58 protein-coding genes (2 of these 58 cut by a window edge) are annotated in these 57,671 nt (G+C 37.7%); 46 read left to right on the forward strand and 12 right to left on the reverse strand.

Annotated elements, in window-relative coordinates; genetic code table 11:
• Positions 1 to 668 carry the 3' portion of a fumarylacetoacetate hydrolase family protein gene (locus NV377_RS10835; protein ID WP_258201239.1) on the forward strand. The gene continues 196 nt to the left of window position 1, outside the view, so only the last 668 of its 864 coding nucleotides appear in the window; its start codon lies off the left edge, out of view; the stop codon is at positions 666 to 668.
• A 149-nt stretch (positions 669 to 817) separates the two neighbouring features.
• Here NV377_RS10835 and NV377_RS10840 read toward each other — a convergent pair whose 3' ends face one another.
• Complete coding sequence (locus tag NV377_RS10840; RefSeq protein ID WP_258201240.1) at positions 818 to 2,026, reverse strand: amidase; 1,209 nt, start codon at positions 2,024 to 2,026, stop codon at positions 818 to 820.
• Positions 2,027 to 2,061: 35 nt separating this feature from the next.
• Positions 2,062 to 3,645: a gamma-glutamyltransferase gene (ggt, locus tag NV377_RS10845; protein ID WP_258201241.1), complete on the reverse strand. Its 1,584-nt coding sequence runs from the start codon at positions 3,643 to 3,645 to the stop codon at positions 2,062 to 2,064.
• 252 nt (positions 3,646 to 3,897) lie between these two features.
• Between ggt and chrS the strand changes: the two genes are divergently transcribed.
• The 6 genes from chrS (at position 3,898) to NV377_RS10875 (ending at position 8,191) form a co-directional block, all read left to right on the forward strand.
• Complete coding sequence (gene chrS, locus NV377_RS10850; RefSeq protein ID WP_258201242.1) at positions 3,898 to 4,380, forward strand: chromate efflux transcriptional regulator ChrS; 483 nt, start codon at positions 3,898 to 3,900, stop codon at positions 4,378 to 4,380.
• 3 nt (positions 4,381 to 4,383) lie between these two features.
• Positions 4,384 to 4,980 carry a chromate efflux transporter ChrB gene (gene chrB / locus NV377_RS10855; protein WP_258201243.1) on the forward strand — a complete coding sequence of 199 codons (597 nt, stop codon included), beginning with the start codon at positions 4,384 to 4,386 and terminating at the stop codon, positions 4,978 to 4,980.
• Position 4,981: 1 nt separating this feature from the next.
• A complete protein-coding gene (gene chrA / locus NV377_RS10860) occupies positions 4,982 to 5,542 on the forward strand; it encodes a chromate efflux transporter ChrA (RefSeq protein ID WP_258201244.1) in 561 nt (186 codons plus the stop codon).
• A 332-nt stretch (positions 5,543 to 5,874) separates the two neighbouring features.
• The gene (locus NV377_RS10865; RefSeq protein ID WP_258201245.1) at positions 5,875 to 7,017 is read left to right on the forward strand and encodes an SPFH domain-containing protein; all 1,143 of its coding nucleotides are present in this window, start codon (positions 5,875 to 5,877) and stop codon (positions 7,015 to 7,017) included.
• The gene (locus NV377_RS10870; RefSeq protein WP_258201246.1) at positions 7,017 to 7,739 is read left to right on the forward strand and encodes a hypothetical protein; all 723 of its coding nucleotides are present in this window, start codon (positions 7,017 to 7,019) and stop codon (positions 7,737 to 7,739) included. Before NV377_RS10865 ends, NV377_RS10870 begins: the two co-directional genes overlap by 1 nt.
• 218 nt (positions 7,740 to 7,957) lie before the next feature.
• On the forward strand, positions 7,958 to 8,191 hold the full coding sequence (locus NV377_RS10875) for a TM2 domain-containing protein (protein ID WP_258201415.1): 234 nt from the start codon (positions 7,958 to 7,960) through the stop codon (positions 8,189 to 8,191).
• Between the two features lie 117 nt (positions 8,192 to 8,308).
• Here NV377_RS10875 and NV377_RS10880 read toward each other — a convergent pair whose 3' ends face one another.
• The gene (locus NV377_RS10880; RefSeq protein WP_258201247.1) at positions 8,309 to 8,953 is read right to left on the reverse strand and encodes a hypothetical protein; all 645 of its coding nucleotides are present in this window, start codon (positions 8,951 to 8,953) and stop codon (positions 8,309 to 8,311) included.
• 228 nt (positions 8,954 to 9,181) lie between these two features.
• On the opposite strand from NV377_RS10880, the gene NV377_RS10885 reads away from it, so the two are divergent.
• The 5 genes from NV377_RS10885 to NV377_RS10905 all read left to right on the forward strand — a co-directional run bounded on the left by NV377_RS10885 (position 9,182) and on the right by NV377_RS10905 (position 14,377).
• A complete protein-coding gene (locus NV377_RS10885) occupies positions 9,182 to 9,673 on the forward strand; it encodes a GNAT family N-acetyltransferase (protein ID WP_258201248.1) in 492 nt (163 codons plus the stop codon).
• 93 nt (positions 9,674 to 9,766) lie between these two features.
• On the forward strand, positions 9,767 to 10,519 hold the full coding sequence (gene map / locus NV377_RS10890) for a type I methionyl aminopeptidase (protein ID WP_258201249.1): 753 nt from the start codon (positions 9,767 to 9,769) through the stop codon (positions 10,517 to 10,519).
• Positions 10,520 to 10,630: 111 nt separating this feature from the next.
• Positions 10,631 to 12,886 (forward strand): ATP-dependent helicase, encoded by a 2,256-nt coding sequence (locus NV377_RS10895; RefSeq protein WP_258201250.1) that lies wholly within the window; start codon positions 10,631 to 10,633, stop codon positions 12,884 to 12,886.
• Between the two features lie 4 nt (positions 12,887 to 12,890).
• Positions 12,891 to 13,628 (forward strand): ABC transporter ATP-binding protein, encoded by a 738-nt coding sequence (locus NV377_RS10900; RefSeq protein WP_258201251.1) that lies wholly within the window; start codon positions 12,891 to 12,893, stop codon positions 13,626 to 13,628.
• Positions 13,625 to 14,377: an ABC transporter permease gene (locus tag NV377_RS10905; RefSeq protein WP_258201252.1), complete on the forward strand. Its 753-nt coding sequence runs from the start codon at positions 13,625 to 13,627 to the stop codon at positions 14,375 to 14,377. The genes NV377_RS10900 and NV377_RS10905 overlap by 4 nt, the downstream gene beginning before the upstream one ends.
• A gap of 315 nt (positions 14,378 to 14,692) precedes the next feature.
• Here NV377_RS10905 and NV377_RS10910 read toward each other — a convergent pair whose 3' ends face one another.
• Positions 14,693 to 14,911: a hypothetical protein gene (locus NV377_RS10910; RefSeq protein ID WP_258201253.1), complete on the reverse strand. Its 219-nt coding sequence runs from the start codon at positions 14,909 to 14,911 to the stop codon at positions 14,693 to 14,695.
• Positions 14,912 to 15,251: 340 nt separating this feature from the next.
• On the opposite strand from NV377_RS10910, the gene NV377_RS10915 reads away from it, so the two are divergent.
• Together NV377_RS10915 and yunB are read left to right on the forward strand one after the other, a co-directional pair.
• Positions 15,252 to 16,100, forward strand: coding sequence for a sugar phosphate isomerase/epimerase family protein (locus tag NV377_RS10915; RefSeq protein ID WP_258201254.1), 849 nt, complete (start codon positions 15,252 to 15,254; stop codon positions 16,098 to 16,100).
• A 133-nt stretch (positions 16,101 to 16,233) separates the two neighbouring features.
• Positions 16,234 to 17,232, forward strand: coding sequence for a sporulation protein YunB (yunB, locus tag NV377_RS10920; protein WP_258201255.1), 999 nt, complete (start codon positions 16,234 to 16,236; stop codon positions 17,230 to 17,232).
• Positions 17,233 to 17,505: 273 nt separating this feature from the next.
• Here yunB and NV377_RS10925 read toward each other — a convergent pair whose 3' ends face one another.
• The gene (locus NV377_RS10925; protein WP_373425818.1) at positions 17,506 to 18,525 is read right to left on the reverse strand and encodes a M23 family metallopeptidase; all 1,020 of its coding nucleotides are present in this window, start codon (positions 18,523 to 18,525) and stop codon (positions 17,506 to 17,508) included.
• A gap of 168 nt (positions 18,526 to 18,693) precedes the next feature.
• Between NV377_RS10925 and lipA the strand changes: the two genes are divergently transcribed.
• Positions 18,694 to 19,659: a lipoyl synthase gene (lipA, locus tag NV377_RS10930; protein ID WP_258201256.1), complete on the forward strand. Its 966-nt coding sequence runs from the start codon at positions 18,694 to 18,696 to the stop codon at positions 19,657 to 19,659.
• 20 nt (positions 19,660 to 19,679) lie between these two features.
• A complete protein-coding gene (locus NV377_RS10935; RefSeq protein ID WP_258201257.1) occupies positions 19,680 to 20,360 on the forward strand; it encodes a YutD family protein in 681 nt (226 codons plus the stop codon).
• Positions 20,361 to 20,548: 188 nt separating this feature from the next.
• Here the strand turns inward: NV377_RS10935 and NV377_RS10940 are convergent, their stop codons facing one another.
• Complete coding sequence (locus NV377_RS10940) at positions 20,549 to 21,349, reverse strand: NAD kinase (protein ID WP_258201258.1); 801 nt, start codon at positions 21,347 to 21,349, stop codon at positions 20,549 to 20,551.
• A 183-nt stretch (positions 21,350 to 21,532) separates the two neighbouring features.
• Positions 21,533 to 22,618 (reverse strand): dipicolinic acid transporter SpoVV, encoded by a 1,086-nt coding sequence (spoVV, locus tag NV377_RS10945; RefSeq protein ID WP_258201259.1) that lies wholly within the window; start codon positions 22,616 to 22,618, stop codon positions 21,533 to 21,535.
• A gap of 385 nt (positions 22,619 to 23,003) precedes the next feature.
• Between spoVV and NV377_RS10950 the strand changes: the two genes are divergently transcribed.
• Positions 23,004 to 23,387, forward strand: coding sequence for a globin domain-containing protein (locus NV377_RS10950; RefSeq protein ID WP_258201260.1), 384 nt, complete (start codon positions 23,004 to 23,006; stop codon positions 23,385 to 23,387).
• Between the two features lie 79 nt (positions 23,388 to 23,466).
• Entirely contained in the window at positions 23,467 to 24,150 is a 684-nt protein-coding gene (locus tag NV377_RS10955) for a DUF2225 domain-containing protein (RefSeq protein WP_258201261.1), read from the forward strand.
• 90 nt (positions 24,151 to 24,240) lie between these two features.
• On the opposite strand, the gene NV377_RS10960 is transcribed toward NV377_RS10955, so the two are convergent.
• Positions 24,241 to 24,480, reverse strand: a complete 240-nt coding sequence (locus NV377_RS10960; protein WP_258201262.1) for a hypothetical protein — start codon at positions 24,478 to 24,480, stop codon at positions 24,241 to 24,243.
• Complete coding sequence (locus NV377_RS10965; protein WP_258201263.1) at positions 24,480 to 24,653, reverse strand: YycC family protein; 174 nt, start codon at positions 24,651 to 24,653, stop codon at positions 24,480 to 24,482. The genes NV377_RS10960 and NV377_RS10965 overlap by 1 nt, the downstream gene beginning before the upstream one ends.
• Before the next feature lie 158 nt (positions 24,654 to 24,811).
• On the opposite strand from NV377_RS10965, the gene NV377_RS10970 reads away from it, so the two are divergent.
• The 13 genes from NV377_RS10970 to NV377_RS11030 all read left to right on the forward strand — a co-directional run bounded on the left by NV377_RS10970 (position 24,812) and on the right by NV377_RS11030 (position 39,850).
• Complete coding sequence (locus NV377_RS10970) at positions 24,812 to 26,584, forward strand: M3 family oligoendopeptidase (RefSeq protein WP_258201264.1); 1,773 nt, start codon at positions 24,812 to 24,814, stop codon at positions 26,582 to 26,584.
• Between the two features lie 176 nt (positions 26,585 to 26,760).
• A complete protein-coding gene (gene ndk / locus NV377_RS10975; protein ID WP_258201265.1) occupies positions 26,761 to 27,159 on the forward strand; it encodes a nucleoside-diphosphate kinase in 399 nt (132 codons plus the stop codon).
• 224 nt (positions 27,160 to 27,383) lie between these two features.
• The gene (locus NV377_RS10980; protein ID WP_258201266.1) at positions 27,384 to 29,396 is read left to right on the forward strand and encodes a stalk domain-containing protein; all 2,013 of its coding nucleotides are present in this window, start codon (positions 27,384 to 27,386) and stop codon (positions 29,394 to 29,396) included.
• Between the two features lie 138 nt (positions 29,397 to 29,534).
• Complete coding sequence (locus NV377_RS10985) at positions 29,535 to 30,695, forward strand: P-loop NTPase family protein (RefSeq protein WP_258201267.1); 1,161 nt, start codon at positions 29,535 to 29,537, stop codon at positions 30,693 to 30,695.
• Positions 30,692 to 31,930, forward strand: a complete 1,239-nt coding sequence (locus NV377_RS10990; protein ID WP_258201268.1) for a TadA family conjugal transfer-associated ATPase — start codon at positions 30,692 to 30,694, stop codon at positions 31,928 to 31,930. Before NV377_RS10985 ends, NV377_RS10990 begins: the two co-directional genes overlap by 4 nt.
• The gene (locus tag NV377_RS10995; protein WP_258201269.1) at positions 31,914 to 32,681 is read left to right on the forward strand and encodes a type II secretion system F family protein; all 768 of its coding nucleotides are present in this window, start codon (positions 31,914 to 31,916) and stop codon (positions 32,679 to 32,681) included. The genes NV377_RS10990 and NV377_RS10995 overlap by 17 nt, the downstream gene beginning before the upstream one ends.
• A gap of 9 nt (positions 32,682 to 32,690) precedes the next feature.
• Positions 32,691 to 33,659, forward strand: a complete 969-nt coding sequence (locus tag NV377_RS11000) for a type II secretion system F family protein (RefSeq protein WP_258201270.1) — start codon at positions 32,691 to 32,693, stop codon at positions 33,657 to 33,659.
• 72 nt (positions 33,660 to 33,731) lie between these two features.
• On the forward strand, positions 33,732 to 33,935 hold the full coding sequence (locus NV377_RS11005) for a Flp1 family type IVb pilin (RefSeq protein WP_258201271.1): 204 nt from the start codon (positions 33,732 to 33,734) through the stop codon (positions 33,933 to 33,935).
• Positions 33,936 to 33,993: 58 nt separating this feature from the next.
• Entirely contained in the window at positions 33,994 to 34,638 is a 645-nt protein-coding gene (locus tag NV377_RS11010) for a hypothetical protein (RefSeq protein WP_258201272.1), read from the forward strand.
• A gap of 14 nt (positions 34,639 to 34,652) precedes the next feature.
• Entirely contained in the window at positions 34,653 to 36,869 is a 2,217-nt protein-coding gene (locus NV377_RS11015) for a hypothetical protein (protein WP_258201273.1), read from the forward strand.
• Entirely contained in the window at positions 36,835 to 37,821 is a 987-nt protein-coding gene (locus tag NV377_RS11020; protein WP_258201274.1) for a hypothetical protein, read from the forward strand. Before NV377_RS11015 ends, NV377_RS11020 begins: the two co-directional genes overlap by 35 nt.
• 16 nt (positions 37,822 to 37,837) lie before the next feature.
• On the forward strand, positions 37,838 to 38,344 hold the full coding sequence (locus NV377_RS11025) for an A24 family peptidase (protein ID WP_258201275.1): 507 nt from the start codon (positions 37,838 to 37,840) through the stop codon (positions 38,342 to 38,344).
• A 54-nt stretch (positions 38,345 to 38,398) separates the two neighbouring features.
• Positions 38,399 to 39,850 (forward strand): DUF6382 and FHA domain-containing protein, encoded by a 1,452-nt coding sequence (locus NV377_RS11030; protein WP_258201276.1) that lies wholly within the window; start codon positions 38,399 to 38,401, stop codon positions 39,848 to 39,850.
• Between the two features lie 144 nt (positions 39,851 to 39,994).
• Here NV377_RS11030 and NV377_RS11035 read toward each other — a convergent pair whose 3' ends face one another.
• Together NV377_RS11035 and NV377_RS11040 are read right to left on the reverse strand one after the other, a co-directional pair.
• Positions 39,995 to 40,519, reverse strand: a complete 525-nt coding sequence (locus tag NV377_RS11035) for a LytA/YqiH family protein (protein WP_258201277.1) — start codon at positions 40,517 to 40,519, stop codon at positions 39,995 to 39,997.
• A 58-nt stretch (positions 40,520 to 40,577) separates the two neighbouring features.
• Positions 40,578 to 41,006, reverse strand: a complete 429-nt coding sequence (locus NV377_RS11040; protein WP_258201278.1) for a DUF2621 domain-containing protein — start codon at positions 41,004 to 41,006, stop codon at positions 40,578 to 40,580.
• 388 nt (positions 41,007 to 41,394) lie between these two features.
• Between NV377_RS11040 and NV377_RS11045 the strand changes: the two genes are divergently transcribed.
• The 15 genes from NV377_RS11045 to fur all read left to right on the forward strand — a co-directional run bounded on the left by NV377_RS11045 (position 41,395) and on the right by fur (position 56,725).
• Entirely contained in the window at positions 41,395 to 42,516 is a 1,122-nt protein-coding gene (locus tag NV377_RS11045; protein ID WP_258201279.1) for a deoxyribonuclease IV, read from the forward strand.
• 106 nt (positions 42,517 to 42,622) lie between these two features.
• Positions 42,623 to 42,832 carry a hypothetical protein gene (locus NV377_RS11050; RefSeq protein ID WP_258201280.1) on the forward strand — a complete coding sequence of 70 codons (210 nt, stop codon included), beginning with the start codon at positions 42,623 to 42,625 and terminating at the stop codon, positions 42,830 to 42,832.
• Between the two features lie 38 nt (positions 42,833 to 42,870).
• Complete coding sequence (purU, locus tag NV377_RS11055) at positions 42,871 to 43,758, forward strand: formyltetrahydrofolate deformylase (RefSeq protein WP_258201281.1); 888 nt, start codon at positions 42,871 to 42,873, stop codon at positions 43,756 to 43,758.
• Between the two features lie 76 nt (positions 43,759 to 43,834).
• Positions 43,835 to 45,853 (forward strand): transketolase, encoded by a 2,019-nt coding sequence (tkt, locus tag NV377_RS11060; protein WP_258201282.1) that lies wholly within the window; start codon positions 43,835 to 43,837, stop codon positions 45,851 to 45,853.
• 91 nt (positions 45,854 to 45,944) lie between these two features.
• Complete coding sequence (gene ppnP, locus NV377_RS11065; RefSeq protein WP_258201283.1) at positions 45,945 to 46,256, forward strand: pyrimidine/purine nucleoside phosphorylase; 312 nt, start codon at positions 45,945 to 45,947, stop codon at positions 46,254 to 46,256.
• 251 nt (positions 46,257 to 46,507) lie between these two features.
• The gene (locus tag NV377_RS11070; protein WP_258201284.1) at positions 46,508 to 47,554 is read left to right on the forward strand and encodes a glycoside hydrolase family 53 protein; all 1,047 of its coding nucleotides are present in this window, start codon (positions 46,508 to 46,510) and stop codon (positions 47,552 to 47,554) included.
• Positions 47,555 to 47,621: 67 nt separating this feature from the next.
• Positions 47,622 to 48,470, forward strand: coding sequence for an AraC family transcriptional regulator (locus tag NV377_RS11075; RefSeq protein ID WP_258201285.1), 849 nt, complete (start codon positions 47,622 to 47,624; stop codon positions 48,468 to 48,470).
• Between the two features lie 229 nt (positions 48,471 to 48,699).
• Positions 48,700 to 49,221 carry a DUF420 domain-containing protein gene (locus tag NV377_RS11080; RefSeq protein WP_258201286.1) on the forward strand — a complete coding sequence of 174 codons (522 nt, stop codon included), beginning with the start codon at positions 48,700 to 48,702 and terminating at the stop codon, positions 49,219 to 49,221.
• Between the two features lie 239 nt (positions 49,222 to 49,460).
• The gene (locus NV377_RS11085; RefSeq protein WP_258201287.1) at positions 49,461 to 50,810 is read left to right on the forward strand and encodes a glucose-6-phosphate isomerase; all 1,350 of its coding nucleotides are present in this window, start codon (positions 49,461 to 49,463) and stop codon (positions 50,808 to 50,810) included.
• Between the two features lie 292 nt (positions 50,811 to 51,102).
• Positions 51,103 to 51,735 carry a YigZ family protein gene (locus NV377_RS11090; RefSeq protein ID WP_258201288.1) on the forward strand — a complete coding sequence of 211 codons (633 nt, stop codon included), beginning with the start codon at positions 51,103 to 51,105 and terminating at the stop codon, positions 51,733 to 51,735.
• Between the two features lie 361 nt (positions 51,736 to 52,096).
• Entirely contained in the window at positions 52,097 to 52,903 is an 807-nt protein-coding gene (gene cysT / locus NV377_RS11095; protein WP_258201289.1) for a sulfate ABC transporter permease subunit CysT, read from the forward strand.
• Positions 52,900 to 53,697 (forward strand): sulfate ABC transporter permease subunit, encoded by a 798-nt coding sequence (locus NV377_RS11100; protein WP_258201290.1) that lies wholly within the window; start codon positions 52,900 to 52,902, stop codon positions 53,695 to 53,697. Before cysT ends, NV377_RS11100 begins: the two co-directional genes overlap by 4 nt.
• A gap of 3 nt (positions 53,698 to 53,700) precedes the next feature.
• Positions 53,701 to 54,765 carry a sulfate/molybdate ABC transporter ATP-binding protein gene (locus tag NV377_RS11105; RefSeq protein WP_258201291.1) on the forward strand — a complete coding sequence of 355 codons (1,065 nt, stop codon included), beginning with the start codon at positions 53,701 to 53,703 and terminating at the stop codon, positions 54,763 to 54,765.
• A 63-nt stretch (positions 54,766 to 54,828) separates the two neighbouring features.
• Entirely contained in the window at positions 54,829 to 55,896 is a 1,068-nt protein-coding gene (locus NV377_RS11110) for a sulfate ABC transporter substrate-binding protein (protein WP_373425820.1), read from the forward strand.
• A 361-nt stretch (positions 55,897 to 56,257) separates the two neighbouring features.
• Positions 56,258 to 56,725 carry a ferric iron uptake transcriptional regulator gene (gene fur, locus NV377_RS11115; protein WP_308860122.1) on the forward strand — a complete coding sequence of 156 codons (468 nt, stop codon included), beginning with the start codon at positions 56,258 to 56,260 and terminating at the stop codon, positions 56,723 to 56,725.
• A 219-nt stretch (positions 56,726 to 56,944) separates the two neighbouring features.
• Here fur and NV377_RS11120 read toward each other — a convergent pair whose 3' ends face one another.
• Positions 56,945 to 57,671, reverse strand: the 3' portion of a protein-coding gene (locus NV377_RS11120; protein WP_258201293.1) for a Cof-type HAD-IIB family hydrolase. It continues 71 nt past the right edge of the window; the window shows 727 of its 798 coding nt (coding positions 72–798); its start codon lies beyond the right edge, outside the window; it ends in the stop codon at positions 56,945 to 56,947.

Below are 57,671 nucleotides of genomic sequence, written 5' to 3' on the forward strand. Positions count from 1 at the left end.
TGCTTCCCACTATTAAGGAAGAAGATTATTCACATGCACCTCTATATCGTAATCCTCCAAAAATATGGGGGATTGGATTCAACTATGTTCAATCTGAGGCCGAACTTAAGCAATTAGATCACTCTATTGAACCTGTTGGATTTATGAAGCCGACGACTAGTTTGATCGGTCCAGGAGAGGCAATTGTTCTACCCGCAGGCGTAGGTCAAATTAATTCTGAGGCGGAATTGGCTATCGTTATTGGCAGAAAGTGTCGTCATGTTTCTATTGAAAATGCAATCGAATATATTGCTGGATTTACAGCAACATTAGATATTACAGCAGTAGATGTTCATGCGAGAAATCCGCGCTTTCTAACAAGGGCAAAAAGTTATGATACATTTTTTAGTTTATCTTCGCAGTTAATAACACTAGATGAATTTCCTAATTTGATGGAGATTGAGGTGGAAAGTAGTGTGAATGGCAATGTTCACCACAAAAATCGCGTAGGACATATGAGATTTGATCCTGCTTATGCGGTTGCCTTCCATTCGCAATTTATGACGCTTCTACCAGGAGATATTATTTTAACAGGTACCCCAGGAGCAATTCCAATCGTTGATGGTGATACTGCCGAATGTACGATTAGCGGTTTTGACACTTTGTTTAATCCAGTCGTTAACGAGTGATAGATGTATGTTTATGAAGGTTCAGGCATTATACGTAACATCAAATGAATTAACTAAAGTTATAGTTTAGACTGAAAATCCGAGTGGAAAGCTACGATAGCTTCTTACTCGGATTTTTTAGACTTTATAGAAGTATAAGTGTATTTTAATTATTGCAGATCAGCTAGAAATAGCTTAGATAACTGTGATACCCATTGTAATAATCGGATATCTTGATGTTTTCCAGCGATAACCGATAGTCCAATTGGGAGCCCCGCTTCACCTTTCAGAGGAATAGAAACTTGAGGTAATCCGGCTAGCCCAGATACACAGCTTAGTTGCAGTGTCTGATTACGACGGCGTTCAACTTGCTCACCTTGTTCGTTAACAAAGGGAGCGATCGAAGGCGTAACGGGCGCAATAATAAGAGTATCTTCGTCGAGCATAAGGTTCATTGTCGCCATTATTTGCTGACGCATCGTTGTTGCATCCGTTAGATTGGTAGGGTCAATGGTGCTCGCCCATGCAAATCTCTCAGCAATTCCTGGCCCGAATGTGGGATTGGTTACCGTTATCCATTCTCCGTGTGCTTGCCAAATTTCAGCGCCTTGCAATTGACGGAATGTATTCATCCATTGTTCAAGACGTTCTTCGGCAATAGGTAATCTCTTTATGTTCGTAATCATCTTATTAATGGAAGGTAATGCGCGGTTTAGCATGTCTTTCGTATGCTCATCAGTTAATTCCCACATATCCGTCGCAATAATGATTTTGGTGAAAGGCTTCATCAGATTATTAGAGGGTAAATTGTTGATTTTATTAGCAAGTAGTACCTTTCCAACTAGCAATAAAGTGTCAGCGTCTCTAGCCATCCAACCTACGGTGTCGAAGCTTGGTGCTAATGGGATAAGACCTTCTGTTGAAATGCTAGCGTGTGTAGGTCGAATACCATAAATACCACTGTAAGAGGAGGGTACTCGTACGGAACCACCTGTATCTGTACCGATTGCAAAATCTACTAGGCCAGCAGCAACTGCTACAGCGGATCCGCTAGAAGATCCTCCAGGAATTCGACCGAGAGCATTAGGATTATTCGGCGTTCCGTAGTGAAAATTCTCCCCATTAATGCTGTACATTAATTCATCTGTAATCGTTGTTCCTTGTAAATTAGCACCTGATTGCAGTAACGTCGTTAAGACCTCAGCGTGTTTCTCTGAACTTGAATGTGTGCTTAGCCAGTCTGGATTTCCCGCACTAGAAGTGACGCCTTGGATAGCAAAGACATCTTTTATAGCGAAAGACTTATCGCTCAGCAGACCACTTCCAGTAGCTTCTAGCGTAATTTCTGCATCGATATATGCGTTCCAATTTTTAGTCATGAGAATCAATCCTCCAGTTCCATCTTATATACAAATTACCAGCCTATAGCGGAGCCGTTGCTTCTAGGGTCTGCTCCGCCTTGCCAAAAACCGTAATTATCTTTCATAATTGCTTGTGCGTGTCCCATAATACCGTCGAAAGGTTGAACAACATTCACAAGATGTCCTGCTGCATTTAACTTGCTTATGATGTCATCTGAGACACGGCTCTCAATTTTCAACTCTAAAGTAGGTTCTCCCCATGTGCGTCCCCATACCCATCGTGGTTCATTAATTGCAGTCTGAGGATCCATTCCGTAATCTACCATTCTAGTAAATAGTGCTGTTTGTGTTTGTGGCTGACCTTCACCGCCCTGCGTACCGTATAAAATAGCAGGCTTTCCATCGCGACAAGCCATTGCGGGCATTAAAGTATGGAAAGTGCGTTTATGTGGTACAAGTCTATTAATATGAGTGGGGTCAAGTGAGAAGAAAGATCCGCGATTTTGTAGTAACACTCCTGTATTTCCTGCCACTACCCCTGAGCCAAACTCAAAGTACAGGCTTTGGATGAATGATACTGCGTTACCGTCGCGATCGACGACAGCCGCATAAGCTGTATCTTGACCTAGCGAGATAGTGTCTTGTTGATGAGCATAATTCAAGTTAATTTTCTGGGCTAGTTGTGCAGCATACTCCTTGCTTAGTAATCGATCTAATGGAACGGATGAGAAAGTAGGATCAGTCAAATATTTGTTGCGATCTAAGAAGCTTAATTTAAGTGATTCTACGCAAAGATGATAATATTCATATGAGTTCGGATCTATAGAGTCTGAGAGGTTGAAATTTTCAAGTGTTTGTAAGGTCATAATGCCAGAGAACCCTTGTGAGTTTGGGGGCATTTGATAAAGTTGATAATCCCTGTATGAACCTGTAATCGGTTGTACCCATTCCCCTGTATGATCAACGAAATCGTACATCGATAATAAACCGTCATGAGCTTCCATAAATCTGACGATCTCCTGCCCAGTTTCACCCTTATAAAATTCATCGCGTCCATGCATTGCGATCCTTTGTAATGTACGAGCTAAGTCGGTTTGCTTGAATGATTGACCTGAAGGTAATGCCTGACCATTCGGAAGATAGATAGAGGAGGTTTCAGATACTGCTGATAACATAGATTGATGTTGCGCTGAATGTTCATATTGATTATACGTTATAGGGAAGCCATTTTCAGCATAGTGAATAGCTGGTGTGAGTAGTTCATTCCAAGCTGTTTTTCCATATTCGTTATGAATGGCTGACCAACCATCCACCATACCAGGGACTGTGATTGCACTTTTAATACCTCTGTTGGGAATGGCATTCATCCCCGCGAATTGACCGATATGTGCGTGGTAGCTAGAACGTCCTGAAGCGTTATATCCTCTAACTTGGCCGTCTGTATGATGGTAAGTTAACCAGAATGAATCTCCTCCAAGTCCAGTCATATGAGGATAGACAACTGCTAATGTGGAGCTGATTGCGATAGCTGCATCAAAGGCATTGCCTCCTTCTGATAGTACACGAGCGCCTGCAGCAGTTGCTAAGTAATGAGGGCTAACAACCATTGTTTCTGATCCTATTATTGATTGATTCATAATTATCACTCCACGAAAAAATAGATTAAATGATATCAAAATAACGAGTAACGTATATGTCAGTTAATGTGACATTAAACTTTTTACTAACATAACATCTTTCATTCGGTTAATCAATATATTCGTAAGCTGATTCTAAAAATATGTTGAAAAATATACTTAATTGAGTGTATATTGATACATATCGTAATCAAAATGATGGAAATACAATCTATTTGTATATTGTTATGGATGTGAGAGGTGGGTTAAGAAATGAATGATCAACCAAAAAATGAGAATGATAGCATAAATATTGATGATATTGATAGAAAAATTATCTCGGAACTCAATGTTAATGGGAGGATATCTTACACAGACTTAGCCAAAACGATAGGGTTATCTCGTGTTGCAGTGCAAGGCAGAGTAAATACGTTAATCGAATTAGGGGTAATTGAACGATTTACTGCTGTTATTAATCCAGAGAAAGTAGGCATACAGGTATCTGCATTTTTTAATGTAGAGGTAGAGCCAAAGCATTTGCATGAAGTTGCAGATCAATTATCTGAAGAGCCATTTGTAACAAGTTTGTATCATATGACTGGTCCTAGTAAATTACATATGCATGGACTATTTCGAAACAATGAGGAAATGGATCGCTTTATGAAAGAAAAGCTTTATGTGTTGCCAGGAATTATGAGTGTAGACTGTCAGCTATTAATTAATCGGTATAAGAGTCGTATGGGAATGAGGTTATAAATAATGGAACAAGAGCAAAAAAGACGCTATTATATTGAATTAACGTGGGGCATGATGAAGACGGGAATTTTAGGCTTCGGAGGAGGACCGTCTGTCATACCATTAATTCGTCATGAAGCAGTCAAGACATATCAATGGATTGATGATGATGAATTCGGTGAAATATTAGCTATAGCTAATGCTTTACCGGGTCCGATTGCTACTAAAATTGCTGCCTATTTGGGTTATCGTTTAAAGGGGGTGAAGGGTGCTATAGTTTCAGTGCTTGCTCATATTTTTCCCTCTAGCTTGGCAATGATTCTATTAATGTCAGGTGTGTATTTCTTAAGTTCATCACCCATTATTCAAGGGATGATTAGTGCAGTTATACCTGTAGTAGCTGTTATGCTTGGTGTAATGATGTATGAATTCGGACAAAAAGCAGTTAAAGGGCTTGGGGTATATATAGGTATAGCATCTTTCGTTCTGGCCTTCTTATTATTACAAGTAATCGAAATTCATCCCGCTATTGTTATTGTTGTATTTCTATCCTATGGAACTGTGCATTTCCGTGTAATGTCGAAGTGGAAGGCGAAACGACAACAGAGAGGAGAAGCATAGTATGGATTGGTTAGAATTAGTATGGTTGTTTATCGGTTTTTTTGTTGCGAATGTACTTGGGTACGGGGGAGGACCTGCGTCTATTCCTTTATTGTATCGCGAAGTTGTTACTAATTATGAATGGTCAACTCCTACTGAGTTTTCTAATATACTAGCACTTGGCAATGCTTTGCCAGGACCTATCGCTACAAAAATTGCTGCATTTGTTGGTTACGATGTAGGCGGTGTGCTAGGGACAATTATTACTTTAATTGCAACAATTGTGCCTTCTGCAATTGCTCTTATAGTATTATTGAAAGTACTTCAAAAGCATCGCCAATCTAATGTAGTAAAGGGAATTGGACTGCTTGTTCAACCTGTCATTGCGATTATGATGTTAGTTCTTACTTGGGAAATGGGTCAAAGTTCAATAGAGAGTATAGGTTGGATTCAATCTCTTATTATAGCTGCAATCGCTTTTTGGGCAATGCAGATTCAGAAGATTCATCCCGCTATTGTTATTATAGTGGCTTTTGCTTATGGAGGTATTGTATTACCGTATTTTGAAGTCAGCGTAGTTTAAGATGTTTTTAAAACTCTATTAATCACAAAACAACAAAAGTAGACTTATATATTTGAAGTGCAATAGTATAACTAAAAGGCTCCCCCCATATGATGAATTGTCTTCGTATTTTTAAGCAGACAAAACGATATGTAGGGAGTTTTTGTTATAGTTATGTAAGCAGAATCCATTCTAATTCATGCGAAATATGCGGAGTTAAACGCTCTTTTAATGTTCTAAATATTATTTTTGTATAAAATAATATTTGTATGAAAATTTGTAATAATTTGTGTTAGTATATTAAAGATACATAATATTGGTTTCTTATTATAATTGTTGGAAGGTGTTATGAGATGGCGATATTAAATGTTGTAAAGTTCGACGGTCTTAGAAATCGTGAATGGGTAGTATATCGTTTCCCTGGTGAAGAATTCAATACAGGATCTCAACTTATTGTTGGAGAAGGCCAAATCGCAGTTTTTGTTAAAGGCGGTCAAGTGTTAGATGTTTTTTCTGCAGGTACATATACATTAAGCACGAACAATATTCCTATTTTAAGTTCATTAATTAATTTACCTTTTGGTAATCGCACTCCGTTCTCTGCTGAAATTTATTATATCAATCGTACTGCTAAGTTAGATTTGTATTGGGGTACGACAGATCCGATTACTTTAATAGATCCTAAATATTCTGTGCGAATGCGAGTTCGTGCACATGGCCAAATCGGATTAAAAATTGTAGATTTTCGAGTGTTCTTAACTGAACTAATTGGCTCACTTGGTGATGGAAATGTAGTGAAATATGATAATGTCATACAGTTCTACCGTGGATTAATTGTTACTAAAATAAAGACATTAGTGTCATCCATTATTATTAATCGTAAAATCTCAGTTTTAGAAATCGCGCCGTTATTAGAAGATATATCAAGTGAAACGAAGAGTAATCTACATGAGGAGTTTGATAGATATGGTATTAGTGTCTTGAACTTCTATATTACTTCTATTAATTTCCCAGACGAAGACTTCGAACTAATAAATAGTATTTTAGGAGATAAAGCTGCGTTTGATATTATTGGCGATAATCGTTATAACGTGAAGCGTACATTCGATGTGATGGAGACCGCAGCCGGTAACGAGGGTGGTGGGGGCTTAGCTGCCGCCGGATTGGGTCTAGGTATTGGAGCTGGTGCTGGCGTTACACTAGGTCAAACATTGAATCAAAATGTTGTGAATACTGTGCAAAATTCTCGCATAGAATGCTCTAATTGCCACACCAGTAATGATGCTAATGCAAAGTTTTGTTACGGTTGTGGTAACAAAATGGTACAAGAGAAGTCTTGTCCTTCTTGCCAAGCCACTGTAACTAGTAATATGAAATTCTGTGCTGAATGTGGTTGTTCCGTAGCTTCGCCGAAGTGTAGTCATTGTAGTGCTGAGCTAGCAGTAGGAGCTAAGTTTTGTGCTGAATGTGGTACGAAGACGGAGGGGAATTCGTAATGAATTTAACTAGAATATTGAAGGTAAGTGCATGCTTCATACTTGATGCTGCTCTTATTGTAAGTTTCACTTATTTCTTTGCACTATTCTCGATTTTGAATCCTGCAAAGTCTACGTTAATGCTAATCGTATTACTATGCGGTCTTGCAATATGGAATCTAGTAATTTTAGCTCCTAGAGAAGTCATGAATAAGTTAGGGATTGCATATTCAGTATTCGTTCTATCTTTGTTAGCGATTTATCCTTTCATTTCTATTATCGTTTCAATATTACTACTTCAAGCAAATACTGTATGGTATTTTACAGCTCAACTGCTAATTGCTTTTGTATTTATAATGCTAGTCGCAATTGTTTTGCCATTTGGCAAAAAACAAGAAGCGGAGCGAGAAGCACAAGAACAAGTGGCTGCTGCTGGTGATCGATTATCTTTGTTACTAATACAAATTGACGATGTAGTCGGAGATCATGCTAATACGGATAATTATTTTACTATGCATGATCAATTTGCTCGATTGAAAGAAAGATTACATGCATCGACTCCGTTTTCTAAAGTAAATCAGAAGATTATTGTGAGTGAGATGGAGCGAGAAATTATTGACGAGCTACATACGTTATATCAACGATTGAAACCGGAGCAAGAACATAATATCGTTGCAATTCAAGCGACTATGGAGCAGATCCAAAGGCTTGTTAAGCATAGAGAACAGTTATTAATTAAATAGGAGAGATTATAATGAATGAAAACAAATGCCCTTCATGTGGTGCGGCTAACGCCATTAACAGCACACAATGTAAATATTGTGGTGAAGCAATTGTAGTTGTAGCAGCTGCTCAAACTGCTGCAGCAAATGCGCAACAACCGCCAATGTACCAACAACCTATTATTCAAAATATTTATCATCAGGCTCCACCACCACTACAGCCTCAAGGGCAGACTGTTATCGTTGCTACGAAGAGTAAAGTTGCTGCAGGTGTACTTGCAATTTTATTTGGTGGATTGGGAGTACATAAATTTTACTTAGGGAATATAGTTCTAGGGATCATCTATTTATTATTTTTCTGGACCTATATACCCGCGGTTATCGGTTTTATTGAAGGTATTATCTACTTATGTACTTCTGACGAGAAATTTGCACGTAAGTATGGAAAACGCGTTTTTCAACCTTACCAATAAAAGTAACTATGAGACGTAGTAACAAAGTAAATTAATTTATTTCTTATACAATATTGGGTCAAAATATTGAAAAAGAGCGAAAGAACGATTGTATACAATCGTTCTTTCGCTCTTTTGTTATGATGTAACTTTATGCTTCTCGATAAATGTTGTGATCTCATCAAGCTGTGAGCTATTGCTAGATGGTACAGCGTAGGTAGCGCCCCAGTATCCTGACGGTGTTACCCCTTGAGCAGTGAAACCATATAGATCAAGATCATGTAGAATACGATGCATATAGCGCATTGCCTCAAGATTGCGTTGTTTAGTAGCAATATTCAGCAAAGCGATCATATTGTTCATATCTTTAACGATCTCTTCCTCTTGCGATAAGTTATCCCGAATACTTTCGTATTCAGATTGCTGGAGGAAGGTAGATTCCATAATTTTTGACCATTGTTCGTCAGCATCAGTAGTGTAATGATCAATACGTCCACCCATAAGATAGTAATCTGATTGAGAATGGAGTACTCTTAATTTCTTAATGGCGTTATACCCGTTAGACTCCTGATCAATTAGATACTCCTGAGAAGGGTATTTAATAGGTTCATTATCTATCTCATCAGCTTCTTCTACTAAACCATATAAATCAGCGTAATAAGCAGACTTTTGCTCTTCGTCTTTTATTACATTGTTGGCAAATATGATCGTTGAAATCAATGTAGTTAGAAATGCTACTATACTAATAATACCAATAACTATTCCAATTTTGTTTTGTTTCACGTCTGTTAGCTCCTGTTGAATAAATGACTTAGAGTTTCTTTAAAACACTCAAGCATACATTATACTGCAAAAGCTATACATAACACCTTGAAATTTTTGACTATCAACTATAAAATTTGTTTATTAGATGAAATTAATGAAACGAAATAATGTTAATTGGTATTTACGATTCCCACATCTAGCATTAATATGCATGGAAATGAACATGATAATTAAGGAGACGTATAAGTGATCCATTTCGAACCAATATCGATCAAACATCTTCAATATATTCGTGAAATATATAATGAATATGTCAAGACAACAACAGTATCATTTGATTTAGAACCCGCCACAATAGAGAAAATTACAAAGTTAACGATGCATGATGAAAAGAGATTTTGTTCATTTGTCATAAAGGAGGATAATGAGGTTATTGGTTATGTACTTTTATCACCATTTATCCAAAAACATGCTTGTTTTCGTACTGCAGAAGTAACAATCTATCTTGATGTTCGTTATGGTAGGCGAGGTATTGGAAGTCGAGCACTTGAATTTATTGAAGAGCAAGCTCGTGCTAACGGTTTTCACACGTTAATTGCAGTAATTTGTACTGAAAACGAAAGCAGTATCGCCGCATTCTCCGCAAAAGAATATCAATTGAAAGGTATCATTTCGCAAGTGGCCTATAAATTCGATCGGCATCTGGATGTATGTTATTATCAGAAGTTATTACTGTGAATCAAGTGACAAAGTAGTTGCAAAAACTCATCAATTACGGTAAATGTGATATAGTAAGAAGAAGACATAATAAGAAAGAAAAGTGGGATACAAATGATTGTCATTAAAACAATGGAAGAAATTATGAAAATGAAGCAAGCAGGAGAAATTCTAGCTGCTTGTCATAAAGAAATAGCAAAAATGATTAAACCAGGTATAAGTACGATGGAAATCGATAAATTTGCTGAAAAATTTATGCTAGACCATGGAGCTACCCCAGAACAAAAAGGATATCATGGTTATCCGTTCGCAACATGTGCATCTGTTAACGATGTGATCTGTCACGGTTTTCCTAGTAAGGAAATGATCTTGAAAGATGGCGATATCGTAACGGTTGACATGGTTGTTAATCTTAATGGTTGGCTAGCAGATTCTGCTTGGTCATATGGTGTAGGTCAAGTTGCTCCTCAAACACAAAAATTACTAGATGTCACGAAAGAATCTATGTATAAAGGTATTGAGAAAGCTGTTATCGGTAATCGGATTGGTGACATATCAAATGCGATTCAAGTTTATGCTGAGGCTGAAGGCTTCTCTGTCGTACGTGACTTTATTGGGCACGGTATCGGATCTGAGATGCATGAAGAGCCACAAGTTCCTCATTATGGACCAGCAGGCAGAGGAACACGCTTGAAAGAGGGTATGGTTCTAACCATTGAACCTATGCTAAATATTGGAAAATACCACGCAAAAGTAGATCCTGATGGTTGGACTGCTAGAACGGTAGATGGTAGCCTATCAGCTCAATACGAACATACCCTTGCCATTACAGCAGATGGACCATTTCTAATTACAAAACAAACTTAATATAATGCCCGAGCATACCATCCCATTAATATTGGACTGATATGTTACGGGCATTATTCAGTTATACGGAATGTATAAACTATAGATTTAAAGAATAAATATGAGGTGCCTATGTTACACGCATTTTTGCAACAATATAAAGATTTGGTACAACTTAATGAAGTCCAACAACAAGCTGTAGAACATTTTCAAGGTCCGTTATTATTACTTGCATCACCTGGATCAGGAAAGACAACTACGATTATTATGAGAATCGGATATCTAGTCAGCTATCATAAAGTTCAAGCACACCAAATTATTGCAGTCAGCTTCAGTAAAGCGTCTGCTCGTGATATGAGCTTACGCTATGAACGCTTTTTCCCTGAGCTTCCGAAAGTGAAATTTTCAACGATTCATAGTCTGGCATTTGAGATTGTTATACAAGGATTACGGAAACAGGGAATATCTTATGAAGTGATTGATGGTTATGACAAAAAATTAGATGAAGAAGTAGAAGATCAAGAAGTTAGACTTCATAAAAATATAATATTACGCCAATTGTATGAGAAATTATTTCATGAAAAACTGAAAGATGAATTGCTTGATGAGTTGTTGTCATATATAAGCTATGTGAAAAATAAAATGATCCCGTCAGAGCAATGGAATCTTGTACCTTGTAAAGTGAAGCAGGCGGACGAGCTCCTACGAATGTATGAACAATTTAAGCAATCGCAAGATAAGTTGTTACTAGATTTCGATGATATGCTTGTTTATGCCGAAAAGACATTAAGAGAAGATCTTGCTATTCGGAATATGTACAAACGTAGATATCGTTTTATGTTAACAGATGAAAGTCAGGATACTTCGCTTATTCAACATCATATTATTGCGCTACTTGTGGAAGATCATCAAAATCTTTGCGTCGTTGCTGATGATGATCAATCGATCTACAGTTGGAGGGGGGCAGAACCATCTTATCTGCTATCGTTCAAGGAACATTATCATTCTGCAGTAATCATGTATATGGAGCAAAACTATCGTTCTTCTCAAGAAATCGTAACGGTAGCCAATCAATTTATTCGGAAAAATCATAATCGATATGCTAAACATATGTTTACTAATAATTCGGCCAGAGAACTCATTCATATTCATGATTTCCCATCGGTACAAGAAGAAATAAACTATATAGCAGGTGCATTGCAGCAATCTGATCAGTTACAAGAAGTTGCAGTGTTATATCGTAATCATTACTCATCTATTATGCTTGTAAATGAACTTGATCGCAGAGGGATTCCATTCTATATGAAGGATGGTGATGATCGTTTCTTCTCTCATTGGGTTGTTGAAGATATTTTGAATTTTATGAGATTAAGTTATACCGATCGTAGAATGGATATTTTCGAGAAGTTGGCCATGAAAATGAACGTGTACTTATCGAAACAGCAAATACTGCAGTGTAAACAATTGCATGAGCAGGAATCTATCTTTGAATTGTTACTTGCTAAAGTGAAATTGAATGATTACCAACCTGAACTCATTATTCGTGCTCAACAAACGGTACAATCGCTTCGAGATGTGAACCCTGTTGAAGCGATTCGCCTTATTCGTAATGATCTAGGATATGATAAAGCAATTATTGGATTATGTGAGCGATTAGGTTTTCGTAAAGAATATTTGATGAGTATCCTTAACAGCCTAGAAGGAATAGCAGAGGGTCAACATACATTAGAACAATTTGCTAACAGATTAAAGGAGCTTGAGCAAGCTCAAAAACAAGCTAAAAATAAAAAACGAGAAGCAGTTGTTACACTATCTACGTTACATAGCGCAAAAGGACTAGAATTCAATGTGGTTTATATGATGGATCTAGTGCAACAAGTGATTCCATCACGCACAGATCAAGATAGTGTTGAGCTAATGGAAGAGGCCGCTCGATTGTTCTATGTTGGAATGACGAGAGCAAGGCATAGTTTACATCTGATTACTTTGCAAAAATGGCAAAATGAACGGGCAAAAACCTCTGAATTTGTACAAGCGGTAAAAGGTATTCAAAATTTATTGCCGATGATGCTGGAGCAAACAATCTCATCACAAATTCAGCAAAAACTGGATCACATTGTGAATCATCAATCGTCGACGATTACACAATTTAGCACAGTGAAAAATGTTAAAGCGATAAACGTTAATGCCATTAAAGATGCGAATATGCTTGAAGCAGGTCTTGTAATTATTCATGAACAATTCGGCGAAGGTACGATAGAAGAAGTACAGCCCCCCAAAATTAAAATTAACTTTGTTAAGCATGGGTTGAAAACATTACAAGTAGAAATGTGTATTACGCAAGGGTTATTAGAATTACAACAAGAACAGAAAATATTGAATGGTTAGCTACATGAGTAGCTTCATTGTTGGTAGAGACTTGAATAAATGGGATAGAGTAGGTGGATATGTGACGGTAATGCTTGAACTAAGAAATATTAGTAAAAGCTTTCAAGAAGACCTCTCAGAGAAGCACTTATTTCAACATGTATGTGTCAATATTACAGATGGACACCGAATCTGTTGTACAGGCGAGTCCGGACAAGGAAAAACTAGTTTATTAAAAATTATTGCTCGATTAGATGTTCCGAATAACGGACAGTTGTATTGGCATAATGTCGAAGCTTCACGATGCGATGTTATGCTTTGGAGACAACAGATTCATTACGTTGCACAGCAAGCAGTAATGTTGCCAGGGACAGTTAAAGATAATTTGCAGTTGCCAAGCCTACTTCATGGAAGAGTTTTTCAACAAGATAAAGCACAGCAATTGATGAATCAATGTGGACTTCAGCAATTGGATTGGCAAACTTCAGCAGAAAGTCTTTCAGGAGGAGAGAAGCAGCGAATTGCACTTATTCGTGGCTTATTGTTGGAACCAAAAATATTATTGCTCGATGAGGTGACCGGCTCACTTGATACACATAATCGTGATTTAGTAGAATCACTATTGCTCCAATGGATTGAGGAAACAAATGGTTCATTCGTTTGGATCTCTCATGACCCTAATCAGGTGAAGCGGGTTAGTAGTGAGCAATGGTATTTTGCGGAGCATCACGTAACGATATGTCGGGAGGAAACTTCTGCATGAGCATGCTAAGTTTAAGCTTTACTTTATTATTCATAGCCGTAACGATATTTATTTCAATGAAGAAGAAATTACTGCTAGAGAAAGATATTTTTATAGGTACAATACGTGCAAGTATTCAGCTTATTGCTATTGGATATATTCTCAATTATGTGTTCGCTACGGAAAACATCTGGTTATTTTTTGCGATTATTAGCATTATGATTTTGGTGGCTGCTCATAATGGAGCAAAGCGAGGCAAAGGGTTTCGCGGAGCCATGTGGAAAATTGCATTATGCATTTTCATTATAGAAATATTTGTTATGTTAATCTTACTGGGCATGAAAATAATTGAGCCAACTGCTCAATATATTATCCCACTTAGTGGGATGACGATCGGTAATGCAATGGTAGTGTCTAGTTTGTTTCTTACTCAATTGAAACGAGAAGTTGAAGCATCACGCGGAGATATAGAAACTTTACTCGCACTTGGAGCGAATGGCAAACAAGCATTACAAAGCTTACTTGCTCGTTCTGTGAAATTCAGTATGATTCCTACAATCGACAGTCTCAAGACTGTAGGGGTAGTTCAATTGCCTGGGATGATGACCGGAATGATTATTGCCGGCGCAAGTCCAATAGAAGCTGTTAAGTATCAACTATTGATTCTATTTACGCATACAGGTGCAGCTGCATTAACAAGTATTATATTAAGTATATTATTTCATAAAAGCGTATTAACTAAAGACTTACGGATGCAAAAAAACATCTAGTGAGTTCTCCTTGAGCCGCAAATGAGCATCGTATCTGAACTCAAAGTGGTTGTTCCTGCCTTTGTGTAGTAATCATTGTTCTAAATTTATAAATGCAGATAGTAGAGGATGAGTACCATTCCTCTACTATCTGCATTTTTTATTCCGTTATGTTCATTTCGTTAGAGTAATAAAAAACATTGAAGTAGCGGAGCAAACAGTTGATGTGGAAAAGTGGTAATATTCGGTCTTATCCAAGGATATATACCTTCAACAAAATCGATAAATCCTTGTATAAAAGCCGATTGGAGCAACGTACTGTTTGCGCAGCTCTTATTACTTGTTAGCTTTCAGTAAGAAAAATTCGCAAGTTTGGCGAGTGTGATAAGTAATATCACCAACTGATGCTTGAGTTACTATTTTTTGTTCATCAAAGCGTACAATGATTGCTTTGTTATCAATAATTTGATTATCTTGAAAGACACGAATCTTTTTTTCTTTATCCAATGCTTCTTGAAAATCAGCATCAGTTATTAAGCGGTATAGTAAGGCCATAATTCCTCCATCTTCTATAGTTGATTATTTCTTTATATAGTCAATTATAATCAATTGAAATGAAAAAGCGATCAATAAGAGAAAAGTATATGAATCATGACAGTGATATGCTATTACAATCGGAGCCCGTTCCGAGAACTAATTACTGTTTCAATCGGAGCCCGCTCGGAGAACTAATTACTTTTCCAATCTCCGTTGTCCTCGGATTTATCGTAAAGGTAATAGTGGTATAAATCCGAGGACAAAAACGAACGCTACCGCTTTTCCACTAGTGATTAGTTCTCTCCGCTACATAAGTCGGTAGAACTGAACATAATAAAAAGTTTTAGGAGGAGTTAATATGAAGTTTTCAGTATTTACTGTAATGATGCCTGATTGTAATATAGAGCAGACGGTACAACTGCTTAGTGATAATCAATATGATGGAGTAGAGTGGCGTTTTATCGATCCTGACCTAACAAAATCGAGTGAAGCGCCATCATTTTGGGGAAATAACTACTCAACAGTACCTGCTAGCTCAACGATTGAACAACTTCAGTATGTAAGTAATTTGAGTAAGGGATTCGGACTTTCACAACCTAACCTTGCATCGTATATAACGTGTGGAGATTTGATTGCTACTGAGCGAGCGATGAAGGCTGCACAACAGTTAGGAGCTCCGTCTATTCGTATTGGAGTCCCATCGTATGACGGCACGATCTCGTATCAGCAATGTCTTGCTGATGGTAGAGCTTATCTTGATCAAGTGCAACAACTAGCACAACAGTATAAGGTAAAGGGAGCTATTGAGACACATCATGGCAATATTGCCTGTAGTGCATCTGCGGCACTTCGATTGGTAGAAGGATTTGATCCGAGTTGCATCGGGATCATTTATGATCCTGGCAATATGGTACATGAGGGTTATGAACATTATCAGATGGGACTTGAGATGATTGGTGATTATTTAACTCATGTACATGTGAAAAATGCGTCATATGCCTTGTTAACTTCCGATGATAGTGAGGCTGCTATTTGGCAAGTACATTGGAGTGCTATAGATAAAGGAGCTGTTCAATGGCATCGTGTAATAAAGGCATTGAGGGCGATCGGATATGATGGTTGGTTGAGTATGGAGGATTTCAGTTCATCTCAATCAACGGAGTCCTTACTACAGCATAATATCTCATATATAAAATCTTTACTTTAACAAGGTATCATATATTCAGTAGGAGCGTTGCTGACGAGCAATGCTCCTATTTTATTTTACATATACTCAAAATCTTCTTTTTTACTAGACCTAAGCATAAGAATAATTAGGCTAGTACAAAGGAGGTTCCAATGTGGCTAAATGGGGGAAAAGAGGAATTCTATGGCATGTCACAGAATTTCTAGCAGTTATCAGTAATTCCTTACAATTAGGAAGTTCTTCTCAGACTAAAGGATGGAAAAGAAAAAACTCTATAGGTGAATGGAATGCGTCAGCGCAATCAAATAAACAGATGAGTTTTAAGACACCGAAACCGGCGAGAAGATTGACAGGTTTTATGCCACAACCTGTCAAAGTACATGCAACGAAACAGAAGAAAAAATGGGGTTTCAAAAAAATAGGTATTGTAAGTCTTGTTATCATTTTATTAATTACGATTCCGTCTTTCATTTTCGTAGAGCGGAACTTAAGAGACCCACTTATGCATGTTGCAAAAATAAGAGTGAAGCAAATTGCAACTCAAGCGATAAATCAGGCCATTACAGAACAGGTGACTCAACAATCGCAAACGGAAGAACTTATTGACTGGAAGATGGATAGTAATGGGAAGGTATCCGGATTCATGCTTAATTACTCCGAGCATATGAGAATTACTTCTGCAACGATCGAGACGGTTCAAAATGCTTTGTCTGATCTGCAACAGATTCCAGAGCGAATTCCAATCGGTCATGCATTTAATAGTGCAATAATCTCAAATTACGGACCCAAAATACCAGTGACATTCGAACCACTCGGCGCTGTAAAGGTTGAATTAAATACAAGAGAAAAAGATGCTGCTATCAATATGGTACTTATTGAGGTATATATTAAAGTTATTACAGAGATTTCGATTATTATTCCGTTTGATACAGAACCAGAATTGGTAGAAGCTGAAATACCTATATCGTATTTACTAGTTGTAGGTGATGTACCAATGTATTATTACGATAGTACCGGTAAACCAATAGGTGATTCAGCACCTCAAGCACCTAATATCTCAGTGCCACTTTCAGATGGTGCGGGGATTTCAAGTGGAAAACAAGAAGAACAGCCACAGACGACGTTAGAAGGGAACATAATTGAGACTCCGTAATAGTGGGTGCCCGCTCCAAAAACAAATCACTGTTCTAATCGCCGTTGTCCTCGGATTTATCGTAATAGTAACAGCAGTATAAATCAGAGGACAAAAACGAACGCTATCGCTTTTTCACTAGTGATTAGTTCTTTCCACTATAGCGTTGGGGATGAATCAAAATAAAGTAACCTTTACCTTAATCCGCTTGATAGAATGATTAGTCTGAGCATGGTATTTCTTACGAAGTAGTATGACATGCACAAATATTAAAAGAACGTAAGAGACTTGACCTTAAGGGCGAAGTCTCTTACGTTCTTCATTTTCCCAACGTTTTAAGCTTGGGTATGGATCAAATGCCCATTCAATATAACCACGATCAGAATAAATTCCATAATGCAAATGAGGAGGGAATTTACCTGAAGTGCCAGGTTTACCATACCCAGAACTACCAACCCATCCAATGACTTCACCTGGAGTTACAACTTGACCGATCGTGAGATCTTTCGAGAATCCTTGTAGATGCGCATAATAATGATAATGATTGTTAAGATCACGGATTCCAATTCGCCACCCGCCGTAGCGATTCCAACCTTTAATCTCGACGACGCCATAGCATGTACTTTTCACATTAATCCCATATCCAGCGAACAAATCAGTGCCTTCATGGATTCGTTTTCCACCCCAACCCCGACCAGCCCCCCAGGTATCACGATAAGAATAAACAGAACCGAGAGGTAGAGGAAATGCATGTTCGAACAAATCAAGCTTATTATATTGACTATAAATCCGTTCGAATTGTTGTATTCGTTGGACAGATCTACTATTTTGGTAATAATTCCATAAACCGATAGATACCTCTTCATCTGAAGTTCCAGTTTTACTTACGGCATAAAGTAGAGAATACAATAGATCAGCATCATCGTTTCTTGAGACGATATTGTCACTGTTACCATCTTTGCCAATCCCATCAAACCATTGTATGGAGTTTGGATGTTGATCGTTTTGATCTGGGTTAAGTGTTCCAACCCAATTAAGTTCATCCACATATATTCCTACATCGGTTCCAAGTTTAGGACGAGCTTTAGGACGAGCTTTAGATATGGTTCGCTCATATTGATCGATCGCTGCGATCCATTGCCATCTTATGTTTGTTAACAATGACATGCTCTCGTAAAGCTGCATTCGCTGTGTAAAGATTTCCTCATCTGATTGCTTTTCAGGTTCTACAGCATATGTAGAATAAGATGGGATGGAAGCATAACTGAATAGGAAGATGATTACAATAACTGTTAATCTACGGATTTTGAACAATGTGATCATCCTTTCAAGGATTGGTTACTATATATGGTTCTCGAAAATGATGAAAAATATCCGAGGGGTGAGCAGTTCTAATCGAATTGGGTCTATTTATTTCAAAAAATATGATATAATAATGTCAATGTCGTCAACAGAAAAGTATTTGAAAGCAGGTACCCTTCAATGAAACAACGTGAAAAGCTAGAAAAGCCAGACTGGCTTCGCATTAAATTAACTACGGGTGGAAACTACTCAGAGATTAAGGATATGATGCGTACTAAAACGCTACATACCGTTTGTGAAGAAGCGCGTTGCCCTAATATATATGAATGTTGGACAAATCGTACGGCAACGTTTATGATTTTGGGAGATATTTGCACCCGCGCATGTCGTTTTTGTGCAGTTAATACCGGGATGCCAACTGAGCTTGATCTACAAGAACCAGATCGTGTTGCTGAAGCTGCTGAACAGATGGACTTGCGCCACTGTGTCGTTACTTCTGTAGCTCGTGATGATCTTGCTGATGGTGGAGCAATGATTTTTGCAGAGACAATTCGTGCTCTACGTAAGAGATTACCATTCTGTCGAGTAGAAGTACTTATACCAGACTTCATGGGGAATTGGGATGCTTTGCAGGTTGTTATGGACGCAGGTCCTGATATATTGAACCATAATATTGAAACGGTGTCTCGTCTTTCTGATCGTGTTCGTGCGAAAGCGAAGTATGAGCGTTCACTTGAACTTCTACGTCGCGCAAAAGAAATGAAGCCAAAAATCCCTACTAAATCAAGTATCATGCTTGGCGTAGGGGAACAGTGGGATGAAATTTTGGAAGCGATGGATGATTTACGAGCAGTAGACTGTAATATTTTGACGTTAGGTCAATATTTACAACCTACTCCAAAACATTTACAAATTGATCGATATGTTCACCCCGATGAATTTGCAAAATTGAAACAAGAAGGATTACGTCGTGGATTCCGACATGTTGAGTCTGGGCCTCTAGTCCGTAGTTCTTATCATGCACATGAACAAACTGATTCTGCACATGCAGCAATTCAAGCAGAAACACAATTAAAATCTATGTCAGAATTAGCCGATCAGGTACAAACGCCCTCATCAGGCGCTTGCTCGAGTATGCTGGTCTAAAGCTAGGAAGAGGTGTTGCAATGGCTTTAATTCATATCACAGGAAAATCGTATGAATTAATTATCGAAAACCGTAGCGGTTGGAATGTCGAAGCTTTTCGTAATCGATACAGCGAAGTATTAGAACGATATGATTATATCGTTGGAGATTGGGGCTATAATCAGCTTAGACTTAAAGGTTTTTTTCGAGATGGCCATCAAAAAGCAACGAAAGATTCTACGTTCTCCTATGCTACAGATTACATCAATGAATATTGCAATTTCGGTTGTGCCTATTTTGTTTTAGAGAAAAAAATAGATGTATCAACTGAGCGAAATGATGAAGATATTTATATTGATGAATTAGAAATTATTCCGGATGAACCTACAAATAAAGAAGAGAAATCTGCAACAGGTACGGAAGGTAAATCTTCTAACCAAGAGCATAGAAGAAAGTCATCTCAGAAGTCTAATGATGCTGGTGTTGAAAAATATTTTGAGAAGTCGAGTGAGAAGAGTAAGCAACGTTCTGGAAACCGACAAAACTCAAAAGTACAAGCCGAAGATACTTCAGGTGCTAAGTCTGAAGGTAAGAAGGAAGGTAGACCTGACGGTAAACAAAAGCGCAAAGAGCATTACTACCGTAAAGGAAACCGTTCACAAGATAAAAAAGTGAGAGCCAATAAATCGCAGTCTGAGCAATTATCGACTGTATCAGAATAAAGAAAAGAGCTGTAATAACTAGCTAGGATTGTATATCAATCCTGCTAATTGTTACAGCTCTTATTTGTTTCATTCCACAATAGAATTTATTAGTTTCCGAGGATACCGATGGACAAATTCTATTTGGCGATAAAACCTACCTTATAAACGCGGTCGCTCACCATTGGTTTGCCTTGATAAAGGTTTTCTCATGTAATGGAATCAATTCCGATAAAAGCATTACGAACTCGGTTCCAGAAAGGGAATGGACGGTAACGTGCAAATTGAACTTTTTGGTCTGATACAAAGCATTTGATTGATACAACATCATTAAACATCGTGCTGACATGATCAACACTTACTTGAACACGCTGCTGCTTCATACTAATAATATCGCAATAATGATGTTTAGGTAATAAAACAGAAGAACCTAATGTTCGATAGACGAGATTATTGATTGATGCAAGTTCGGTAATTTGTAATGATTCAATGGAAGGATGAACAATTGAACCACCTAAGCTTTTGTTATAGGCAGTACTACCTGAAGGGGTAGAAATGACAATCCCATCACCACGAAACATTTCAAATTGCTCACCATTAATATTGACTTGTGCAACCATCGTATTATCTACACTTTTTAAGGTGAACTCATTAAGTGCAGAGTAATGAAAAGTGCCAGACTTTGTTACAAGTTCTATATTGGCAATCGGATATTTCACAATAGTAGGTTCAATGGTGCACATTTTCTCTAACAAAAGTTCTAGTTCATCTGCTTTCCAATCCGCATAAAAACCAAGATGCCCAGTATGAACGCCAACGAAAGAAATATGGTCGATTTGTGAAATATATTTATGGAAAGCTTTCAAAAGTGTTCCATCTCCACCGATAGATATTACGATATTAGGCTCTTGTTGATTATGCTGAAGACCTTTACTGTTGGCATGTTGGATGAATTGATTAGCTAATTGCTTGGATAGTGTATCTCCCCGGTCAATTACAGCGTATTTCAAAATGATAAACCCCTTTGCAAGTTCCTTATTCTACCACAATATAATTTCTGAGCATAGCGAAGGACAAATTTTATTTGACGATAAAAGCTACCTTATATACGCGGTTGCTCATCGGTGAATTGCCTCGGTATTGATTTTCTCATATTGAGCATAGCCCAAAAATGAAGTTTGATCAAGCGCTGATCATGCCACTGGACCAAGCCACCCCCAAAGTATATAGAGAAGTATTACTGACAGTATAGCATGAATGATTCGCGATATTAAAAATGGCATATAGCGAATAGGGGTATGACTAAGGAGACTAGCAACTTGTGCATGAACTGAAAAACCACCCCATGAAAGAATGGCAACAGCAATCGCAGCTTGATGTTGTAGCGATAAGTTAATTAGGCTAGATTGTTGAGCGCCGAGCGTGACTTCAAATAATCCTGGGACAATAGCTTCTGCAGCGCTACCAGAAATTCCAAACCATTGAAATATGTGTTGAAGTGTAATAATAAGCATATGTAGAATGTGACCTTCGGTTAATAGTCCAAGTACAACGGAAAAAAATACGACAAGTCCACCGACGACAATCATGAGCCTTAGCGCAGATTGAATAGCTTGTTGCAAAATGACCGAGAACGGTCTACCGTCCATAAGTCGGGCTTGATGCATTGCTTGTAATGCAGCATATAGTTTAGATTGTCTATAATTGGAAATACTTGATGTTGTAGCCTTTGAAAATTGAGATTGTTCAAGCCTCTCTGCCTTAATATCGTGAAATCTCATTAATAATCCAATCAGAAATGCGCCACTATAATGAGATGCCGCTAAAACAAGTGCGAGATCGCTATTATGAAAAAAACCAATGGAAACAGCACCAATCAGAAAGATAGGGTCAGAAGAAGTTGTAAAAGCAACTAGACGTTCCCCTTCACGACGATTTAACAAACCTTGATCCCATAACTGAGCGGTTATACGGGCACCGACAGGATAACCAGAAATATAGCCTAACGTAATAACAAATCCACCGATACCTGGTAAGCGAAATAACGGACGCATAAACGGGTCAAGGATTTTTCCGAAAAAGTGAACGAGTCCGAATCCGATCATTAATTCCGAAAAAACAAAAAATGGAAACAAAGCTGGGAAGAGTACTTCCCACCAAATGGAAACACCTCTAAGTGCAGAGTCAAGAGTTACATTGGGAAAAACAATCATTAATGCTACTATTATTGTAGCCATATAGGCTGTAATAGAAAGAGGATGAAGCATAGTTTTAATCATAAATTGTCATCCTAACACTTTATTTTTTTGCTGTTAGTTGAAGTATATGAAAAGACATGTACAAGCATAACAAAAAAGAAATATAAATATTGAGAAAACGGTTACATTATTAGAACTATATCGCATACAATGTGATATAATAAGTGAAAGAGAATAGTGAAATGATGGAGTGATGATTATGAGTTTTCTTGCAGGAATTCTTGTATGCGCCTTTGTGTATGTAATCAGAGAAGCTATATCCACACCAGCTAATTCCAAGGACTATGACTACAAGTAGTGGATTTATATACGTACCGCCAAATTGATTTGGCGGTTTTTTTGTCTAATCTTCACATGAATGAGTTAACTAATATGTTATAATGAATGTAATTCAATAACGGAGTTGATGAACATGGCCAATGAAAGCACATATAATTTAATGGGTGGTTCGGATACCATTCGTAATTTAGTACAAGCATTTTATCCGAAAGTGCTAGCCCATCCTGACCTCAGCCCATTGTTCCCAACTGATATATTTCCTGTCATGGAGAGACAATACATGTTTTTGACACAATTTTTTGGCGGACCTGATCTGTATACTACAGAAGTTGGACACCCGATGATGCGTGCAAGACATCTACCATTCGAAATTAATGAGACGAGAGCACAAGCATGGTTACAATGTATGAGGGAAGCATTGACGGAAGTTAATTTATCTGAGGAATTACAGACATTTGTACTAGAACGATTATCTGGACCTGCATATCATTTTATTAATACACCTGAATAGTTTGCATTACCGAAGATACTTTTCGTTTACTTGTAAATTATACTTAGAGATAAAGAAAAAGTTTTAGGAGGCAAATAAAGTGGACCCATTATATCTATCTAATACAGATTGTCCATGTTGTGCTACAAATTTTGAAATTACTAGAGTGAGACCGAGTTTCAAAAATCCGAATCGCTCAGATACAGATTTCTGTGGTTATTATAAAAATGGAGTCAATCCAGATTTTTATGTTGTCCGTATATGCCCTTCATGTGGCTATTCATTTTCAGAAAATGGAGTAAAACAATTATCGGATGAAGATAAAGCGATTTACTTTGCTGAAATCGGTAAACACTGGGTATCAGAATACTTTCATGGAGAGCGTACGATTCAGCAGGCTTTAACGGCATATAAACGCGCATTAATGATCGCTCAACTTATGAAAGCTGAAAATCGACTAATAGCTGGATTATTGCATCATATTGCTTGGTTGTATCGTTACATGGAACAAGAACAAGATGAGCAAAGATTTTTACAATTTGCTCTGGAGAAATATATTGTAGTCTATGAGAATGAAGAAAATAGCGAGAAAAATGCTAAATTATTATATATTATTGGTGAGTTGAATAAACGAACAGGACAATATAGCGAAGCGGTTAAGTGGTTTTCACGCGTCGTTAACGATAAGTCAATTATGGATGCTGGAATGATTAGAGCGAGTCGTGAACAGTGGAAAGACATCGGAGAAATACTAGCTCAGCAAAGAGAAAGTAATCTATCCTAATAAAAAAAGCACAGAGTAGGGATTTTACGCCTATTCTGTGCTTTTTATACATAGTTGATTGAAATGAAGAACATAATATAATGTGGAAAATTACAGATAATTTCTCACTTTACTATCGGCTAGTATATAATCATCGTCAATATCGATGATTTGTAGTTTACTATAGCAACATGGAAATACGAGATGTTTTTTCTTACCTGACTTAATCTCACCAATCTCACGTTGCTTTAACGGAAGTAGTACATGATTTGCATCGCAAAAAGGACAATGATCTACATAGAAATCTTTCATAATACGTTCATAAGGCCAAGTATTTTCAAAAGGAACCATTATTCTGACTCCTCGGAAGCTTGTTGCTGTTGTTCAGCTTTTTGTTCTTCTTGCGCAATTTGAGCAAGCTTCTGTAATACAATATGACGTGGTGTATGAACAAGCTGTTCAATTGGAATACCAAGTTGTTGAGCAAGTTTTATCGCTGTTTCAGGGGATAGCTGTTTGAGCATGGTGCTGCACCTCCAGTTTCGTTATACTTATGTTATACACTTACATCAATACTGATGGCAAATACAAGTTATGGTCAGCATAGTCAGTCATAAATATTTTGATGAATATTTGACCGAGGTTGAAGTACATTATTTTCTAAATGATGGGAGTTATCGTGATGAAATATGCGTTGAAATGGGAATTGGATTCGATCTATGAAGGTGGATCGCAATCGGAACAGTTGAAACAAGAACTAGTGAATACAGATTTGTTAATTAAACAATTACATGAAGATCTAACAAGTGATCAAGTGGATGAACTTGAAAATATTATTAATCAGACAGATATCGTACAGCAGATATTATTGAATGTACGTCAGATGGACTCTTTCGTATCTTGTCTAATGGCACAGGACATGTTTGATAAGCAAGCAGTAATCTTATTAGATAAAGTGAAAAATATAAACGCCGCATTTACTGCAGTTCTAACGAAATTTGATAATAATCTTCGAAATATAAATGATGAGCAATGGAAGAGACATTTATCACATCCAGACTTGCAACCAGTCGCTTATAATCTGAATGAGCGCAGGGAATTAGCAAAGCGCCAAATGTCGCCAGAGCTTGAAGCATTAGCTGCTGATCTAGCTATTGATGGCTATCATGGTTGGGGAGACTTTTACAACACAATCGTTTCACGTACAAATTTCAAAGTGGATGAAGACACATACGTATCTGCTGGTCAAATGTCCAATCGATTATCTGAAGGTGATCGAACGATTCGTGCTAAGGCGTTCGATGAATGGGAAAAAGTTTGGGGAGAGCAGGCTGATTTATGTGTGGACACGTTCAATCATCTCGCAGGATTCCGTCTGAAATGGTACAAAAATCGTGGTTGGCAATCATTCCTTGAAGAGCCGCTGCAAATGAATCGTATGAGTGAAGCTACGTTGCAAGCGATGTGGTCTGCCGTAGAGAAGGGTAAAAGACAACTTATACCTTACTTTGAACGCAAATCAAAACTGCTTTCAGTAGCTAAGTTAGACTGGCATGATGTCGAAGCACCATTAGCATCTGCGACAACAACAATGAACTTTGATGATGCTGCAACATTCATCATTGAACAGTTCGGAAACTTTAGTCCGAAAATGGCACAGTTTGCACAATATGCATTCGAGCATCAATGGATTGAAGCGGAAGATCGTCCTGGAAAACGTCCAGGTGGATTCTGTACTTCACTACCTAAAAGTGGTGAAACGAGAATATTTATGACGTATTCAGGTAGTGCATCTAATGTATCTACTTTAGCACATGAGCTAGGTCATGCTTACCATCAGCATGTTATGAATGAGATGCCTGCATTGACGCAGGAATATGCGATGAATGTTGCTGAGACAGCATCTACATTTGCAGAGTTAATTGTATCTGATCAAGCATTGAAAGCTGCTGAATCAGTAGAAGAGCAATTAGCGCTAGTCGATGATAAGATCCAACGAGCAATTGCTTTCTATATGAATATTCATGCTCGTTTTATTTTTGAAACGAGGTTCTACGAAGAGCGAGCACAAGGTCCTGTACCGACAACACGAATGAATGAGTTAATGGTTGAGGCAGAGGAACAGGCTTTTGATGGATTGCTTGGAAAGTACCATCCACATTTCTGGGTAGCTAAGCTACACTTTTATTTGACTGATGTGCCGTTCTATAATTTCCCGTATACATTCGGATATTTGTTCAGCGCTGGAATATACAAGCGTGCATTAGAGCAAGGAGAAGGCTTTGCCCAGCAATATGATGCATTGCTTCAAGATACTGGTCGCTTAACTGTTGAGGAATTGGCACAAAAACATTTACAAGTTGATCTAACTAAAACTGATTTTTGGGAAGAAGCAGCAGATCTTATAGCTGATGATGTTGACTTATTCTTAAAGCTTACCGATGTTAGAAACTAGATAGCAATATGACAAAAGTGTGGACAAAGTGGTTTGTTCCTATCTAATGTGCTAACGTATAAGTAGAATACATCTTCAAGTTGTTGCGAAAATTTAGTAAATGCTTTCGAAGTATTTTTTGTTACGAAGAAGAATCTCACAATGTTGCCAAAAAATTTAAGAAGGGAGTTTTTACTATGGAAAGAACATTTGTTATGATTAAGCCTGATGGAGTTGCGAGAGGTCTTATTGGTCGAATTGTTAACAGATTCGAGGAAAAAGGATTCGTTATTGCACAAGCTCAGTTGCTATACTTATCCGCGGAGCAAGCAGGCGTTCACTATGCACATTTGAAATCTAAACCATTCTTTGGTGAGTTAGTTGATTATATTACTTCTGGTCCAGTGTTTGCAATGATTTTGGAAGGTCATCAGGCGGTACAGAATGCAAGGACGTTGATTGGTTTTACGAATCCAATCGAGGCGCAAGCAGGAACTATTCGTGGTGATTATGCATTGATCGTAGACAGTAATGTTATTCATGGTTCTGACTCTGTTGAAAATGCTGAAATAGAAATTAAACGATTTTTTGGATAATTTAGGTACAGTGTAAATGTTACTCAAATTAGTAAAACTCAAGATTTAGAATGTATTCCACTTAGAAATTAATACTGCACCGCATAGTAAATGTCCTCTAGACGTTACTACGCGGTGTTTTTTGTTTATTAGAATGTAATGTAATGAAAATCAATTAATTGAATCTTTAATACTATTATGTATACCAAATTTATACTATAATCTCATTTAGAGGGGGATGAATCATGATATTATCATCAAAGAGAAATATTGTAATACTATTAGTAGTTACTTTATTTATGACTTTAATTACTTATTCCGGTGAAGCGACTGCAGCAGCTGAAACACATCATTGGAAGCATTACGTAGAGGCTGAAAAGCTCATCAAAAAGGGAAAATATAAAGAAGCAATCGTTCATCTAGTAGCTGCTAATAAGCAATCTAAGCAAGCGGGATATTTACGTCTTCTGGCAGAAGCTTATGAAAAAGATGGACAATTTCAGAATGCTGCTAATACATACTATGAGGAAGCAGAAATTCATCGAGTACTAGGTGAAAAATCTGGTGATATGAATACTTATTTCGCAGTATTAGCGATGGCTGATGCTCTTAATACTGAAATAGAAATATATATCCAAGATAATGTTCCGATACAATCGAGTACTAAGCTTGCTAAGTTTGAACCGGAAAATGGGATGTATATTGGGGCATTTATCGAGAAGGATAGCGGAGTAGAAGATGAGAAAGGGTTGAAATACGAAGCATTTAATGAACTAACTGGCAAACAACATGCCGTATACTTTAATTATCATCGCTACGGTGCAGACTTTCCTAATATATGGGCTAGTCAAGTAAAAGAGGCTGGTGGCGCCATTCATCTAGCAGTTCAGCCTGAATCAGGCTTGGCGAATGTCAAAGATGATGCATCATTACGTAAATTCGCTCGTGCTGCTCAAGCGGCCGGAGTACCAGTATTTCTACGGTTTGCTTCTGAGATGAATGGAAGCTGGGTAACATGGAGCGGTAATCCACAACTTTATATTGAAAAGTTCAGACTTGTGTCCCAAGTAATGAAAGAGGAAGCTCCTAACGTTGCGATGGTATGGTCACCTGCTGCCAATCCCAAACATAATATTAAAGATTATTATCCGGGCGATGATTACGTCGATTGGATAGGTCTAAGCATTTATAGTGTGAAATATTTTAACGGTAATGTTAGTACACCTGCTGACCAAGTTAACCCGCTTGATTCTCTAGATTATGTATATCAAGAGTACTCTGTTCGTAAACCAATTATGATTAGTGAATATGGTGCAACTCATTTCAGTAAAGCAGGTAACACAACAACAACGAATTTTGCTATTACAAAAATGAATATGTTATACCATGGTGCGAAGCTGAAATATCCTCGTTTGAAAGGTATTAATTGGTTCAGTCTTAATACATTAACAGATTCTCATAGTGCAGATCGCAGCTTGAACAATTTCAGCTTAACAGAAAATAGTTCGGTACTAAGTGCATATAAACAAATGATTAAAGATCCATATTATTTGAGTTCTGTTGTTGGTCTAGATACTACTGCATCAAAGACGCCATTGAAGCAAAGCGTAACTGCTATTGAGGATCAAGCGCTTAGAGGCTCTGTAACGGGAATTGCATGGGTTAAAACCTATGACCCTTATATCGGAAAAGTGGCATTTGCGATTGATGACAAACAGGTTGCTGAACGTAAGCAGTATCCATATAGTTTCCCGATTGACACTGCAACATTAGCAAAAGGTAATCATAAGCTACAAGTAACTGTATTTGACTCCAAGGGTCGTGAAGCTTCTAAGAAAACAGTGAATTTTAAAGTTGGAAATGCTGTTGGAGATATTTCGGTAGGTCAAGTGAAAATGTATTTGAATGAGAAATATGTTTATACAAATAAAGGGAAAACGGAGCTGACAGTTGCGCCGTTCGTGCGTGATAATCGTACGTTAGTGCCGCTTCGCTTTATTAGCGGGGTACTTGGTGCAGATGTGGCTTGGAATAGTAAAGCGAAGTCGATTACAATCAAAGGCTCATCAACAATTGTTTTAACTGAAGGTAGTACGAAGGGAATTGTGAATGGTAAGGAGGTTAAGCTTGATGTAGCTCCGATTAATATTATAGGAACTACATTTGTACCTCTTCGATTTGTTAACGAAAATCTTGGTGGAAATATTAACTTCGACAGCAAAGAAGGAAGTATTGTAGTATCTGCCAAAGTAAAGTAATAAACATTATTGACAGTAATTGGAATGTTGTGCTATATTGTGCTTAACTATTAGCGGAAGCACCGCATATGAGTGTCCTTGGACACTTCATATGCGGTGCTTTTCGTTTTAAAAGTAGTTCATAAGGGAGGAATAATAATGACGATCACAGTTGCGTGTATTTCAGATGACATTGAATATGCAACAAGAATGGTTGGCTATATGAAAAGTAGTCCAATCTATCATAGCTGGCGGTTACAGTTGTTCACCTCGTTAGCCAAATTCCAACCACGTGAAGCTTACGGTCAGCTTGATCTTATACTCGTAGACGAAGTGATGTACGATCAATTTACTATGCAGTTTCCACAATTAATTGTACCACAGGACGAAAGAGTAGCGATGCAAGGCACATATACTCAACCTATTATCGTGCAGCTTGTATCGCAACCTGCCCAGATTCGAGAGCATCATAAATTAGTGAAGTATCAACCGCTATCGACGCTACTTCATATGCTATATACGATAATAGAAGGACAGAGATATATGGCATCCAGACCAGTGATTGCCCGTACATCTGATACGATTGTTGTTGGTGTTGGGTCTAGTATTGCTCAGTGTGGAAAAACGATATTCGCTTTACATCTCACTCATGCTATTGCATCACGCAATGAACGAGTATTCTATTTCAATCTTGAACTATGGAATACTTCAGAGAGCTGGATGTCTTCTGAGAATCCAACTTCTTCATCATTTTCGTATTCTGATTTCCTATATGCCGTTAAAAGTGATGCTGAGGAAGCTCAAAGCTGGTTTGCTAAACATCGTCAGTATGATCAACGACTACAATGCGATCGTCTGAAGCCATTCATTCATATTGAAGATCGACAACAACTAAGTAAAGAGGACGCTCAATTAATGCTCAATATTATTCGAACGAGTGGGCACTACGACTACATTGTGCTTGATTTATCAGCTAATTACGATGAGTGGAATTTAACATTATTAGCAGAATGCGATATTCATTATATGATGATGATGGCAAGTGAAGAGTGGATTATGAAGCATCAAATGTCAATACAGTATGCTCGCATGAAATGGAAGGATCTAACGACTAAAATTGAAAGTAACGCGATTGTCATTTTGAATGAAAGCAGACAAATGAGATCAATTAATAATATAGAATTACATGTACATTTCAAACTTCCTCATATAGATCAATGGGAAGAGCAGTATGCATCATTGTTAAGTTCCTCTATCTATCGTGCTACAGTAGAACATTGTGCTCATAAGTTTCTTAACAAAGGTTCGTATGCCTCATGATTGATGATCAGACCATTTATCAAATTCGTAATGAGCTAAGAGATAGTTATGCATTCTCACAAGTGCTATCAGATCAAGAGTTATATAAGCTAATTGAAGATGAGGTACTAAAGTATAGTAAAGAACAGATCATGTCTACAACCGATAAATTATTATTAGTCAAAGCGGTGTTTCATTCTTTTAGAGGGTTAGATATTTTACAGCCTTTATTAGATGATAGCAGTATTACCGAAATCATGATTAATAGTGAACATCAGATCTTTGTGGAACGTCATGGTAATGTTCAACCTGCAGCTATTCAATTCGAAAATCGCGAGAGGCTAGAAGATATTATTCAACAAATCGTATCTTCAGTTAATCGAGTGGTGAATGAAGTATCACCAATTGTAGATGCAAGATTAGCTAACGGTTCACGGGTTAACATTGTACTCCCACCTATTGCGTTACGTGGTCCGTGTGTAACGATTCGTAAATTTCCAGAGCAACCGTTAACTATGGATGCACTAATGCGAATGGGTGCATTAAGTAAAGAGGCAGTGAAGTGGCTAAGCTTTCTTGTGAAAGCGAAATACAATATTTTTATTGGTGGTGGTACTGGCTCAGGGAAAACGACATTTCTAAATGCGCTGACGCAATTTATCCCCTCAGATGAAAGAATTATAACGATTGAAGATGCGGCGGAGCTTCAAATAACGAGTATACCGAATCTCGTATCATTGGAGACGAGAAACGCGAATACCGAAGGAAAAGGAGAAATAGCCATTCGTGATCTCATAAAAGCATCATTACGAATGCGCCCAAATCGAATTATTGTAGGGGAGGTACGAGGTAAAGAGGCACTCGATATGCTTCAAGCGATGAATACTGGCCATGAAGGTTCGATGTCTACAGGTCATGCTAATAACGTTAAGGACATGCTTTCTCGCCTTGAGACAATGGTGCTGAGCGCACATGATCTTCCACTAACAGTCGTTAGAAGTCAAATATGTTCAGCAATTGATATAATGATTCATCTGACAAGATTTCATGATCGGAGTCGTGGTGTGCTTGAGATCAGTCAGATTATCGGAATGCATGAGGGCGAAATAGTTATTGAGAAGTTATTTCAACATGATATGTCAGAGCTTAATCACTCAGAACGATTAATACGTAGCACGAATAGTTTGCATCGTGTAGACAAGCTACTACTTGCGGGCTACCGTGAGGAGGAGTTGATGTATGGAAGCCGTTCGTAAGAAAACACAGTTACAGCATTATGATCTGTATGAGCTTAGTAGAAATGAAGTGATTACATGCATTATGATGTGGGGCGTGCTTATTGGTTTTGTTACATTTAGTTTCTATCAATCGCTTATTCTATGTATTCTACTTATGCCATTTTCGATCTATATGCTCAAATTTGAACGAGTCCGATTGATTACGAAACGTAAAGTTCGTATGAAGCTTCAATTCAAAGATTTACTACTTTCCCTCCTCTCCTCACTTGCAGCAGGCCGTTCACTAGAAAATTGTTTTCAAGTTGCCCAAGCCGATATGTTACTCCTTTACCCGAATGTACAAGATGAGCTGATGCTAGAAATTAGCATTATTAATCATAAGCTGAGTAATGGTGAAGTATTAGAAAAGTGCCTTTTAGATTTGGCAGAGCGCGTCAATATTCCGGAATTTTCTCAATTCGTCGAATCATTACAAACTTGCAAGCGATCCGGTGGAGATCTACTCACTGTTATGCGTAGAACTGCGAATATGCTTAGTGATCAAATAGAGATTGATAATGAAATAAGCGTATTGATTGCGCAAAAGAAAATGGAATCAAGAATGATGATGGCAGCTCCATTTATCTTTTTGCAATTTTTAAATACTACAGCTCGAGATTATATGCAATCTTTATACAGTGGGCTTGGTTACGTGCTATTGACGGTTGTATTATGTTTACTGATTTTGTGTTTCTGGCTCATGAACAAACTAACCCAAATTAAGTTGTAGGTGATGTTCGTGTTATTTATTATCGCTGTTGTCTATACTCTTCTTTGGTTATATCTATTGATAAAACCTAATCATTATAAAGCTACTAATATACCATCAGTATTAATTGCTGATGCCGATACGACGAATAACAACGATATGAAATCTAATAGTAAGTTTAACAAAAATCAGAGGAAAGACTACATTAAGAAACAGAAAAAGAAGAACGGTTCTTTGAATGACCATAAACTTATTCTGGGACCTGGTTATTCATGTTATGAGCTTTTTCAAATTGAGAGAAGGGCATCACAATTACTTCATCATCTTCATACTCATTTATTGCAACTTAATAGACAACAATGGGGGTTTGATCAAACGGTACATACATTTACTACTGTAATCGGACAAGCTTTGTTGGTAATCATGATCAGTTTGTGGATTGCTTTATTGAGTGAAGAACAAGCAGTGATTGCAGTAGGCATTATTATAGCGGTCATAATTATTGTCAAACTATTTCAAGATAGTAAGAAAAAAGTACAGCAAAGAAAGCAAGCGATTTTGTTAGAGCTCCCCATAATGTTGACAAGGTTAACACTGTTAGTTGGTGCTGGAGAGACAGTACAACAAGCTTTTATGAAGTCAATTTCAGGAAAAGAAAATAGTACTAATCCTTTACATATCGAATGGAAAAATACTGTTCACGAACTTCGTAACGGGGCTTCATTTTCACAAAGTATTGAAAAATTGAATCGAAATTGTGCTGTCCAGCAAATAGCGGTTTTTACAACAATACTATTACTGAATTATCGGAGAGGGGGTGAACAATTCGTTACTGCAGTGCAAGATATATCTTTATCTCTGTGGGAAACTAGAAAAAATATGGCAAGGGTAAGGGGAGAGGAGGCCTCGGCGAAGCTCATATTCCCACTAGTTGGAGTACTGCTATTAGTGATGATACTTATCATCACACCAGCAATCTTATTTATGCAATTTTTATAATGCTTTCGATGACAATTTTATAAATAAGTAGTTTTGTAATGAGGAAAAATGAAACTTTAAGGAGGAGATCTTATGAATGTAGGGAGTTTCTTAAGTAATATGAAACCTCGTGTGCGGGCATTTTGGCGAAATGAGGACGGTATTGGTACATTGGAAGTTCTACTTATAATTGCTGTAATTGTTGTCATTTTTCTTCTATTTAAAGGATTTATTATGGAGTATGTCGGAAAGCTAATTTCGAATTCAGGTTCAAAAATGGACGAAGCAATAAAATGACAATATGAGATATTTTATTAGAGATGAACGCGGAAATATGAGTCTGGAATCAGCTTTAGTGATACCAGTAATTATGTCAGTTATTGTAATTATGACGGTCGCTGCTATATATGTATTCCAAGTTGTATTTTTGCAATATGTTTCTTTGTCTACTGTGGAGCGTGCTGCATTCATCTGGGATGATGCGGATCGCCAAATAATAACTGGTCAACTAAGAAGTGAAGAGCAATATGGATTATATGAGAATGAGATTATGTTGCAATTAGTAAGTAAGATTATTCCGATTGATAACTCTCAGCGAACTACAAGTCTTGATATCATCTCAGATTCGAATTCAGAATCAGATGAAAGTAATACATCTCCACTAACAACTCTAATTTCAGATAAATTAGTTCTAGCTCAGCAACATATTGAGCATATGAATCTTAATGTGAATGGTCAAATATCATATTCACACCCCGCATTACTCCCCCGTATTGAAGTTACTCTCAAGCAACAACTGTCCCCTCTTACATGGCGAAAGCAACAAGTATTTGCCTCCCCTGCTTACACAACGCACCGCAGTCTCGTTAATCCAATTAGTTTCATTCGAAGTGTCGATCTTATCATGTATTACACCGAGAAATTGAAAAAAATGACCAGTTCTGAACAATCTGAGTGGAAGCAAAATGGAGGGAAGGCTATAAAATCCTTCTCTTCTTAGATAAGGATGATCATATGAGAATAAATCAGTTATGGTTCAGAAAAGATGGTTCAGTTACGATATTTTGTACATTAATGATGACAGTATTAATACTGTTTTTTATGGTTCTATTAGACTATGCACGTATTCTACTGTTTCATAGGACGACAGAATCGGCAGCTATGCTGTCGATTCAATCTGTTCTTTCTGCATATGATCAACAAATATATGAGCAATATGGTTTATTTGGTAGAGGAGGTACAGATAATAACGATTTATTTAAGGGATTAGTTCAAGCTAATCATGGAACATCGATGAGTCTATTTTCGTTAAAACAAACGTTTGATCTCGCTCCGTTAGAGGTAGGTGAGATGAGTGTAACAACTGATCATTACCTTGGTGAATATGATGTCTTTAGAAGACAAGTGCTAGAAGAGATGAAATATAAAGCTCCAATTGAATTTTCTTTAGAATTTATGGATAAATGGGTAACATTATCCGATTCAGTTTCACAAGCCGAAAGTATGATGGATACGATGAATCGTCTAGAGGATTTATTTCTTGAAAGAGAAAAAAAACTGGAGAAAGCAATGGAATTGCATGAAATGTTAGGAAAACAATTACCAAAGAGTAGTTACTATATGTATGCTACTTCGAAATTAAGTAAAGTAGTTAGTGGTTATAGTAGTTATCACAGTTGGATGAATTATCAATCAGATATTATGGTGCAATTACAAAGCGATTCCTTGACAGAAGAGCAAAAAGAAGAACTTGAAAGCGAAAGCACAAAATATGATGAGCAAATTAGTTCATACTTGAATTCATATAATCAGATGTCGAAATATTTAAAAATGTATGCGAACGATTTGCAAAAGACAAGTGATCAAATAGCTACAGAAATTCTTTCTAATATAGCAACAGCAAGTACACTTAATAATACAATTGAAGTACAGTATGAACTGTATATGAATTCGGGACAACAAGGCACAACTCCAATAGATAGTAATGATTTAGGGCAGCAACTTAGCTCGCTTACATTTGATGATGAAGGATTAGTACGTCCAGAGCAATTCTTTCAAGAATACAAAAAAGAAATCCAGTCGCAACAACAATTACTTGATGAATATATTGATCACAATAATTCGCTTCTTAGTGAACTTTCATCCGCAATAAATTCTCCGAATGTCGCCTCCGATGCTTCTGTCAAACAAACATCGTTGAATCAACTTATGAAGAAAAGCACTTCTCTAAAACAGCAGTATGAAACAGCATATTATTCGCCTGCTACAATATTATCATTTTGGCAGAAGCAAGTTAATTCCACAAAGCTCGTAAAAGATCAACTTAAACAGAATGAGAAGCAATACTCAGAACAATTATCAGAGCTGGCAAGTATAACGGAATTATTTGCGAACAAGGAAAAGGTTAGTGAATATAAAGACCAATACAAGAAATTAGAAGAACGTTACGAATTCAATTACCGGATTAATAAGGAGCAGGAAGAAGATCAAGAACCTGATAGCAAGGGTGATGAAGCTACAGGAAGGAAACAAGCTCAGGCAGCTACATACCAATTAAAATCATTGCTTCAATCATTGGGAGAGATGGCGTTAAATGCTAGAGATTATATCTATTTGAATGAATACATTATGAATCGCTATACACATTTTCCTTTGGGAGAATCCTCTAGTGAAACAAGTAGTATTGACGCAGAATTTCTAGATTATAGTAAGCAGGAAGTTGAATACATAATATATGGTGTACATGAGCCGCTTGAGAATGTACTACTAGCATATGGTGAAATATTTGCATTTCGCTTTGCAATTAGAACAATTGAAGGACTGATTGCTAATCGAGTATTAGGCAATCCCATACTGGTGTTTTCAGCCGCTGTTGTTCACGGTATACGAGCGGCAATGGTAGATATGCAACAATTGTTGACAAAAGGATCCACAGAATTATCAAAATATGTACCTATACAAATTGAATATGCGCAATATTTACGATTGTTTTTAATAATGCATGCTGGAGGAAGGGACAAGAGACTATCGAGAATGATTGCTGTCATTGAGCAGAAGTTATCTATTACATTATTATCGGTGCCGACTGCGATTACAGGCCAAGTAACAACGACTATGAGTCTATGGTCCTTACCAGGAATATCTGAAATGATAGGTGCAGTCACTCCAATGAACAATAGAATACGGGGGAATATCTATGAGAAGACAGATATTGTCACGGTATCTTATTAAATTAACTCAATATAAAAAAGCTCAACTCCCCATGAAAACAAATAATGAATCTGGTTCAATTACAATGGAAGCAGCGCTAGTTATGCCTATATTTATTCTCTTTCTTTTTGTATTCTATCTTTTGCTAATGACTATATCCGCTCAGATGGCTTTACAAGCGACCGCTGCTTCATCCGTACAACAAATATCTGCACATATGCATCCAATAGCATTAATGGTTAATGAATTGAAAGATCGAACAGGATCGAATACAACGATTCAATATGATAATGCAGATGAGGGATGGAAGAAAACAGTCTATGACATAAGTGGAGTATTGCCCGCACCTATGGATTCATTAGTTCAAGAAGGCTTGAAAGGGAATTGGTGGCCGGCAACCAATATTGCTGGAACTATACTAGGGAAAGATATATTGGATACGATGATACAAAGTCAGGTGTCTTCACCTGTACTTCAAAAGGAAAAAGTAGAGCTTGCATACCTCCAGTTACCCGATCTAATCAATTATACCGACCTTAATGTGACACTATCGCTAGAGTATGAGTTGCCAATCAAAGTTCCTCTGCTGAATCAAGTAATTACAATAAGGGAGCAAGCTGTTCAACGGGTATGGATTCCCGATGTTCGACCTTCCTACTATGAAGTTAATGAGGAAGAGGATGCATACATCTATGTCGTGTCACTTACCCCTGATCCTGTAAAGCCAGGGCATAAGGCAACGCTAAAAGTAATAACGATACCTAATACTAAGATTAGCTTGGAAATCATTTATAAAAGTGGAAGTAGTGTTGCTAGGCATCTAGGAGAAGTGACTTCTAATGATAAAGGAGAAGCGGAATGGACGTGGCATGTTTCGGGTAATACGACGGTTGGTACATGGAATATGAACATAAAACTTCCTGAAAAATCATATTCGGTTGAACATATATTTAATGTTGCAAAGAACAAATAGTTAAAGGAGAAAAGATATGGAGAGCTACTGGCTAGCAATACTAATCGTTATCATCGCATTTTATTTTGATGTGACTTCATTGAAAATACCGAATTGGATATGCTTAAGTTCTCTTCTATTTGGTTACAGTTTTTGTATGTACCAAGAGGGATGGTTGGGGGGATGGTGGGTAACGATTGCTGTGCTTGTTGGTTTTATTCCTATGTGGTTAATTTATCTTTTTAAAGGGATTGGAGCGGGTGACGTAAAGCTATTTGCATCATTAGCGGCTCTTATTGGTGTGAAACCTATTATTGAATTAATGATTTTATCTTTCCTATTTGGCGGTGTCATTTCCATTCTATTTATCGGCTATCGAACATTACTAAAAATTAATCATAGATTTCGATATTACTATAGTAATTATATTGTCGAAGCTCAAAGTACACCGACATTAATAGCATTAGGTATTAAAAAGGTACATCATTTTCCGTTTATGCTAGCTGTTACACCAGCTATGATCGTAGTCTATTTGTTAAGGTAATGCTTTCGAAGCTACTTTTTATGAATAAGTGTTATAAAAAGTATTAGGAGGTTCATGATGAAACATTTGAAAATCGATTATACAATGAATAATGGCCATCAGATGACCATAGAACGAACAGATCCATTCACTTCTCGTGATATGAATGCACTAGAGATGAATATGCTAAGTGCAAATATAGTACATACGTTTCTTCCATTTGATTGGAATGAAATTGATAATGAGATTGTCTTCGTATACCGAATTCAACACTTTAAGTTACTGACTCATTTTTACCAACCGGGAAGCATTAAGATGATCGATTACTATAGTTTGTTACTTTCTTTACTTGATGCACTCGTCACTTGTTACGACTACATGCTACGACCTCAATGTTGTCTTCTTGATGAAAAGTTAATTTACTTTGACCCAACAAATAATAGTATTCGATTAGTATATCTACCAGTGCAAGAACAATATCATAAGGAAGATCATCAATTATTATTATTAGCAGTTAGATGGTCACAACTTGTAGACAGTTTGCATTATGAAGGATACCAAAAAATATTACAATTAATAGGCAGTCAACATTTTCCGATCATTCCACTGCGTCAACTATTATTAGATCTTATTCACCAACTATCTTCTAATTCACAGGAAGGGCTGCAAACCCCATACATAGAAAAAGTAAAGCCAGGTTCGGTTTTATATTATGTTCAGAATGAGTCTGAACAGTCTTCTGAGCAATCCTCTATTGGATTCGTAAGGTCAGAGAATGATGAGGGCTATGATGATTGGGAAGATGAAGCAGAGAGTAAACCGCTAGGTTGGAAGCATTACGCAGTTATCCTGCTTATTATAACAATTGTTGGATTGTCTTGGAAAAATCTTTATTTTGAAGATGCTACGACAACCAATTTCTTATTTAGCTGTGGAATCACACTTATTATGTTGACAGGAATTGTTATTGTTCTCAAACAACATTGGAAGGTGTTGAGCTATAAGAAACGTGATTACCAACAAGAAAATTTGTCACTTGCTACTAATCCTAATCAATCCATATACCCGTCTCAACCATCGTTAATAGAACAACCAGTAAAATCTAATCTGGAGGTAAAGCCATTACACAATAATGAACAGGTACGAGTTGCACCACCACAGGCAACCGTTAAGCTTGATCAAGAGCATTCAACGACAGCTCTCGCATCTAATCGGAGTAATGGCACACCATCCTTATTAAGAAAACTATTTGATGATGAGCAACGGATTATTGTTAATGACAATCGATTTCTAATAGGTCGTGCTGAAGAAGGTGTTCACTATCAAGATGACGCATCAGGTGTATCTCGCGTTCACCTGGAAGTCGAAGTAGATAATGGATCGATCCATATTAAAGATGTTGGATCACGCAATGGCAGTTATTTGAATGGACAATTGATGATTGCATATAAGGCCTACCCATTGTATGAAGGAGATATCATTCAGTTAGTTAATAATGAAGGACCAAAGTATCAACTGGCAGTATAGATCAGCAGTTTAGTTCAAAGCTACCAATTATATAGTGCATGAGAAAGTTAAGTGGTATAGCTAAAGTGTATATAATAGAAGCAGAACTAAAAGGAGCCTTACCAATCAATAAGATGATTGGTAAGGCTCCTTTGTTACTGACGACTATTCTAATGTAATGCTTTTCAACCAATTTTCAGTAGCATCTAATTCCTTGTATGTCTTTTTAACATATTCGAAAGTTACAGGCTTATCACTTGGGAAATCATTAATGATGTATTGTAGATCCTCTTCGACTTGAAGAACGATATAAGTATTATCCATCTCGATTTCGATACTATGGCTATCTGCAGCACCAATATAAATTCCTTTGGCACTAATTACTTTACTAAGTGTAAAGTCATCTGTAGCAGTTTGTCCATCATTTGATCCAGAGTTATTACCATCTGGTTTATCAGTATCATTATCTCCATTAGAATTACCATCGCCAGAGATAGAACCAGGATCTAATTCTCCTGTTCCTTCAGGCAGGTTAGTTGATGGAACGGAACCTACATCTGTTTGTTCCTCTTGTGTGTTATTTGATGGAAGCGTATTGTTATTTTGATCGCTGCAAGCAGTAAGCATAATAGCTAATAGAATAGCACTTGTCGTCGTGGCTGTTTTCTTTGCTTTGTTTTTCCATTTCATAATCTGAAGCCACCTCCTATAATGTAATACGCAATTGTACTATAATAAGTTGCACTTTTTATTTGTTGAACAAATGATTATACGGCGAATAATCAATATTTTTCTTCTTAAGAAATGTCATTAAACTATTATAATCCCGCTTAGGAGTTGCTTTTATATAGCCTTCAATACAGTGTCCACGAGTAACTGTATCGGCACCACTTTCAATTGCTACTTGTCCGATACTTGCTGCAATAGAATGAGAAGCTATATCACGGAATGGCGTAGGAACTGGTGAAACAAGCTCCGCGAGAAATTGTTTGGAATCGTCTGTCCACATCGGACGACTTCGATCTACCCAATAGTTTTGCCAATCAAGTTTTGACTTTCCGTCACCCTTAGGCATGACTTTAAGGAATTTGCGGAACATAAAGTAGCCACCTACCGTCATAGCTGCGAGCATAACTACTGCCCAGAATACTATGAAATACATAAACCAATCATTCATCTGTAAATTCACCTCAAATTAAAATAAAAGCTCAAATGATTTACTTGTCAGTACCAAGAATCTGCTATGAAGCTAGGAAAGCGAGTATCGTAGCGTACGTTATAGGTACGTGAGAAACAGAGTGACCGATGAATGGCAGATTCGCCGCAGAATAGGCTTCGTAGTTACACATCGTAATCACAAGTGGAACATTTGAGTCCACACCATGAATTATAGCTTATAATGAAAAGGTTTTCGAGCAGTAATATCGCTACTTTTCTTACTATTTTCATAATAATGCTGAAATATAGTCTGGAAGTAAGGTGCTTTACGGTTTTTCTCTTGCGAAATCGGCTATAATTGAACTACAATTAACTGTGATTAATCTCGAGAAGGAGAGTTAAAAATTATGTTGAAAATAGGTTCCCATGTTTCATTCTCAGATAAGGGATTATTAACTGCAACAAAAGAAGCAATCTCATATGATTCAAGTACATTTATGATATATACGGGGGCACCGCAAAATACGCGACGCAAACCGATTGAATCTTTATACATTGAAGAAGGCAAAGAGTTAATGAATAAGGTTGGCATTAACGAAATTGTTGTACATGCCCCCTATATCGTTAATTTAGGTTCTTACAAAGAAGATACGTTTGAACTAGGTGTTAATTTCTTGCAAGAAGAAATCCGCCGTACACATCATATCGGAGTGCAAAACATCGTATTGCATCCGGGTGCTTATACAGATAAAGATGCTATATTTGGTATTAACCGCATTGCGGAAGGTTTGAATCAAGTTTTAGCTGGAACTACTGAAACTAATGTCAATATCGCGCTTGAGACGATGGCTGGCAAAGGTACGGAAATTGGACGTACGTTTGAAGAAATCGCTGCAATTATTGAAAAAGTAGAGTTGAATAATCGTTTAACGGTATGTCTAGATACTTGTCATATCCACGACGCAGGCTATGATATTGTTAATGACCTAGATGGCGTGTTACAGCAGTTTGACAAAATTGTTGGGCTTGATCGAATTGCCGTTGTTCATATTAATGATAGCAAAAATAATATTGGTGCACATAAAGATAGACATGCTACGTTAGGTTCCGGTTATGTTGGATTCCAAACGATTCATAACATTGTTCATCATGAAGCTTTAGCGGGTAGACCATTTATTTTGGAAACACCTTGGATTGGTAAGGATGCTAAGAAAACTGCGCCGATGTACGAAATTGAAATTGCATTGCTTCGAGGTAATGTAAAGGAGCGTTTTGGGGCGTCGTTTGTTGAAGATGTTGAGAAACTATCTCATTTCTTTGCTAAGCAAGATATCAATCCGCAGCAGTTTGTTGAGCAAACATGGGAGCTATTGAAATCCGATGCCAAAGCTAAAAAAGCAGATCCGCGTGAACCTCAAGAGCGTCTGTACGATTTGGTGATGGAAGGAAACGTCTTGTCTGCTGAACTATCAGAAGCAGAAGTGAATCAACGTCTTACTGCAGTGTTGTCTGGTCAAGACTTGAATTAAATTAAAAATCTAAGTCTAGAAAGCGGGCTTTCAGAACCAAGAAGATGGAGCAAAGCTAATCATCGAAATCACAAGCAATAAAACGAAACCCAGCAACGTGTACGGTATGAGTACAACAGCGGTCAAAAGCACGAAACTTTCAATGAAGGTTCAAAAAGTGGGCTTTCAGAACCAAGAAGATGGAGCGCTACTTGAGGAAGACGGAAGCGCAAGTGTACGTTATTGGTACATGCGAACCGTACTTCCCAAGTTCGCTTCATATTCGATGTCGAATAACCCACAGCGAGTTACATCGTTATTAAAGTCTGCTTTTTGAACTACCTCTAAATATAACTGTTGAAAAGGAAGGTAATCATGTCACTAGCATCAAACGTAAGTAATCGCAACTTGGAGAATCGTGCAAGAATGCTCATCTCTTGTCCAGACAGACCTGGAATCGTAGCCACTGTATCCCAGTTTCTACATGAGCATGGCGCTAACATCGTACAATCGGATCAATTTACAATGAACCCAGAGGGCGGCATGTTCTTTATTCGATTTGAGTTTGATCTTAACGATCTTGATCAAGAGTTACCTATTATAGTAGAAGATTTTAATCGTGTGGCAGATCGCTTTGATATGAAATGGAGTACGTTCCGTGCTAGTCGTAAAAAGCGTCTTGCTGTCTTTGTCTCGAAAGAAGATCACTGTCTAATGGAAATATTATGGCAATGGAAATCCGGTGATTTAGATGCCGATATTGCTATGGTAATTAGTAATCATCTTGATATGAAAGAACAAGTGGAATCGTTCGGCATTCCTTACTATCATATTCCAGTTACACCTGATACAAAGGATGAAGTAGAGCGTAAGCATATTGAATTAGTGTCAGGGAAAGCTGATCTCATAGTCCTTGCACGTTATATGCAAATTATTCCTGGAAAATTTATCGAAGAGTTTCCTAATCGGATTATTAATATCCACCATTCCTTCTTACCTGCATTTATTGGTGGAAGCCCATATGCTCAAGCGTACAAACGTGGCGTGAAAATAATTGGAGCGACGGCTCACTATGTTACGGAAGAATTAGACGGTGGACCGATCATTGAACAAGACGTTCAACGTGTAACACATCGTGATAGTGTAGATCATTTGAAGCGTATTGGGCGTACGATTGAAAAGGTTGTATTAGCTCGTGCAATCAAATGGCATTTGGAAGATCGTGTACTCGTCCATCAAAATAAGACGGTTGTGTTTAATTAGCATTGAATGGTACAATATGCAAAGAAATTACCGATATTTTTACACATAAACCAACAAAAAGTAGGAGGATATTGCAATGACTGTTTCACAAAAATCTATCGAACAACTATCAATTGATACTGTTCGTACACTAGCTATCGATGCAATTGAAAAAGCAAAATCTGGACACCCAGGTATGCCAATGGGTGCAGCACCAATGGGGTATCAATTGTTTGCAAAAACAATGAACCACAATCCATCTAACCCAACATGGATTAACCGTGATCGTTTCGTCCTTTCTGCAGGTCATGGTTCAATGCTTTTATATAGCTTGCTACATCTTTCTGGTTATGATCTTCCATTGGAAGAATTGAAACAATTCCGTCAATGGGGTTCTCTAACTCCAGGTCATCCAGAGTTCGGTCACACTGCTGGTGTTGATGCAACGACTGGTCCACTTGGACAAGGTATCGCAATGGCAGTAGGTATGGCTATGGCTGAAGCTCAACTTGGAGCTACTTATAACAAAGAGAACTTCAAAGTTGTAGATCATTTCACATTTGCAATCTGTGGCGATGGCGACTTAATGGAAGGGATCTCCCATGAAGCAGCTTCTCTAGCAGGTCATTTACAACTTGGTAAATTAGTTGTACTTTACGATTCAAACGATATCACACTTGATGGTGTTCTTGGTCTTTCTTATTCAGAAACAGTTCAAAGTCGTTTCGAAGGTTATGGCTGGCAAGTGCTTCGCGTTGAAGATGGTAATGATCTAGCTGCTATTGAGAAAGCAATTGCTGATGCTCAAGTAGATACTTCTAAACCAACGCTTATCGAAGTGAAAACAGTTATCGGTTACGGTTCTCCGAACAAAGCTGGTAAAGGCGGTCATGGCGGTACTCATGGTTCTCCACTTGGTGCTGACGAAGCAAAACTTACAAAAGAAGCTTATGGCTGGGAAGCTGAAGAAGCATTCTTTGTTCCTGCTGAAGTAACTTCTCATTTTGCAGAAGTTAAACTAGCTGGTGAAAAAGCTAACGCAGTTTGGAATGAAATGTTTGCAGCTTATAAAGCAGCTAACCCTGAATTAGCACAACAATTTGAAACAGCTATTTCTAGCGCTCTTCCAGAGAACTGGGATGCTGATCTTCCAACATATACAACTGCTGACTCTGCAGTATCTACTCGTATTGCTTCTGGTAAAGCAATCAACGGACTTGCGAAAAACGTTCCTAACCTAGTAGGTGGATCTGCTGACCTTGAAAGCTCTACAATGACTCATATGGATAACCAAGCTCAATTTGGACCTGCTGACTATTCTGGTCGCAACATCTACTTCGGTGTTCGTGAATTCGGTATGGCTGCAGCAATGAACGGGATTAGCCTACACTCTGGTCTTAAAGTATACGGTGGTACATTCTTCGTATTCACTGACTACCTACGTCCAGCAGTTCGTCTATCAGCTCTAATGAAATTACCAGTTGTGTATGTACTTACACATGATTCTATCGCTGTGGGTGAAGATGGTCCTACTCACGAACCAATCGAGCAACTTGCTTCTATTCGTATCATTCCTGGTCTAACAGTACTTCGTCCAGCTGATGCAAACGAAACATCTGCTGCATGGGCTTATGCTGTTGAGAACACATCTGCTCCAGTAGCGCTAGTTCTTACTCGTCAAAACTTACCTATTCTTCCTGGTACAGTTGAAGGCGTTCGTGAAAACTTGAAAAAAGGTGCTTATGTTGTATCTGATGCAGCAAATGGCACACCAGTTGCTCAAATTATTGCAACAGGTTCTGAAGTACAACTTGCGGTTGCAGCTCAAAAAGCTCTAGCTGAAGAAGGTATTCAAGTACGTGTTATCTCTATGCCGAGCTGGGATCTATTCGATAAACAGTCTAAAGAATATAAAGATTCTGTTATTCTTCCAGAAGTTAAAGCTCGTCTTGCAGTTGAGATGGCTCATCCAATGGGTTGGCATAAATACGTTGGTGACCAAGGTGATATCATTGCTATCGATACATTCGGTGCATCTGCTCCTGGTGATCGCGTTATTAAAGAGTACGGCTTTACTGTTGAGAATGTAGTAAGCAAAGTAAAAGCATTGCTTTAAGATGAAGATCAAAACAGTCGCTTGTGATCACGATATTATGTGATGTAGCTTAATCGACAACTTAATTCATACAGCAAAGGGGAAATTTCCAATGTCTCAATTCGACAATGTCTCAGTAGTCAAAAAAGCAAATGTTTATTTTGAAGGTAAAGTTACAAGTCGCGTGATAGTATTTCCTGACGGGACCAAAAAAACATTAGGTATTATGCTTCCAGGTGAATATGAATTTGGAACTGATACAGTTGAGATCATGGAAATTTTGGCTGGTGATTTGAAAGTTCAACTTCCAGGTCAATCGGAATGGATTCACATTCAAGGCGAAGGTGAATTCAAAGTTGGAGCTAACGAGAAATTCAAGCTTCAAGTTAAAGAAGTAGCGGATTACATCTGTTCATATCTGTAATAGCTCGAACCGTATTTAATTAAGGGGCACTCCCAAAGTCATTGAGAATATGACTTTGGGAGTGCCCTTTTTTAATCGTATAAAAGTCGTAATAGTCGCAAGATGGAAGATTGCTACATTCAATAAACCGTTTTATTATATATCCTTTGTAAAATTAACAAATTACAATTTTATTAGAAGTAGTTTATTGCAAACTTGGCTATAGCGGTACAGAAGGTTAGATAATATACAATATAAGGAAGGTGCTATAAATGGAATTATCCTTTATTAAAGGTGCAGATGTATCATTTGTTGATGAAATAGAAACCGAAGGTGGAGCGTTTTACGAAGATGGTGTTAAGAAAGATGTTCTAGATATTCTTAAAGATAGTGGAGTAAATTCTGCTCGCTTACGCCTATGGAATAACCCCGAATTTGATTACTGTAATCCAGCGAAGACAATAAAGATGGGGAAAAGAATTAAAGAAAGGGGGCTTCATTTTTTACTTGATTTTCACTATTCTGATTATTGGGCCGACCCAGTGAAACAACATATGCCTAAAGCATGGGAAAAACTCAGCTTTGTTGAACTCGAAGCTGTTGTAAAGGCATTTACTAGAAATATGGTTGAACAATTAATGGTAGCAGGTGCTACTCCTGATATGATCCAAATAGGGAACGAAATAACGAATGGTATGATCTGGGGTGAAGGACGAGTAGATGGTGAATACGATACGCCAGAGCAATGGGATAAATTAGCTAGACTGATTATCGCCGGAATCGAAGGTGTTAACGAAGCTAGTCCTAATAAGCATATTCCGATCATGATACATATTGATCGAGGTGCTGATAACGCAGGTAGCCGTTATTTCTACGACAAGATTGCTCAATACCCAATTTCGTATGATATTATTGGTCTCTCTTATTACTCTTGGTGGCATGGTACTTTAGAACAATTAACTCACAACATGGACGAATTGGCAGCGAGATATGAGAAAGATATTGTAGTAGTTGAAGTTGCATATCCTTGGACGATGACGCCACCAGATGATCAGCAGCTAATCTTTAACAGGAAGGATTGGATTTATGAAGGTTTCCCTGTAAATGTTGAAGGGCAATCAAAATGGTTAACTCATCTAATGAGGTTAATTAAGGAAGTTGAGGATAACAGAGGTCTAGGACTTTACTATTGGGAACCATGTTGGATTCCTTCAAAATTAACATGGTCAGTAGGTCATGAGAATAACTGGTCTAACCTCACATTATTTGATTATAAAGGTAATAAATTAAACTCACTTGATGCATTTAAAATGGAATAATGATTGATATGAGTGTAGTGTTTCGTACATAATTAAGGTATTAACCGCAAAGAGGTGATAACTTAATATGTTAGATGATGAAAATTTGCGTCATGTTTTCTCAACTGTGGAGCGATCGCTACCTCTGTTTATTGAAACGATAGGATATAGTGCTTGGGAGCGTGTATTTCATCGTCCAGCTGGTTATCATCATTATCATTGGCTACATACAATTGTGGGAGAAGGAAAGATTGAACAACTTGGAGAAATAACTGCACTATCTGCTGGAATGGGTGTGCTTCTTCCACCCTTTTCGCCACATACATATTATCCAACTTCTGATCGTTGGTCTACGATTTATATAACATTTGGTGGCGCATCCGTTTCTTCCGTAATGGATGCGTTAGAAATGAATAAATCTATTATCTATAAAGAATCAGAAGAGGGATTATTTGGTCCTTTATTTGTTGATATAATTACAAATATTGGACTTGATGGAGAGTTATCTGCAATGGAGGCTTCCACGGAATTATATCGTTTTCTCATTCATCTACGTAAATTTAGTAGGCAACACGATCAGCCTTCACTTTCACAGTTTTATGAGAAATTAGCTCCGATTGTTAGTTGGATGGAGCTTAATCTTAACAAAAATATTGGATTGTCAGAAATTGCTCAATATGCTGGGATTGGAGTTTCTAGTCTCCATGAACAATTTCAAACTGCCTTCGGAGTGAGCCCTTATTCTTTCTTAATTCAACTTCGAATACGTGAAACGAAAAGGATTTTAGTTAATCAGCCGCAATTAGCACTGAAAGATGTTGCGATACATACCGGTTTTAACGATGTAAGTCACTTTGTAGCCACCTTTCGTAGAAAAGAAGGAATTACACCTGGAAAGTATCGTGAATTGTATCATTCACAAGAAACTGTCGATTAAAAACCTATAGTGAAAGCGAAGTCAGCTAGTTGACTTCGCTTTCTTTGGCTAGCTGTCGTATTATTGTGACAAAACAGTCAAGAATGAGATGGTAAGAGGAGGTTATTATAAGCTAAAGTATAATATAGAGGTAAGTTCAAAAATCAGGCTGATGGTTGAACATGCACATATAGGTACTTGTCTACGTATGGATAGACAGGTGAGAATAAGATCTGGAGGTTTCATTAGGATGAAGGATAAAAATTACACACCGCTCGTATTAACTTTGACAGTCGTCATTGTGGCACTGGTTGCCGTATTATTTTTCTTGCCAGCTTATGATGGTGAGCTTGGATTTGATGTAACGATTCTTCCTATGCTAAATGCGATTTTTAACAGCTTTACATTTCTAGCATTAATCGTTGCGCTAACTGCAATTAAGAAGAAAAACATTAAGATGCACAGAACATTTATTGGTGTAGCTTTCGCTTCGACTACATTATTTCTTATCTCGTATGTATCGTATCACTACTTGACGGAGTCAACATCTTATGGTGGTGAAGGGATTTTACGTCCAATTTACTTCTTTATCTTAATTACTCATATTTTATTAGCGATTGTCGTTGTTCCATTAGCTTTGTTCTCAGCAGTATTTGGAATTACGAATAAAATTGAGAAACATCGCAAAATTGCAAAATGGACAATGCCGATTTGGCTATACGTTAGTTTGACAGGTGTTATTGTATATCTAATGATCTCACCTTATTATTAATAAAGGAAGTTCAAAACACAGACTTTGATAACGAAGTTATGCAGGATGCTTAATAGGTATCAATTAGGAAAAATAAACATCGAAATATAATATTATAAAAGATAATTGTACAAAATCTAAATAGTTATTATAGACAATAGACTTGTGTTTACTGTGTAAATTAGATATTCTTAAACAAATGTCATATAATTTTTAGAGAAGAAGCGTAGCTTCGTACAATTCAGGAGGTTATTGAAATCATGGGTAATACATTAAAGTTCGATTACAGCAAAGCCTTAACATTTGTAGGTCAACATGAGGTTGATTATTTGACGGCTCAGGTACGTCTTGCACACGATCAGTTGCACAATGCTACTGGAGCAGGTTCTGACTATCTTGGATGGATTAACCTACCCAATGAATACGACAAAGAAGAGTTTGCACGCATTAAGCAATCTGCTGCCAAAATTCAAAATGATTCTGAAGTATTGATCGTTATCGGAATCGGTGGTTCTTACCTAGGAGCACGTGCTGCAATTGAAATGCTATCTAACTCTTTCTATAATATTCAATCCAAAGAGCAACGTAAAACTCCTCAAGTATTATTTGCAGGTAACAACGTGAGTTCTACATATGTAACTCACTTGCTACAATTAATTGAGGGTCGTGACTGGTCTATTAACGTTATTTCTAAATCAGGCACAACTACTGAGCCAGCTATCGCATTCCGTATTTTCCGTGCTGAGTTGGAGAAGAAATATGGTAAAGAAGAAGCTCGTAAACGTATTTATGCAACAACAGATAAAGAAAAAGGCGCTTTAAAATCATTGGCTACTGCTGAAGGTTATGAATCTTTTGTAATTGCTGATGACATCGGTGGTCGTTATTCTGTTCTAACTGCTGTAGGTCTATTACCAATCGCAGTTGCTGGTATCGACATCGATGCGATGATGCAAGGTGCAGCTGATGCTGTAACTGAATATAGCAAACCAGAATTAGCAGAGAACGAAGCATATCAATATGCAGCAGTTCGTAACTCTCTATACCGTAAAGGTAAAGCGATTGAAATTCTTGTAAACTACGAACCTAATCTTCACTTTGTATCTGAATGGTGGAAACAATTATTCGGAGAATCTGAAGGTAAAGACTTCAAAGGTATCTACCCAGCATCTGTTGACTTTACAACTGATCTACACTCTATGGGCCAATTTATCCAAGAAGGTAGCCGTAATATCTTTGAAACAGTTATTCAAGTTGGAGAAGTTGCAGAACACATCACAATTGAAACTGACGAAAATGATCTTGATGGTTTGAACTTCCTAGCAGGTAAAACGATGGATTTTGTTAACAAGAAAGCAGCTCAAGGAACATTACTTGCACATACAGATGGTCAAGTTCCTAACCTAATTGTTAATATTAAAGATATGACACCTTATACATTCGGTTACATGGTGTACTTCTTCGAAAAAGCATGTGCAATCAGTGGATACCTTCTAGGAGTTAATCCATTTGACCAACCAGGTGTTGAAGCATATAAAACAAATATGTTCGCATTACTTGGTAAGCCTGGCTACGAAAAAGAAAAAGCTGAACTAGAAGCTCGCCTTTAAGAAGTAGTTCAAAACAGTCACCTGTGATCACGATGGTTAGCTTCGTTGTATATTCGATGGCGAAGCTGCCATTCATAGGAAACCTGCGTGTCCTCTTGTACCAATAACGTACATTGCGCTACTCGTTTCCTAGCTTCTTGGTGCTTACAGGCAACTGTTTTGAACCTTCATTGAATGCGGTAGTTTATTAAAAATTCAAATCGTTCACTTGTTACCTGCCAAGAAGATGCCATGAAGCTTTATATCGTAATCACTATTGAATGATTTGAATTACCTTCAAGGAGTGTTTGAGATGCTACAAAGATATCGCACGGTTCGCGAAGCGGCGAACCAAGAGATTGTCATCAAACGCTCTCGTTTCATCGGCTATGCGCAACCTGTCGCTTCTGAAGAAGAGGCAGTTGCTTTTATTGAGGAAATAAAGCGGTTACACAGAACGGCAACTCATAATTGCTCAGCGTATATGATCGGCGAAAGAGATCAGTTTCAGAAAGCTTCTGATGACGGTGAGCCGAGCGGAACTGCGGGGAAGCCAATATTAGAGGTCATTAAAAATAAAGGTCTCAAAAATGTTGCTGTCGTCGTTACACGTTATTTCGGCGGGATTATGTTAGGTGCAGGCGGTTTGGTTAGAGCCTACACAGATGGTGCCGTTGCCGGTATCGAGGCAGCTCAAGAGATTGAGTATGTTCTTCATCGTGAAGTGTTTATAGAAGTAGACTATACTTGGTATGGCAAACTTGAAAATGAACTTCATAGTCGCAACACTCGTCTTGGCCAAGTTGATTTCACAGATAAAGTGACGGTATGTACGCTTCCAGAAAGTGATCAAGCTGATGCGTTTATTGCTTGGGCCATTGATTTTACTCAAGGGAAAGCTACTATTACAGCAGGTAAAGATCGTTATTTCATTGATGGTGAATAATGTACAACGATATAAATTGATATTGTCCCATACAAAAAGCTCAAAGTGTGTAAATTTCTTACACACTTTGAGCTTTTTCTGTTTCCATCGCGAAGTTTAGAAAATGCATCGAACTATAGGTGAAAACGTTGTGGAGTTCTATATCGACGAATGCAATTCATTCGTTTTAATATTACGTGAAGTTTATAAGGGCATGTGCGGATTTTAATAGGGAAATAGCGTGAAACAAGCAAATTTGCAGATGGTTTTACTATTATTCATAAAAAATACATTGACTTCCATAATGTGGCGGTGCTACATTATTAATACCTAGTATTCAAGTGGGAATTATTACTTATATAAATAATGGGGGCCGTGCACATTGAATTCATTATTTCGTAGCCGCACATGGAGCTACAGCTTTCGCAGTATTGTTATTATTTATTTTATTGGCTTAATTATTATTCCTATCATAAGTATTTACACACAATCGTTCTCATCTGGCCTATTAAACTTCTGGGATAATATTTCCGATCCTCTTGCATGGAAGGCTGTATTTTTAACATTAAAACTAGCAGGTATAGCAACGATAATTAATATACTCATTGGAACGATGATTGGATGGGTACTCGTGCGTTATGAGTTTCCCGGTAAAAGTATTATTAATAGCTTAATTGATTTACCATTCGCACTACCTACTGCCGTCGCTGGTTTTATCATCTTACTACTGTTGGGTCCAAGTAGTGTAATGTTTGAGTGGTTTGGACTAAGTCTCGTCTTTCATGAACCAGCGATTGTAGTCGCCATGGTATTTGTAACCTTTCCATTCGTAATACGAGGCTTGCAACCGTTATTGGAAGAACTGGATAAGTCAGAAGAAGAAGCAGCATATACACTAGGTTCATCTAAATTCAGAACGTTTTTTCAAATTATTATGCCGACGATGCTACCAGGCATTCTGAGCGGAGGGATGCTTGCATTCTCAAGAGGCTTAGCAGAATTTGGAGCTGTAGTATTAATTGCTGGAAATATTCCGGGTAAAACATTAGTTGCTTCCGTTTATATTTTTGGGGAAATAGAAAGTAATAATCCACAAGGTGCATCTGCAGTGTCCGTTTTACTTCTTACGATTTCCTTCATCATTTTATGGTTCATTAACAAGCTGAGTCGCGGAGGAAATACATTATGAGAAGACTATGGATTAGCTTAACTTATGTCGTAATAATATTACTATTAGTTGTTCCGTTGTATAAGATTTTCACTGGAGCATGGGCTCAGGGGTTCGATGGCTTTATTGACGCCATAGCTAGACCGCAATCGTTACATGCCCTTAAGATGACCGCAATTATAGTTGTTACTGTAACCTTAATTAATACTTTTTTTGGCGTAATGCTTTCCTTATATCTGGTAAGAGCAACATGGCTTTCCTCTACGATCAAACGATTAAGTAATAGTATTGTCGATTTGCCGTTTGCTGTATCTCCCGTAATTGGAGGGTTGATGATCGTTTTACTGTTAGGTCCCAATACAGTAATAGGTACGTTCTTCAATAATATTGGTGTGCAGATTGTATACGCGTTACCTGGTATGATACTTGCCACATTATTCGTAACATTCCCGATTATGATCCGTGAAGTGATGCCTGTTTTACAAGAAATCGGGGATCAACAAGAGCAAGCCGCTTCAACACTAGGAGCTTACTCATGGTATACATTTTGGAAAGTGACTTGGCCGAATATCCGGTTCGGAGTTATCTATGGTGTTGTGCTTACGGTGGCTAGATCGCTTGGTGAATTTGGAGCGGTGCTAGTCGTCTCAGGCAATATTATAAACAAGACACAGACTGCAACGACATTAGTGTATCAGGATGTAGAAAATTTCAATGTAGTAGCCGCTAATGCGATTGCACTAGTACTTGCTGCATTTTCAATTATGCTTTTGTTATTGATGGAGTGGACGAAGAAAAGAAAGGGAGTGCATTAGATTATGCATATACAAGTGAAAGAGTTGTACAAATCATTTGGGAATTTTCAAGCTGTCAACAATGTTAGCTTTGAGATTGAAAAGGGTAAGCTAATCGGATTTTTAGGACCAAGTGGTGGTGGGAAAACATCTATTCTTCGCATGTTAGCTGGTCTTGAATCGCCAACTTCTGGTGATATTTACTTTCATGGCAAAAGGGTTAATGATCTCCCTCCACAAGAACGCGGGATTGGCTTTGTATTTCAAAATTACGCGCTATTCAAACATATGACAGTATTCGATAACATCGCCTTTGGACTAAAGGTGAAAAAGCAAGATAAGGCTTATATTAAAGAACGGGTTCAGTATTTAGTTGAGCTGACAGGATTAAAAGGATTTGAACATCGTTACCCACACCAATTATCTGGTGGACAACGTCAACGTGTTGCCTTTGCCAGGGCTTTAGCTCCTGAGCCGCAATTGCTGTTACTTGATGAGCCATTTGCTGCAATAGATGCCAAGATTCGTACTGAATTACGTACTTGGCTCAAAGATATGATCTCTGAGCTTGGCATAACTTCGATATTTGTAACACATGACCAAGAAGAAGCAATCGAGGTTGCCGATGAGATTATGATCATCTCCAAAGGTGAACTTGAACAAAAAGGTACACCATGGGATATATACAAAAACCCACAAACGCCATTTGTTGCTAGTTTCATTGGAGAATCTTCGGTTATTGAAAACATTCAATTTATTCGTGGATTTGAAGATGTTGCTGTAGATGAAGGGATTAAAGCACTTATTCGTCCGGAATATATAGAAGTAGGCAGACCTGGGGAAATCGTACTTGCTTCGGCTACAGTTGATGCTTCGGTGAAACATCTCCATTTCCGTGGTAGTGAATGGATGGTAGAGCTAGAAGTAGGGGATCAAAAGCTGATCACTTATCGTTCATTGGAAAAAGAGGTTTTACAACCAGGTGAACGTGTCAAAGTACTTGTGCATCGCGCATATCTGTTTAACGATGAGAAAAGCTGGATCATGGAAAATCCATTGAAGGTGGATCCACTTCCAGTCTTTATCTAAGTACGGTCAATATGGCATAGAAGGCGTGGGTGGGTCGTGAGGAATAGCGTTCAACGTTCTAATATGAAGTCAGTTTTCTTGCTGTTCATTGGAATCATAGTGTTTACAATGGTATTAAATGGTTGCAGTAGCGCAGTTTCGACGGTTACCCCTATTGAAGGGGAAGAAGGAAATTTCGAACAGGGTAAAGCTGGCGAGGTTACTTTAGTTATTGGTGCTTATTCTGTAGCCAAAGATGCGATTGAGGAACTATTACCATTATTCCAAGAGAAATGGTTAGCCGAAACTGGACAAAAGGTAATCTATCAACAATCGTATGAGGCATCTGGTACTCAAGCTAGAGCTATTATTGGTGGATTTGATGCAGATATTGCAATACTAGCAATGGAAGGCGATATCGATACGATAGAGGCTGCTGGTCTTATTACTCATGATTGGCGCAATAATGAGCATAAAGGAATGATTTCGCGTTCAATCGTTGTACTAGGAGCAAGAGAAGGTAATCCGCTTCATATTCAAGATTGGAATGATCTCACAAGAGCGGATGTCCGAGTATTATATCCCAATCCCAAAACTTCAGGTGGTGCACAGTGGGATATTAATGCGATCTTCGGAGCCGGTCTGAAGCTATCTGAGCAGGAACTCGGATATGCGGATGAGAAATATGCGAAAAACTTTTTGAAGCAAATACACGCTAATGTCGAGTCTCTAGACAAGAGTGGACGCGCTTCAATGGCAGCCTTTGAGTACGGTGTCGGAGATGTTATCGTTACCTACGAGAATGAATTGCGTGCGCGAATAAGTAAAGGTATACCTTACGAGATTATTATTCCGGAGCATACTATCTTAATTGAAAATCCAATAGCAATTATAGATAAGCATGTTGATGAGCATCATAATCGTGAAGTAGCCCAATCATTTTACAACTATATGATGTCAGAGGAAGCTCAGTCGATTTTTGTGAAACATGGCTTCAGAGCGGTGAATGAGCAAGTAGCGGCTGACAGTCAAGATCTATTCGAACAACCAGCTGATATATTTGATATTGAGTATCTAGGTGGATGGGATCATGTGCGTGAGTTGTTGTACTCGAAGCGTGGGATATGGTACCAAGTGCTCGCTGACCTGTAGAGGAAACTCAAATCGTACACTTGTGATTACGATGTAAAGGCTACGTAGCTAATTCGACGGCGAAGCTTGCATTCATCGGAAGCTTGTGGTGCTCATGTACTAAGTACGTACATTCCGCTCCTCATTTCCTAGCTTCATGCGATCTTCTTGGTACTGACAAGTGAAATATTTGCAATTTTATGTTCAAAAAAATTATCGAATAGAACTATATTAGCAGATACTTTCAAATTATTTGCTAGCATAGTTCTATTTATGGTTGCTTTCTTAGGCAAAATAGCATACCATTATTTTAGAATCATTCTAAATTGAGAAATGATAATATTAATTAGTATGTGTAAAGTTGTCTGTAGGAGGCGTAAGTATGAATATACAAGCTGAAGTTGAAAAAATTAAACACAGCTTAATGGAAAGTGGATATAAGCTAACTACACAGCGTGAAATTATAGTCCGTGTGCTTCTTGAAAATGAAGAAGATCATTTGAGTGCGGAAGATGTATATATGCTTGTCAAAGCGAAATTCCCTGAAATCGGTCTTGCGACGGTATATCGTACACTAGAGCTTCTAGCAGAGTTACAAATTGTAGCCAAAATGAACTTTGGTGACGGTGTTGCAAGATTTGATCTTCGAGGACAGGATCATGAGCATATGCATCATCATCTGATTTGTCATACATGCGGAGCATTAGAAGAGATCAAGGATGACTGGTTGTTAGATCTTGAACAACGTCTTGAGGAAGAGTATGGCTTTAAGGTTGTAGATCATCGTCTTGATTTTATAGGTAATTTCAAAGCTTGTGAAAATCCCAAATGTAAAAGTCATAGTAAATAATATGTATACACATATAAAGCCGTAGCTGTCCATTTAATGATGGTGCTACGGCATTTTCATATTTACACTGTTATTGATCTAAGAATTAATATTAATTGTCTGGGAAGTGCATAATAAGAGCAAATGATACTCATATTGTGCAACTAATGTGGCTTTACCCTTTGATTAAATCGTTAAGAAATAGAAAGACGGGAATTAATCCTTTTATTTCAACGTTTTCTATTTGTTGAAAATAAACTTCTCTATGACATGACTTACCCCTTCATTATTGTTCGATAAGGTGATATAGTCTGCAATTTCTTTGAGCATTGGCACTGCATTACCCATTGCTACTCCAAGTCCAGCTGCTAAAATCATTTCACGATCATTCCATGCATCACCGATGGCAATAGTTTCGTCCATCGTAGCACCAATATGTTGAGCCAAATATTTGAGCGCATGACCTTTTGTGCCCTCTTTGTGCATGAACTCAAGATAATGTGCTTTAGATTTCGTAATATGAAGCTGTTCACCTAGAAGACCTTGTAAAATTACAATATGATGATCTAACACTTCGGGTTCATCAATAATTAGCATTTTATGATTGGGTTTATCGATTAGTTTTGAGAAATCTGGTTCGATCTCATATGGGATGTTAACTAACTGAGAATAAGCTTGAATGCGTGCATTATCTTCAGTGCCATATAATATATCGTCAACATATAATTGCAAGTGCAAGTTATGCTCTTTAGCATATTGCATCAATTGACGTGCTGCATCTACTGGAACACAACGTTCGTATAAAACTTGTTCATCAAGCAAAGTTTTGACTAGGGCACCTTGATAGGTGATAATTGGTACATTGAGTTGGATTTGATCGGCAATTTTACGAGCAGATGAGTACATGCGTCCAGTTGCCAAAGTAACCGTTACACCTGCTTCAATAGCTTGTGCTAGTGCTTGTTTG

The organism is Paenibacillus endoradicis (assembly GCF_024721975.1).

Excerpts from the sequence above, each read along its gene's own strand:
- NV377_RS10995 (WP_258201269.1), top strand. The coding sequence starts at position 31,914 with ATGGAAGCCGTTCGTAAGAAAACACAGTTACAGCATTATGATCTGTAT.
- NV377_RS11005 (WP_258201271.1), top strand. The coding sequence starts at position 33,732 with ATGAATGTAGGGAGTTTCTTAAGTAATATGAAACCTCGTGTGCGGGCA.
- NV377_RS11030 (WP_258201276.1), top strand. The coding sequence starts at position 38,399 with ATGATGAAACATTTGAAAATCGATTATACAATGAATAATGGCCATCAG.
- NV377_RS10905 (WP_258201252.1), top strand. The coding sequence starts at position 13,625 with ATGAGCATGCTAAGTTTAAGCTTTACTTTATTATTCATAGCCGTAACG.
- tkt (WP_258201282.1), top strand. The coding sequence starts at position 43,835 with ATGACTGTTTCACAAAAATCTATCGAACAACTATCAATTGATACTGTT.
- chrB (WP_258201243.1), top strand. The coding sequence starts at position 4,384 with ATGGAACAAGAGCAAAAAAGACGCTATTATATTGAATTAACGTGGGGC.
- NV377_RS11050 (WP_258201280.1), top strand. The coding sequence starts at position 42,623 with ATGAGTACAACAGCGGTCAAAAGCACGAAACTTTCAATGAAGGTTCAA.
- NV377_RS10970 (WP_258201264.1), top strand. The coding sequence starts at position 24,812 with ATGAAATATGCGTTGAAATGGGAATTGGATTCGATCTATGAAGGTGGA.
- NV377_RS11070 (WP_258201284.1), top strand. The coding sequence starts at position 46,508 with ATGGAATTATCCTTTATTAAAGGTGCAGATGTATCATTTGTTGATGAA.
- NV377_RS10980 (WP_258201266.1), top strand. The coding sequence starts at position 27,384 with ATGATATTATCATCAAAGAGAAATATTGTAATACTATTAGTAGTTACT.
- NV377_RS10950 (WP_258201260.1), top strand. The coding sequence starts at position 23,004 with ATGAACATGGCCAATGAAAGCACATATAATTTAATGGGTGGTTCGGAT.
- NV377_RS10985 (WP_258201267.1), top strand. The coding sequence starts at position 29,535 with ATGACGATCACAGTTGCGTGTATTTCAGATGACATTGAATATGCAACA.
- NV377_RS11020 (WP_258201274.1), top strand. The coding sequence starts at position 36,835 with ATGAGAAGACAGATATTGTCACGGTATCTTATTAAATTAACTCAATAT.
- NV377_RS10900 (WP_258201251.1), top strand. The coding sequence starts at position 12,891 with ATGAGTAGCTTCATTGTTGGTAGAGACTTGAATAAATGGGATAGAGTA.
- NV377_RS10935 (WP_258201257.1), top strand. The coding sequence starts at position 19,680 with ATGGCTTTAATTCATATCACAGGAAAATCGTATGAATTAATTATCGAA.
- NV377_RS11105 (WP_258201291.1), top strand. The coding sequence starts at position 53,701 with ATGCATATACAAGTGAAAGAGTTGTACAAATCATTTGGGAATTTTCAA.
- NV377_RS11045 (WP_258201279.1), top strand. The coding sequence starts at position 41,395 with ATGTTGAAAATAGGTTCCCATGTTTCATTCTCAGATAAGGGATTATTA.
- NV377_RS11035 (WP_258201277.1), bottom strand. The coding sequence starts at position 40,519 with ATGAAATGGAAAAACAAAGCAAAGAAAACAGCCACGACGACAAGTGCT.
- NV377_RS11090 (WP_258201288.1), top strand. The coding sequence starts at position 51,103 with ATGCTACAAAGATATCGCACGGTTCGCGAAGCGGCGAACCAAGAGATT.
- NV377_RS11040 (WP_258201278.1), bottom strand. The coding sequence starts at position 41,006 with ATGAATGATTGGTTTATGTATTTCATAGTATTCTGGGCAGTAGTTATG.
- NV377_RS11085 (WP_258201287.1), top strand. The coding sequence starts at position 49,461 with ATGGGTAATACATTAAAGTTCGATTACAGCAAAGCCTTAACATTTGTA.
- lipA (WP_258201256.1), top strand. The coding sequence starts at position 18,694 with ATGAAACAACGTGAAAAGCTAGAAAAGCCAGACTGGCTTCGCATTAAA.
- NV377_RS10990 (WP_258201268.1), top strand. The coding sequence starts at position 30,692 with ATGATTGATGATCAGACCATTTATCAAATTCGTAATGAGCTAAGAGAT.
- NV377_RS10895 (WP_258201250.1), top strand. The coding sequence starts at position 10,631 with ATGTTACACGCATTTTTGCAACAATATAAAGATTTGGTACAACTTAAT.
- purU (WP_258201281.1), top strand. The coding sequence starts at position 42,871 with ATGTCACTAGCATCAAACGTAAGTAATCGCAACTTGGAGAATCGTGCA.
- NV377_RS11110 (WP_373425820.1), top strand. The coding sequence starts at position 54,829 with ATGAAGTCAGTTTTCTTGCTGTTCATTGGAATCATAGTGTTTACAATG.
- chrA (WP_258201244.1), top strand. The coding sequence starts at position 4,982 with ATGGATTGGTTAGAATTAGTATGGTTGTTTATCGGTTTTTTTGTTGCG.
- NV377_RS10915 (WP_258201254.1), top strand. The coding sequence starts at position 15,252 with ATGAAGTTTTCAGTATTTACTGTAATGATGCCTGATTGTAATATAGAG.
- map (WP_258201249.1), top strand. The coding sequence starts at position 9,767 with ATGATTGTCATTAAAACAATGGAAGAAATTATGAAAATGAAGCAAGCA.
- NV377_RS11025 (WP_258201275.1), top strand. The coding sequence starts at position 37,838 with ATGGAGAGCTACTGGCTAGCAATACTAATCGTTATCATCGCATTTTAT.
- NV377_RS10840 (WP_258201240.1), bottom strand. The coding sequence starts at position 2,026 with ATGACTAAAAATTGGAACGCATATATCGATGCAGAAATTACGCTAGAA.
- ndk (WP_258201265.1), top strand. The coding sequence starts at position 26,761 with ATGGAAAGAACATTTGTTATGATTAAGCCTGATGGAGTTGCGAGAGGT.
- ppnP (WP_258201283.1), top strand. The coding sequence starts at position 45,945 with ATGTCTCAATTCGACAATGTCTCAGTAGTCAAAAAAGCAAATGTTTAT.
- NV377_RS10870 (WP_258201246.1), top strand. The coding sequence starts at position 7,017 with ATGAATTTAACTAGAATATTGAAGGTAAGTGCATGCTTCATACTTGAT.
- NV377_RS10865 (WP_258201245.1), top strand. The coding sequence starts at position 5,875 with ATGGCGATATTAAATGTTGTAAAGTTCGACGGTCTTAGAAATCGTGAA.
- spoVV (WP_258201259.1), bottom strand. The coding sequence starts at position 22,618 with ATGATTAAAACTATGCTTCATCCTCTTTCTATTACAGCCTATATGGCT.
- NV377_RS11015 (WP_258201273.1), top strand. The coding sequence starts at position 34,653 with ATGAGAATAAATCAGTTATGGTTCAGAAAAGATGGTTCAGTTACGATA.
- NV377_RS10910 (WP_258201253.1), bottom strand. The coding sequence starts at position 14,911 with ATGGCCTTACTATACCGCTTAATAACTGATGCTGATTTTCAAGAAGCA.
- NV377_RS11100 (WP_258201290.1), top strand. The coding sequence starts at position 52,900 with ATGAGAAGACTATGGATTAGCTTAACTTATGTCGTAATAATATTACTA.
- NV377_RS10960 (WP_258201262.1), bottom strand. The coding sequence starts at position 24,480 with ATGGTTCCTTTTGAAAATACTTGGCCTTATGAACGTATTATGAAAGAT.
- NV377_RS11075 (WP_258201285.1), top strand. The coding sequence starts at position 47,622 with ATGTTAGATGATGAAAATTTGCGTCATGTTTTCTCAACTGTGGAGCGA.
- chrS (WP_258201242.1), top strand. The coding sequence starts at position 3,898 with ATGAATGATCAACCAAAAAATGAGAATGATAGCATAAATATTGATGAT.
- NV377_RS10965 (WP_258201263.1), bottom strand. The coding sequence starts at position 24,653 with ATGCTCAAACAGCTATCCCCTGAAACAGCGATAAAACTTGCTCAACAA.
- ggt (WP_258201241.1), bottom strand. The coding sequence starts at position 3,645 with ATGAATCAATCAATAATAGGATCAGAAACAATGGTTGTTAGCCCTCAT.
- NV377_RS11080 (WP_258201286.1), top strand. The coding sequence starts at position 48,700 with ATGAAGGATAAAAATTACACACCGCTCGTATTAACTTTGACAGTCGTC.
- fur (WP_308860122.1), top strand. The coding sequence starts at position 56,258 with ATGAATATACAAGCTGAAGTTGAAAAAATTAAACACAGCTTAATGGAA.